The organism is Psychromonas sp. SP041, assembly GCF_000470315.2.
Classification (GTDB): Bacteria; Pseudomonadota; Gammaproteobacteria; order Enterobacterales; family Psychromonadaceae; genus Psychromonas.
Map to the genome: position 1 here is coordinate 1 of NZ_CBRF02000016.1, position 57,671 is coordinate 57,671.

General features: G+C 36.5%; 56 protein-coding genes (1 of these 56 running past the window's edge). 32 read left to right on the plus strand and 24 right to left on the minus strand.

Annotated features, from left to right (window positions below; all coding sequences use genetic code 11):
* Positions 1 to 620: 620 nt before the first annotated feature.
* From mioC to SP041_RS10370, 14 genes are all read left to right on the plus strand, one after another.
* Complete coding sequence (mioC, locus tag SP041_RS10305; RefSeq protein WP_025565318.1) at positions 621 to 1,082, plus strand: FMN-binding protein MioC; 462 nt, start codon at positions 621 to 623, stop codon at positions 1,080 to 1,082.
* A 370-nt stretch (positions 1,083 to 1,452) separates the two neighbouring features.
* On the plus strand, positions 1,453 to 3,342 hold the full coding sequence (mnmG, locus tag SP041_RS10310; RefSeq protein ID WP_025565317.1) for a tRNA uridine-5-carboxymethylaminomethyl(34) synthesis enzyme MnmG: 1,890 nt from the start codon (positions 1,453 to 1,455) through the stop codon (positions 3,340 to 3,342).
* Positions 3,342 to 3,968, plus strand: a complete 627-nt coding sequence (rsmG, locus tag SP041_RS10315) for a 16S rRNA (guanine(527)-N(7))-methyltransferase RsmG (protein WP_025565316.1) — start codon at positions 3,342 to 3,344, stop codon at positions 3,966 to 3,968. The genes mnmG and rsmG overlap by 1 nt, the downstream gene beginning before the upstream one ends.
* 30 nt (positions 3,969 to 3,998) lie before the next feature.
* Entirely contained in the window at positions 3,999 to 4,793 is a 795-nt protein-coding gene (locus tag SP041_RS10320) for a ParA family protein (RefSeq protein WP_025565315.1), read from the plus strand.
* Between the two features lies 1 nt (position 4,794).
* Positions 4,795 to 5,703, plus strand: a complete 909-nt coding sequence (locus SP041_RS10325) for a ParB/RepB/Spo0J family partition protein (RefSeq protein WP_025565313.1) — start codon at positions 4,795 to 4,797, stop codon at positions 5,701 to 5,703.
* A 227-nt stretch (positions 5,704 to 5,930) separates the two neighbouring features.
* A complete protein-coding gene (locus tag SP041_RS10330; protein WP_025565312.1) occupies positions 5,931 to 6,341 on the plus strand; it encodes an ATP synthase subunit I in 411 nt (136 codons plus the stop codon).
* The gene (gene atpB, locus SP041_RS10335) at positions 6,325 to 7,125 is read left to right on the plus strand and encodes a F0F1 ATP synthase subunit A (protein WP_025565311.1); all 801 of its coding nucleotides are present in this window, start codon (positions 6,325 to 6,327) and stop codon (positions 7,123 to 7,125) included. Before SP041_RS10330 ends, atpB begins: the two co-directional genes overlap by 17 nt.
* A gap of 85 nt (positions 7,126 to 7,210) precedes the next feature.
* Positions 7,211 to 7,468, plus strand: a complete 258-nt coding sequence (gene atpE, locus SP041_RS10340) for a F0F1 ATP synthase subunit C (protein ID WP_025565310.1) — start codon at positions 7,211 to 7,213, stop codon at positions 7,466 to 7,468.
* A gap of 38 nt (positions 7,469 to 7,506) precedes the next feature.
* Entirely contained in the window at positions 7,507 to 7,977 is a 471-nt protein-coding gene (gene atpF / locus SP041_RS10345) for a F0F1 ATP synthase subunit B (RefSeq protein ID WP_025565309.1), read from the plus strand.
* An 11-nt stretch (positions 7,978 to 7,988) separates the two neighbouring features.
* The gene (gene atpH, locus SP041_RS10350; protein WP_025565308.1) at positions 7,989 to 8,522 is read left to right on the plus strand and encodes a F0F1 ATP synthase subunit delta; all 534 of its coding nucleotides are present in this window, start codon (positions 7,989 to 7,991) and stop codon (positions 8,520 to 8,522) included.
* A 12-nt stretch (positions 8,523 to 8,534) separates the two neighbouring features.
* Positions 8,535 to 10,076: a F0F1 ATP synthase subunit alpha gene (gene atpA / locus SP041_RS10355; RefSeq protein WP_025565307.1), complete on the plus strand. Its 1,542-nt coding sequence runs from the start codon at positions 8,535 to 8,537 to the stop codon at positions 10,074 to 10,076.
* 47 nt (positions 10,077 to 10,123) lie between these two features.
* The gene (gene atpG, locus SP041_RS10360) at positions 10,124 to 10,990 is read left to right on the plus strand and encodes a F0F1 ATP synthase subunit gamma (RefSeq protein WP_025565306.1); all 867 of its coding nucleotides are present in this window, start codon (positions 10,124 to 10,126) and stop codon (positions 10,988 to 10,990) included.
* A 28-nt stretch (positions 10,991 to 11,018) separates the two neighbouring features.
* The gene (atpD, locus tag SP041_RS10365) at positions 11,019 to 12,416 is read left to right on the plus strand and encodes a F0F1 ATP synthase subunit beta (protein WP_025565305.1); all 1,398 of its coding nucleotides are present in this window, start codon (positions 11,019 to 11,021) and stop codon (positions 12,414 to 12,416) included.
* 15 nt (positions 12,417 to 12,431) lie between these two features.
* Positions 12,432 to 12,851 (plus strand): F0F1 ATP synthase subunit epsilon, encoded by a 420-nt coding sequence (locus SP041_RS10370; protein WP_025565304.1) that lies wholly within the window; start codon positions 12,432 to 12,434, stop codon positions 12,849 to 12,851.
* Positions 12,852 to 13,491: 640 nt separating this feature from the next.
* Here SP041_RS10370 and SP041_RS10375 read toward each other — a convergent pair.
* Together SP041_RS10375 and SP041_RS10380 are read right to left on the minus strand one after the other, a co-directional pair.
* Positions 13,492 to 13,647: a DUF4223 family protein gene (locus tag SP041_RS10375; protein WP_025565303.1), complete on the minus strand. Its 156-nt coding sequence runs from the start codon at positions 13,645 to 13,647 to the stop codon at positions 13,492 to 13,494.
* A gap of 370 nt (positions 13,648 to 14,017) precedes the next feature.
* Positions 14,018 to 14,710: a DUF2161 family putative PD-(D/E)XK-type phosphodiesterase gene (locus tag SP041_RS10380; protein WP_025565302.1), complete on the minus strand. Its 693-nt coding sequence runs from the start codon at positions 14,708 to 14,710 to the stop codon at positions 14,018 to 14,020.
* A gap of 287 nt (positions 14,711 to 14,997) precedes the next feature.
* On the opposite strand from SP041_RS10380, the gene glyQ reads away from it, so the two are divergent.
* The 3 genes from glyQ to SP041_RS10395 all read left to right on the plus strand — a co-directional run bounded on the left by glyQ (position 14,998) and on the right by SP041_RS10395 (position 19,496).
* Positions 14,998 to 15,903 (plus strand): glycine--tRNA ligase subunit alpha, encoded by a 906-nt coding sequence (gene glyQ, locus SP041_RS10385; protein ID WP_025565301.1) that lies wholly within the window; start codon positions 14,998 to 15,000, stop codon positions 15,901 to 15,903.
* A gap of 14 nt (positions 15,904 to 15,917) precedes the next feature.
* Positions 15,918 to 17,984, plus strand: a complete 2,067-nt coding sequence (gene glyS, locus SP041_RS10390) for a glycine--tRNA ligase subunit beta (RefSeq protein ID WP_025565299.1) — start codon at positions 15,918 to 15,920, stop codon at positions 17,982 to 17,984.
* Between the two features lie 258 nt (positions 17,985 to 18,242).
* Positions 18,243 to 19,496 carry a valine--pyruvate transaminase gene (locus SP041_RS10395; protein ID WP_025565298.1) on the plus strand — a complete coding sequence of 418 codons (1,254 nt, stop codon included), beginning with the start codon at positions 18,243 to 18,245 and terminating at the stop codon, positions 19,494 to 19,496.
* Between the two features lie 1,699 nt (positions 19,497 to 21,195).
* Here SP041_RS10395 and gyrB read toward each other — a convergent pair.
* The 4 genes from gyrB to dnaA form a co-directional block, all read right to left on the minus strand.
* The gene (gyrB, locus tag SP041_RS10400) at positions 21,196 to 23,625 is read right to left on the minus strand and encodes a DNA topoisomerase (ATP-hydrolyzing) subunit B (protein WP_137297705.1); all 2,430 of its coding nucleotides are present in this window, start codon (positions 23,623 to 23,625) and stop codon (positions 21,196 to 21,198) included.
* 7 nt (positions 23,626 to 23,632) lie between these two features.
* Positions 23,633 to 24,715 carry a DNA replication/repair protein RecF gene (gene recF, locus SP041_RS10405; protein ID WP_137297706.1) on the minus strand — a complete coding sequence of 361 codons (1,083 nt, stop codon included), beginning with the start codon at positions 24,713 to 24,715 and terminating at the stop codon, positions 23,633 to 23,635.
* 100 nt (positions 24,716 to 24,815) lie between these two features.
* The gene (gene dnaN / locus SP041_RS10410; RefSeq protein WP_137297707.1) at positions 24,816 to 25,919 is read right to left on the minus strand and encodes a DNA polymerase III subunit beta; all 1,104 of its coding nucleotides are present in this window, start codon (positions 25,917 to 25,919) and stop codon (positions 24,816 to 24,818) included.
* Between the two features lie 14 nt (positions 25,920 to 25,933).
* Positions 25,934 to 27,310, minus strand: a complete 1,377-nt coding sequence (gene dnaA / locus SP041_RS10415; RefSeq protein WP_137297708.1) for a chromosomal replication initiator protein DnaA — start codon at positions 27,308 to 27,310, stop codon at positions 25,934 to 25,936.
* A gap of 513 nt (positions 27,311 to 27,823) precedes the next feature.
* Between dnaA and rpmH the strand changes: the two genes are divergently transcribed.
* From rpmH to mnmE, 5 genes are all read left to right on the plus strand, one after another.
* Positions 27,824 to 27,958: a 50S ribosomal protein L34 gene (gene rpmH / locus SP041_RS10420; protein ID WP_028869407.1), complete on the plus strand. Its 135-nt coding sequence runs from the start codon at positions 27,824 to 27,826 to the stop codon at positions 27,956 to 27,958.
* A 10-nt stretch (positions 27,959 to 27,968) separates the two neighbouring features.
* On the plus strand, positions 27,969 to 28,325 hold the full coding sequence (gene rnpA / locus SP041_RS10425) for a ribonuclease P protein component (RefSeq protein WP_137297709.1): 357 nt from the start codon (positions 27,969 to 27,971) through the stop codon (positions 28,323 to 28,325).
* On the plus strand, positions 28,292 to 28,555 hold the full coding sequence (gene yidD / locus SP041_RS10430; protein ID WP_137297710.1) for a membrane protein insertion efficiency factor YidD: 264 nt from the start codon (positions 28,292 to 28,294) through the stop codon (positions 28,553 to 28,555). Before rnpA ends, yidD begins: the two co-directional genes overlap by 34 nt.
* 14 nt (positions 28,556 to 28,569) lie before the next feature.
* Positions 28,570 to 30,243 (plus strand): membrane protein insertase YidC, encoded by a 1,674-nt coding sequence (gene yidC / locus SP041_RS10435; RefSeq protein ID WP_137297711.1) that lies wholly within the window; start codon positions 28,570 to 28,572, stop codon positions 30,241 to 30,243.
* A 115-nt stretch (positions 30,244 to 30,358) separates the two neighbouring features.
* Positions 30,359 to 31,726, plus strand: coding sequence for a tRNA uridine-5-carboxymethylaminomethyl(34) synthesis GTPase MnmE (gene mnmE / locus SP041_RS10440; RefSeq protein WP_137297712.1), 1,368 nt, complete (start codon positions 30,359 to 30,361; stop codon positions 31,724 to 31,726).
* A gap of 1,831 nt (positions 31,727 to 33,557) precedes the next feature.
* Here mnmE and SP041_RS10445 read toward each other — a convergent pair.
* Complete coding sequence (locus SP041_RS10445) at positions 33,558 to 34,469, minus strand: TIGR01777 family oxidoreductase (protein WP_137297713.1); 912 nt, start codon at positions 34,467 to 34,469, stop codon at positions 33,558 to 33,560.
* 79 nt (positions 34,470 to 34,548) lie between these two features.
* Here SP041_RS10445 and SP041_RS10450 point away from each other — a divergent pair, with 79 nt between their 5' ends.
* From SP041_RS10450 to glpX, 3 genes are all read left to right on the plus strand, one after another.
* Positions 34,549 to 35,133 carry an aminodeoxychorismate/anthranilate synthase component II gene (locus tag SP041_RS10450; RefSeq protein WP_137297714.1) on the plus strand — a complete coding sequence of 195 codons (585 nt, stop codon included), beginning with the start codon at positions 34,549 to 34,551 and terminating at the stop codon, positions 35,131 to 35,133.
* Between the two features lie 66 nt (positions 35,134 to 35,199).
* On the plus strand, positions 35,200 to 36,420 hold the full coding sequence (locus SP041_RS10455; protein WP_137297715.1) for an aspartate aminotransferase family protein: 1,221 nt from the start codon (positions 35,200 to 35,202) through the stop codon (positions 36,418 to 36,420).
* 80 nt (positions 36,421 to 36,500) lie between these two features.
* Positions 36,501 to 37,511: a class II fructose-bisphosphatase gene (gene glpX, locus SP041_RS10460; RefSeq protein WP_137297716.1), complete on the plus strand. Its 1,011-nt coding sequence runs from the start codon at positions 36,501 to 36,503 to the stop codon at positions 37,509 to 37,511.
* A gap of 80 nt (positions 37,512 to 37,591) precedes the next feature.
* On the opposite strand, the gene coaA is transcribed toward glpX, so the two are convergent.
* The 6 genes from coaA to SP041_RS10490 all read right to left on the minus strand — a co-directional run bounded on the left by coaA (position 37,592) and on the right by SP041_RS10490 (position 43,255).
* Entirely contained in the window at positions 37,592 to 38,557 is a 966-nt protein-coding gene (coaA, locus tag SP041_RS10465; RefSeq protein ID WP_137297717.1) for a type I pantothenate kinase, read from the minus strand.
* Positions 38,550 to 39,191: a uridine kinase gene (locus tag SP041_RS10470; protein ID WP_240791455.1), complete on the minus strand. Its 642-nt coding sequence runs from the start codon at positions 39,189 to 39,191 to the stop codon at positions 38,550 to 38,552. The genes coaA and SP041_RS10470 overlap by 8 nt, the downstream gene beginning before the upstream one ends.
* 107 nt (positions 39,192 to 39,298) lie before the next feature.
* Positions 39,299 to 39,907, minus strand: a complete 609-nt coding sequence (locus tag SP041_RS10475; RefSeq protein WP_137297719.1) for a thiol:disulfide interchange protein DsbA/DsbL — start codon at positions 39,905 to 39,907, stop codon at positions 39,299 to 39,301.
* A gap of 34 nt (positions 39,908 to 39,941) precedes the next feature.
* Positions 39,942 to 40,934, minus strand: a complete 993-nt coding sequence (locus SP041_RS10480) for a serine/threonine protein kinase (RefSeq protein WP_240791452.1) — start codon at positions 40,932 to 40,934, stop codon at positions 39,942 to 39,944.
* Positions 40,935 to 41,030: 96 nt separating this feature from the next.
* Positions 41,031 to 42,431, minus strand: a complete 1,401-nt coding sequence (gene ccoG / locus SP041_RS10485; protein WP_137297720.1) for a cytochrome c oxidase accessory protein CcoG — start codon at positions 42,429 to 42,431, stop codon at positions 41,031 to 41,033.
* Between the two features lie 434 nt (positions 42,432 to 42,865).
* Positions 42,866 to 43,255, minus strand: a complete 390-nt coding sequence (locus tag SP041_RS10490) for a hypothetical protein (protein WP_137297721.1) — start codon at positions 43,253 to 43,255, stop codon at positions 42,866 to 42,868.
* 368 nt (positions 43,256 to 43,623) lie between these two features.
* Between SP041_RS10490 and SP041_RS10495 the strand changes: the two genes are divergently transcribed.
* Genes SP041_RS10495 through SP041_RS10510 form a run of 4 tightly spaced genes read left to right on the plus strand, consistent with a single transcriptional unit; the run spans position 43,624 to position 47,279 of the window.
* Complete coding sequence (locus tag SP041_RS10495; protein ID WP_276607149.1) at positions 43,624 to 44,511, plus strand: metal ABC transporter substrate-binding protein; 888 nt, start codon at positions 43,624 to 43,626, stop codon at positions 44,509 to 44,511.
* Between the two features lie 50 nt (positions 44,512 to 44,561).
* Positions 44,562 to 45,416 carry a manganese/iron ABC transporter ATP-binding protein gene (locus SP041_RS10500; RefSeq protein ID WP_137297754.1) on the plus strand — a complete coding sequence of 285 codons (855 nt, stop codon included), beginning with the start codon at positions 44,562 to 44,564 and terminating at the stop codon, positions 45,414 to 45,416.
* Between the two features lie 8 nt (positions 45,417 to 45,424).
* Positions 45,425 to 46,390 carry a metal ABC transporter permease gene (locus SP041_RS10505; protein WP_137297723.1) on the plus strand — a complete coding sequence of 322 codons (966 nt, stop codon included), beginning with the start codon at positions 45,425 to 45,427 and terminating at the stop codon, positions 46,388 to 46,390.
* On the plus strand, positions 46,374 to 47,279 hold the full coding sequence (locus tag SP041_RS10510) for a metal ABC transporter permease (protein ID WP_137297724.1): 906 nt from the start codon (positions 46,374 to 46,376) through the stop codon (positions 47,277 to 47,279). The genes SP041_RS10505 and SP041_RS10510 overlap by 17 nt, the downstream gene beginning before the upstream one ends.
* A gap of 77 nt (positions 47,280 to 47,356) precedes the next feature.
* Here SP041_RS10510 and SP041_RS10515 read toward each other — a convergent pair whose 3' ends face one another.
* Genes SP041_RS10515 through aroE form a run of 4 tightly spaced genes read right to left on the minus strand, consistent with a single transcriptional unit; the run spans position 47,357 to position 49,015 of the window.
* Entirely contained in the window at positions 47,357 to 47,557 is a 201-nt protein-coding gene (locus tag SP041_RS10515; RefSeq protein ID WP_137297725.1) for a DUF4250 domain-containing protein, read from the minus strand.
* Between the two features lie 38 nt (positions 47,558 to 47,595).
* Entirely contained in the window at positions 47,596 to 47,859 is a 264-nt protein-coding gene (locus tag SP041_RS10520) for a YihD family protein (protein ID WP_137297726.1), read from the minus strand.
* A gap of 27 nt (positions 47,860 to 47,886) precedes the next feature.
* Positions 47,887 to 48,177 carry a DUF1488 domain-containing protein gene (locus SP041_RS10525; protein WP_137297727.1) on the minus strand — a complete coding sequence of 97 codons (291 nt, stop codon included), beginning with the start codon at positions 48,175 to 48,177 and terminating at the stop codon, positions 47,887 to 47,889.
* A 19-nt stretch (positions 48,178 to 48,196) separates the two neighbouring features.
* Positions 48,197 to 49,015 carry a shikimate dehydrogenase gene (aroE, locus tag SP041_RS10530; protein ID WP_137297728.1) on the minus strand — a complete coding sequence of 273 codons (819 nt, stop codon included), beginning with the start codon at positions 49,013 to 49,015 and terminating at the stop codon, positions 48,197 to 48,199.
* A gap of 328 nt (positions 49,016 to 49,343) precedes the next feature.
* Between aroE and SP041_RS10535 the strand changes: the two genes are divergently transcribed.
* Complete coding sequence (locus SP041_RS10535) at positions 49,344 to 50,366, plus strand: class I SAM-dependent methyltransferase (protein ID WP_137297729.1); 1,023 nt, start codon at positions 49,344 to 49,346, stop codon at positions 50,364 to 50,366.
* A gap of 115 nt (positions 50,367 to 50,481) precedes the next feature.
* Here the strand turns inward: SP041_RS10535 and SP041_RS10540 are convergent, their stop codons facing one another.
* The 7 genes from SP041_RS10540 to SP041_RS10570 all read right to left on the minus strand — a co-directional run bounded on the left by SP041_RS10540 (position 50,482) and on the right by SP041_RS10570 (position 56,261).
* Positions 50,482 to 51,630 (minus strand): 5-(carboxyamino)imidazole ribonucleotide synthase, encoded by a 1,149-nt coding sequence (locus SP041_RS10540; RefSeq protein ID WP_137297730.1) that lies wholly within the window; start codon positions 51,628 to 51,630, stop codon positions 50,482 to 50,484.
* Between the two features lies 1 nt (position 51,631).
* Positions 51,632 to 52,114, minus strand: coding sequence for a 5-(carboxyamino)imidazole ribonucleotide mutase (gene purE, locus SP041_RS10545; protein WP_137297731.1), 483 nt, complete (start codon positions 52,112 to 52,114; stop codon positions 51,632 to 51,634).
* A 219-nt stretch (positions 52,115 to 52,333) separates the two neighbouring features.
* A complete protein-coding gene (locus SP041_RS10550) occupies positions 52,334 to 52,903 on the minus strand; it encodes a Sua5/YciO/YrdC/YwlC family protein (RefSeq protein ID WP_137297732.1) in 570 nt (189 codons plus the stop codon).
* A gap of 99 nt (positions 52,904 to 53,002) precedes the next feature.
* Complete coding sequence (locus tag SP041_RS10555) at positions 53,003 to 53,563, minus strand: topoisomerase DNA-binding C4 zinc finger domain-containing protein (RefSeq protein ID WP_137297733.1); 561 nt, start codon at positions 53,561 to 53,563, stop codon at positions 53,003 to 53,005.
* 1 nt (position 53,564) lies between these two features.
* The gene (locus SP041_RS10560) at positions 53,565 to 54,038 is read right to left on the minus strand and encodes a DUF494 domain-containing protein (protein WP_137297734.1); all 474 of its coding nucleotides are present in this window, start codon (positions 54,036 to 54,038) and stop codon (positions 53,565 to 53,567) included.
* Positions 54,039 to 54,040: 2 nt separating this feature from the next.
* Positions 54,041 to 55,150, minus strand: a complete 1,110-nt coding sequence (gene dprA / locus SP041_RS10565; RefSeq protein WP_346763645.1) for a DNA-processing protein DprA — start codon at positions 55,148 to 55,150, stop codon at positions 54,041 to 54,043.
* Positions 55,151 to 55,181: 31 nt separating this feature from the next.
* Positions 55,182 to 56,261: a LysM peptidoglycan-binding domain-containing protein gene (locus SP041_RS10570; protein ID WP_137297736.1), complete on the minus strand. Its 1,080-nt coding sequence runs from the start codon at positions 56,259 to 56,261 to the stop codon at positions 55,182 to 55,184.
* A 94-nt stretch (positions 56,262 to 56,355) separates the two neighbouring features.
* Between SP041_RS10570 and def the strand changes: the two genes are divergently transcribed.
* On the plus strand, positions 56,356 to 56,868 hold the full coding sequence (gene def / locus SP041_RS10575) for a peptide deformylase (RefSeq protein ID WP_137297737.1): 513 nt from the start codon (positions 56,356 to 56,358) through the stop codon (positions 56,866 to 56,868).
* A gap of 30 nt (positions 56,869 to 56,898) precedes the next feature.
* On the plus strand, positions 56,899 to 57,671 hold the 5' portion of the coding sequence (gene fmt / locus SP041_RS10580; RefSeq protein ID WP_137297738.1) for a methionyl-tRNA formyltransferase. Its footprint extends 181 nt past the window's final position; only the first 773 of its 954 coding nucleotides appear in the window; the start codon lies at positions 56,899 to 56,901; its stop codon lies beyond the right edge, outside the window.

Below are 57,671 nucleotides of genomic sequence, written 5' to 3' on the forward strand. Positions count from 1 at the left end.
CCGCCAGCGTTCAATCTGAGCCATGATCAAACTCTTCAATTTAAAGTTTAATTTGCACTTAACTAAAAGTGCGACTCAATACTACTGACTAAAACTTACTGCTAATGACTTATATAAATATAAGCAATTAACAACTTATTATTCTGAAATAATGAATTATTTCGTGTGTCACTATTATTGATGTTGCCTTTACAAGAAAGGACTTTGATTTTTTTGAAATCACATCAACAACAAGTGCTCACACAGATTGTTTGATTAAATTGTTAAAGAGCGTGCCTTTCGGCTAGGCGGCGTATATTACGCGCCTTTCGAACAATGTCAACGTCTTATTTTAACTTAATTTCAAACCGAAGTTCGAATCGTTAACGCGTTTATTTTATTCTCAAACTCGCTAGGTAACTTGCGCTACATCCCGTGTCTGTGGGGTCGCATTATAGGGATTGAGATCACATTGGCAAGTGTTAATTACTGTTTTATTCGATTTTTTGTTTGAATGATTATTTAGCGAACAACCTGCTTTATTTTTATACTAATTCATCTCTATATTTACTATTTATCTCGTTATAATGTATCCCTGTTTTATAAATTCATTATTTCTATATATAGAGAGAGTAAATATTGTGATTAATATAGATATATTAGTTGGTAGTACATTAGGCGGAACGGAATATGTAGCTGAAGCAACACAGCCACTTTTAGAAGCTGCAGGTTTTGCTTCTCAAGTTCACTTTTCTCCAGACCTGACGATGTTAGATATAGAAGGCCAACATATATGGTTAATTTGTTTAGCAACACACGGTGCAGGAGATTATCCAGATAACTTTAAAATGTTTGTTGAACAGATTAATGATCTATCTGATGAATTAACGAATGTGCATTTTGGTTTAATTGGCGTTGGCGATTCAAATTACGATACTTATTGTTATGCAGCAAAATATTTTGATCTTCTGTTAAGAGATAAAGGTGCTAAGCGTTTAGGCAATATTTTCAATATTGATGTAGTGGATTCTCCAATTCCTGAAGATCGTGTTGATGATTGGATCCCATTATGGATAAAAGATCTTAATTTATTAACGAATTAATGATTAAGTTACCCACAAGGTTCTGTGCATAATTCATTTATAACTATTGAATTAGTTTGGCGTAATTACTTTATAAAAATGTGCATAAGAAGCCCTGTTGATAAAGGCTGTTTCTATACGCAGGTTGATCGCATTAAGATCCCTTATTATGCACACGATCGGATCTCTTTTAAGATCCTGATCTTTAATCGATTAAACGTGTTCTACACAGAAATGCGTTTGCTTAATAAGTATAGTAATAAAAGATCTTTAAAGATCTATATATAATACTAATACTATTGTTTTCTTTTAAAACAACCTTGTTGCTTTCCTTTATTTTTTAAAAGAGTAAAATCACGCTTTAATTTTATACTGCTGTATTTGGAATATTATGATTTACCATGAACAATTTGACGTTATCGTTATTGGCGGTGGCCATGCGGGAACAGAAGCTGCTGCTGCGCCAGCTCGAATGGGATTAAAAACCCTGTTATTGACTCACAATATTGAGACTTTGGGTCAGATGTCATGTAACCCTGCTATTGGTGGGATTGGTAAAGGACATCTTGTTAAAGAGATTGATGCTTTAGGTGGCTTAATGGCATCAGCGATTGATAAAGGTGGTATTCAATTTAGAACCCTTAATTCAAGTAAAGGACCAGCTGTTCGTGCTACTCGTGCACAAGCAGATCGTCTTCTGTACAAAGCAGCTATTCGTGAAAAACTAGAAAACCAAGAAAATTTAAAAATATTCCAACAGGAAGTTGAAGATCTTATTATTGAAAACGATCGCGTTGTTGGTGTAATTACTAAAATGGGCGTTCGCTTTTCTGCAAAAACAGTGGTTTTGACAGTAGGTACTTTCTTAAATGGTTTAATTCATATTGGTTTAAAAAATTACAGTGGCGGTAGAGCAGGTGATCCAGCTTCGATTACGTTATCTGATCGATTAAAAGAAATGCCATTACGTATGGGACGTTTAAAGACAGGTACACCAGCACGTATTGATGCGCGTAGTATCGACTTTTCTGGTTTAGAAGTTCAACATGGCGATGATCCAACACCTGTATTTTCATTTTTAGGTAGCCGTAGTGAACACCCTCGTCAAATTCCATGTTATATCACTCATACCAATGAGAAAACACACGATATCATTCGAGCTAATTTAGATAGAAGTCCAATGTATTCTGGTGTGATTGAAGGTGTAGGTCCTCGTTACTGCCCTTCTATTGAAGATAAGATCATGCGTTTTGCTGATAAAAATTCACATCAAATATTTGTTGAACCAGAAGGTTTAACGACCCACGAAGTTTACCCTAATGGTATTTCTACAAGTTTACCTTTTGATGTTCAACTTGAATTTATTCAATCGATGAAAGGATTTGAGAATGCGTTTGTAACTCGACCTGGTTATGCAATTGAATATGATTATTTTGATCCACGTGATCTTAAAGCGACTTTAGAAAGCAAATATATCGATGGTTTATTTTTTGCAGGGCAAATCAATGGTACCACTGGTTATGAAGAAGCGGGAGCACAAGGCTTGTTAGCAGGTATGAATGCTGGTTTACAAGTACAAGATAAAGAAGGTTGGGCTCCTCGCCGTGATCAAGCTTACATGGGGGTTTTAGTTGATGATCTATCAACGTTAGGTACTAAAGAACCTTACCGTATGTTTACTAGTCGTGCTGAATATCGATTACTGTTACGTGAAGACAATGCTGATACACGTTTAACAGAGAAAGGACGTGAACTTGGTTTAGTCGATGATGTTCGTTGGAAAGCCTTTAGCGAAAAACAAGAACTTGTAGAAACTGAATTAAAACGTCTAAAAGTCCAATGGGTTAACCCAAATTCTATTAATGCCGATAAAATTAATGAATTATTGAAAAAACCTATGCAACGTGAAAGCACATTGGAAGCAATGATACGTAGACCTGAAGTGAACTATCAAAGCTTGATGAAAATTGAAGGTTTAGGACCAGCAATTGCCGATCCTATTGCTGCTGAACAAGTTGAAATAAATATAAAATATCAAGGTTATATCGATCGCCAGTTAGATGAAATTGAAAAATTGAAACGTCATGAAGACACTGCGTTACCTGTCGATCTTGATTATTCGGAGATTAAAGGTCTTTCAAATGAAGTGACGGCTAAATTAAACGATATTAAACCACACAGCATTGGACAAGCATCAAGAGTCTCGGGGATCACCCCTGCAGCTATCTCTATTTTATTAATCTATTTAAAGAAAAGCGGCGTTCGTCGTAAGGCTGGATAATGAATTTACGTTCTCAATTAGATAGCCTTTTAGCACAAACTGACTTAATTGTAACTGATCAACAGGCCTCTCAACTAGTAGCGTTAGTAGAGCTATTAGCTAAGTGGAACAAAGCCTATAACCTTACTTCTGTCCGTGATCCATCACAAATGCTTGTCAAACATATTTTGGACAGTATAGTCGTATCTCCTTATTTACAGGGCAATAGCTTTATTGACGTTGGTACTGGACCAGGATTACCTGGCTTACCTTTGGCTATTTTAAATCCTGATAAGCAATTTGTTTTATTAGATAGTTTAGGGAAGCGAATGCGTTTTATTCGTCAAGCTATTCTTAGCTTAGGGCTTAAAAACGTTGAAATAGTACAAAGTCGCGTTGAAGAATATCAACCAGAAGTTGGTTTTGATTGTGTGTTAAGTCGTGCCTTTGCTTCATTGGAAGATATGCTATCTTGGTGCAGTCACTTACCTAATGAAAGTGGACATTTTTTAGCCCTTAAAGGGCAATATCCTGAATCTGAAGTAGTTAATTTAGATTCTAAATTTGAATTTATAGAGTCAGTTACATTACAAGTCCCACAATTAGATGGTGAACGCTGTTTAGTCAAAGTTAAGCGTGTATCGTAATAACTCTCATATATTATTAAGTAGGTTTTTGTGGGTAAAATAATAGCAATTGCAAATCAAAAAGGTGGTGTAGGCAAAACCACTACTTGTGTTAATTTAGCGGCTTCAATGGCTGCAACAAAACGCAAAGTACTTATTATCGATCTCGATCCTCAAGGTAATGCCACCATGGGTAGTGGTATCGATAAATATGAAGTTGCACATACAGCCTATGATCTATTAATCGATGAGTTACCGCTTTCTGACGTTGTTGAAACTGAAACAACAGGTGGTTTTCATTTAGTGGCCGCTAATAGCGATGTTACTGCAGCTGAAGTTAAGTTAATGACCTTTTTCGCACGTGAAACCCGTTTAAGAACGGCTTTAGAAGGTGCTAGAGAGGTTTACGATTATATCTTTATTGATTGTCCTCCTTCATTGAATATGCTGACTGTTAATGCCATGACAGCAGCAGATTCAGTATTAGTACCAATGCAGTGTGAGTATTATGCTTTAGAAGGATTAACAGCCTTAATCGATACCATAAGCAAATTAACTGCTGTTGTTAATGCAGATCTTAAGATCGAGGGTATTTTACGTACGATGTACGATCCTAGAAATAGATTATCTACCGATGTATCAGATCAGCTTAAAAAACATTTTGGCGATAAAGTTTACCGTACGATCATCCCTCGTAACATTCGTTTAGCTGAAGCACCTAGTTTCAGTAAACCGGTGATGTATTATGATAAAAACTCAACGGGTGCAAGAGCTTATTTGTCATTAGCCGGTGAAATATTAAGACGAGAAGAACAATCTATCAGTACTGATCAGGAAGTGATTTAATATGCTAGGTAAAAAAAGAGGGTTAGGGAAAGGATTAGACTCATTGTTAAGTAGCAGTACTGTTACACGCAACAAACAAGTCTCCCATGATATTAATGCTGAAAAGACGCAACAACTTGTTAGTAATGAACAAGGTGCCCTTCAAGACTTAGATATCAACCTGTTGCAGGTTGGTAAGTACCAACCTCGTCGTGATATGTCAGCTGATGCATTACAAGAGTTAGCTAACTCAATTCATGCTCAAGGCATTATTCAACCGATTGTAGTTCGAGAGACCGGTCATCAAAAATATGAGATTATTGCAGGTGAACGTCGTTGGCGTGCAGCTAAAATAGTTGGATTAGCTTCTATTCCGTGTTTGATTAAAAATGTGGAAGATGATGCTGCGATTGCGATTGCTTTAATTGAAAATATTCAGCGTGAAAACCTGAATGCAATGGAAGAAGCGATCGCGTTAAAGCGTATTGTTGATGAATTTGAGTTAACACATCAAGAAGTGGCGACCGCAGTCGGTAAATCGCGTACAGCTGTTAGTAATTTATTACGTTTAAATAACCTCAATGAAGATGTTCAAATATTATTAGAACATGGTGACTTAGAAATGGGTCATGCTAGAGCTTTATTAGTATGCGAAGGGCAATTACAGTCTGACCTTGCAAAGACGGTTGTTAGTAAAGTATTGAGCGTGCGTGAAACTGAAAAATTAGTTAAACAGGCTCAAACCCCAGATAAAGTTAAAAAAACCGCTTTAGTTTGTGACAAAACTGAGTTGTTTGTTACAACTTTAGAAAATAAATTTGGTCTCAAAGTAACAGCTAAAAATAGTAAAAACGGTAATGGAAAACTAGTTATAGATTACACTTCCATCACTGACTTAGATGCATTGATCACATTAATTGAAAATAATTAAAAATAAATACATCTTTTCAGCAATTTATTATTTTAGGTCATTAAATATTTAATTCATTTAATATTAAATATACCTCAATTTTACTCTATTCTTGCATCACAAGAGCTCACTCATATTGCATTGACATTTTTTGTCGGTATAATTTGCGCGGGTTTTAGTTTGTGACAATAAAATGATTAATTTAGTTATTTTTAATGTTTCAAGCTAGCTAGTAAAAGGAAATCGGAGTGGTTGATAAACTAGCAAAAAAAGGTCAGGTTTCAGGGCTGAAATTAGTGACTTTTCAATTATTATTAGTGCTATTTGCTGCATTGATTTCAACAGTGTTTTTTTCGAATAAAGCAGGTTATTCAGCTTTGCTAGGAGGAATCACTTTTTTGCTTCCTAATCTTGTTTTTGTTTTGATGACATTTGCTCACGCAGGTGCTCGGCAATCTCAAAAGGTACTTAGGGGGTTTTACGCAGGAGAGGCTATTAAACTCTTTTTAACTGTGTTGTTATTTGTTGTGTTTTTAAAATATGGAACGTTATCTTTGATCGCTTTTTATATTTCATTCTCATTGCTTGTTGCTTCGCAGTGGTTAGCGCCTTTCTTTTTCTATAACAACGATGGGATAAAACATGTCAGGTCAAGGTGAAGCTCTAACATCATCAAGTTATATTCAACATCATTTAACAAACCTTACATGGAGTGTTGATGGTGGCTGGAATGCGCATGATGCTGGATTTTGGACTTTTCACGTCGATTCTCTACTGGTAGCAGTAGGCCTCGGTGTATTATTTCTTTGGTTGTTTCGTAGTGTTGCAAAACATTCTACTGTTGGTGTACCTGGTAAGTTACAGTGTTTCATCGAAATGGTAATTGATTTTGTAGACGAGAATGTAAAAGATACATTTCATGGCAAAAATGCCTTGATAGCACCTTTAGCATTAACTATTTTCGTTTGGGTATTCTTAATGAACCTAATGGATTTAGTTCCTGTTGATTTGCTACCTCACGCTGCGCAAGCTATCGGAGTACCTTATCTTAAAGTTGTACCTACAACTGATTTAAACGTAACACTTGGTATGTCATTGAGTGTCTTCGCTTTAATCATTTACTACACTGTTAAAGTAAAAGGTTTCGGTGGGTTCGTTAAAGAACTAACTATGCAACCGTTTAACCACTGGGCATTTATCCCTGTAAACTTCCTACTTGAATCTGTAACGCTATTAGCTAAACCAGTTTCATTAGGTCTGCGTTTATTCGGAAATCTATATGCAGGTGAGTTAATCTTTATTTTGATAGCACTACTGGGTTACTGGCAATTACCACTGTATTTTCCGTGGGCAGTATTCCATATTTTAATTATTGTTCTACAAGCTTTCATATTTATGATGTTAACTATCGTATATATGAGTATGGCGCACGAAGATCATTAATTATTTAGGTATGACGTTAACTTTTACTTTTATTAGTAATTACTTTTAAACATTAAAACAACTTATTTTATTTGGAGAATTTTTCATGGAAACAGTATTAGGTTTTACTGCAATCGCTGTAGCACTTCTAATTGGTTTAGGCGCTGCTGGTACAGCTATCGGTTTTGGTATCTTAGGTGGTAAATTCCTAGAAGGTGCTGCTCGTCAACCTGAAATGGCACCTATGTTACAAGTTAAAATGTTCATTGTTGCTGGTCTTATCGATGCAATCGCAATGATCGGTGTTGGTATTGCATTATTCTTCACATTTGCAAACCCATTTGTAGCTCAACTAGCGGGCTAATAACGGATCCTAATTTACTTAATTACTAAGGAGCTGTTATGAATATTAATGCAACCCTAATTGGCCAAGCTATCGCATTTGCGATATTTGTTTGGTTCTGCATGAAGTATGTGTGGCCACCACTTTTAGACGCAATTGAAGCGCGTCAAAAGAAAATTGCTGATGGTTTAACGCAAGCTGAACGTGCAGGAAAAGATCTTGAACTTGCGCAAGCAAAAGCAGCTGAAAAGCTGAAAGAAGCTAAAGCACAAGCTGCAGAAATTATTGATCAAGCTAATAAGCGTCGTACACAAATTGTTGAAGAAGCTAAAAATGAAGCAGAAACAGAGCGCAGTAAAATTGTTGCTCAAGGTGAAGCTGAAGTTGAAGCTGAACGTAACCGTGCTCGTGAAGAGTTACGTCAACAAGTTGCTGTTCTAGCTATTGCGGGTGCTGAGAAAATCATTAAGCGTACTATTGATAAAGAAGCGAATAGCGACATTATTGATAAATTAGTTGCTGAACTATAAGGAGCGAAGTTATGTCTGAATTGACTACTGTAGCTCGTCCTTATGCAAGAGCCGCTTTTGAATTTGCAGTTAGTAATAACAATATCGAAGCTTGGTCTACGATGATGTTTTTTGCCACTGAAGTTGCACAGGATGCAACCATGGCAAAAATACTAACACGCGATAAAGCACCAAAAGAGTTAGCTGATCTATTTATTAATGTTTGTGGCGACCAACTCGATGAGAATGGTCAAAACTTTATTAAAGTATTAGCTGAAAATGGACGTTTGAGTGTTTTGCCTCGCATTACACAACTTTTTTCTGATTTAGAAACTGAGTATAAAAAAGAGATCGACGCTGATGTTGTCTCTGCTTACGCTCTGTCTAAAGTTCAATTGAATGAGTTGAGTATTTCGCTAGAAAAACGTCTCGCACGAAAAGTAAACCTAAATTGTAGTATTGATAAAAGCTTAATTGCCGGGATGGTAATTACTGCTGGAGATTTAGTGATTGATAGCACAGCTAGCGGTCAATTATCTCGTTTATCACATACCTTACAATCATAATGGGAAGTTAGCATGCAACTGAATTCCACTGAAATTAGCGATCTTATCAAGCAACGAATTGGAAAATTTGAAGCGGTAAGCGAAGCGCGAAATGAAGGTACAATCGTTTCTGTAAGCGATGGTATTATTCGTATCAATGGCCTTGCTGAATGTATGCAAGGTGAAATGATCGAACTACCAAATGGTAGCTTTGCTATGGCACTTAACCTTGAGCGTGACTCGGTAGGTGCAGTAGTAATGGGACCTTACCGTAACCTTAAAGAAGGTGAAAAGGTAAAATCAACTGGTCGTATTCTTGAAGTACCAGTAGGTAAAGGTCTTCTAGGTCGTGTTGTAAACACAATGGGTGAGCCGATTGATGGAAAAGGACCTATCGAAAACGATGGTTACTCTCCAATTGAAGTTATTGCACCTGGTGTTATCGATCGTAAATCAGTTGATCAACCAGTACAAACTGGTTGGAAATCAATTGATTCAATGATTCCAATCGGTCGTGGTCAACGTGAACTTATCATCGGTGACCGTCAAGTAGGTAAAACTGCTATTGCAATCGATGCAATCATTAACCAAAAATCAACAGGTTTATACTCAATCTATGTAGCAATTGGCCAAAAAGCGTCAACAATTGCCAACGTAGTACGTAAACTTGAAGAGCATGGCGCATTAGAAAATACTATCGTTGTTGTTGCCTCTGCTTCTGAAGCGGCTGCACTGCAATACCTAGCTCCATATGCTGGTTGTTCAATGGGTGAATACTTCCGTGACCGCGGTGAAGATGCACTGATTGTATATGATGATCTTTCTAAGCAAGCTGTTGCTTACCGTCAAATTTCACTATTGCTTAAACGCCCACCTGGTCGTGAAGCATACCCTGGTGATGTTTTCTACCTTCACTCACGTCTTCTAGAGCGTGCATCTCGTGTAAGCGAGCATTACGTTGAAACCTTTACTAAAGGTGCAGTGAAAGGTAAAACTGGTTCATTAACAGCATTACCAATCATTGAAACACAAGCGGGCGATGTATCTGCATTCGTACCTACTAACGTAATCTCTATTACAGATGGTCAGATATTCTTAACAACTGAGCTATTTAATAGTGGTGTACGTCCAGCCGTTGATCCAGGTATATCTGTATCTCGTGTTGGTGGTGCTGCTCAGTGTAAAGTGATTAAAAAGCTTTCTGGTGGTATTCGTACTGCTTTAGCGCAATACCGTGAATTAGCAGCGTTTGCACAGTTTGCATCTGACTTAGATGAAGCGACTCGTAAACAGCTTGATCATGGTAAAAAAGTAACTGAATTAATGAAGCAGAAACAATATGCTCCAATGTCAGTTGTTGAACAAGCGTTATCACTATTTGCTGCAGAGAAAGGCTTCTTAAATGATGTCGATGTTGAAAAAGTATTAGACTTTGAAGCATCTTTAATCTCTTACGCTAAAAATGAGCATGCTGAGTTCTATGCTCAAATTAATGCATCTGGTGATTACAACAAAGAAATTGAAGGGCAATTTAAAGCACTTTTAGAATCTTTCGTTGCGACGCAAACCTGGTAATTAATTAACGGCGCGAGTCGTTAATTAGCATTAATTAGGAGTTAGAAATGGCCGGCGATAAAGAAATTAGAAATAAGATCGCGAGTGTGAAAAATACTCAAAAGATTACTGGTGCCATGGAAATGGTTGCAGCATCAAAGATGCGTCGTGCGCAACAGCGTATGCAAAGCAGTCTTTCTTATGCAGCGACTATGCGCAAAGTGATCGGTCATATCGCATTAGGTAACTTGGAATACCATCACCCTTATCTTGAAGAAAGAGAAGTGAAACGTGTTGGTTATATTGTCATTTCAAGTGATCGTGGTTTATGTGGTGGTTTAAACATTAATTTGTTTAAACCAGTTATCCAAGAAATGAAAAAACACAGCGAAGCTGGTGTTGAAATTGATTTAGCCGTTATCGGTTCTAAAGCAAAAAGTTTCTTTGGTAATTTAGGCGCTAACATTGTTGCTCAAGCTACGGCTTTGGGTGATGCACCGGCAATTGATGATTTAATCGGTTCGGTAAAAGTAATGTTAGATGCTTACGATGAAGGTAAACTTGATCGTTTATATATAGTGAACAATAAATTCGTTAGTACCATGGTACAAGAACCTACAATCAGTCAATTATTGCCTCTGCCAAAAGCAGAAAGTGATGATGAAGTTGCCGCCCATCACTGGGATTACATCTACGAAGGTGATGCTAAAAATATTTTAGATTCACTACTAGTTCGTTATGTTGAATCTCAAGTGTATCAAGCGGTAGTTGAAAACTTAGCGTGTGAACAAGTTTCACGTATGGTTGCAATGAAAGCTGCAACAGACAACGCAAGTGACTTGATTGAAGATTTACAACTTGTTGCCAACAAAGCACGTCAAGCTGCAATAACTCAGGAACTTTCTGAGATTTGTGGTGGTGCGGCTGCGGTATAATTTTAATATAGATTTTAGAGGATCAGAAATGAGTTCAGGTAAAATCGTACAGATTATCGGTGCTGTTGTGGATGTTGAATTCCCACAAGAAAGCGTTCCGAATATATACAGTGCACTGATCGTGACTGAGAAAAACCTAACAATGGAAGTGCAGCAACAAATTGGTGGCGGCGTTGTACGTTGTATCGCTATGGGTGCTTCTGAGGGTTTAAGTCGTGGTTTAGAAGTTACTGATACTAAACATGCAATCACAGTACCTGTTGGTACGGCTACATTAGGCCGTATTATGAATGTATTGGGTGAGCCGATTGATGAATGTGGTCCTGTTGTTTCTGATGAACAATACGAGATTCACCGTGCAGCTCCTTCTTATGAAGAGCAGTCAGCATCAAATGAAACACTGGAAGTAGGTATCAAAGTTATCGACCTAATCTGCCCATTCGCAAGAGGTGGTAAAATCGGCCTGTTCGGTGGTGCTGGTGTTGGTAAAACAGTTAACATGATGGAACTTATCAATAACATCGCACTTAAACATTCAGGTTTGTCTGTTTTTGCTGGTGTTGGTGAGCGTACTCGTGAAGGTAACGATTTCTACTTTGAAATGCAGGAAGCTGGCGTTGTAAACGTTGAAAAACCTGAATTATCAAAAGTAGCAATGGTTTACGGTCAAATGAATGAGCCACCAGGAAACCGTTTACGTGTTGCCCTAACTGGTCTTACTATGGCTGAACGCTTCCGTGATGAAGGTAAAGATGTACTTCTATTCATTGATAACATCTACCGCTATACACTAGCAGGAACTGAAGTATCAGCTCTACTAGGTCGTATGCCATCAGCCGTTGGTTACCAACCAACACTTGCTGAAGAGATGGGTGTTTTACAAGAGCGTATTACCTCTACTAAAACGGGTTCTATCACTTCTATCCAAGCGGTATACGTACCTGCCGATGATTTAACGGATCCATCTCCTGCAACAACCTTTGCTCACTTAGACGCAACAGTTGTACTTAACCGTAATATCGCATCAATGGGTTTATACCCAGCGATTGACCCGTTAGATTCAACTTCACGTCAACTTGATCCATTAGTTGTTGGCCAAGAGCATTACGATATTGCACGTGGTGTACAAGGTATTTTACAGCGTTATAAAGAGCTGAAAGATATCATTGCTATCCTAGGTATGGATGAGCTTTCTGAAGAAGATAAGCAAATCGTATCTCGTGCACGTAAAGTTGAGAAATTCTTAACTCAGCCTTACCATGTAGCTGAAGTATTTACAGGCGACCCAGGTATTTACGTACCGCTTAAAGACACATTAGCTGGCTTTAAAGGTTTGATTGCTGGTGAATACGACGACATCCCTGAGCAAGCGTTCCTATACGTAGGTGCAATTGAAGAAGCTGTCGAAAACGCTAAAAAAATGTAACAGCTGGAGGTTACTATGGCTAAATCAATGACCACACATTTAGATGTTGTAAGTGCTGAAAAATCTCTGTTCTCAGGGCTTGTTTCGCATTTATCAGTATCTGGTCAAGAAGGTGAACTAGGCATTATGCATGGTCACACGCCATTACTTACACCGATTAAACCAGGAATGGTTCAGTTAGTTAAACAAGATGGTGGCGAAGAAGTCATTTATATCTCAGGCGGTTTTCTTGAAGTGCAGCCTGGTGGTGTTACCGTATTAGCCGATACTGCAATTCGTGGTCAAGATCTTGACCAAGCGAAAGCAGAAGAAGCAAAACGTGCTGCTGAAGCTCAAATGTCAAATCCTTCTAAGGATATTGATTTTGCACTTGTTACTGCACAGCTTGCGCAAGCTGTTGCACAGTTACGCGCGATTAAGTTAATACGTAAGTAGATATTTAAACTCTCGTTAAAAAGGCGACCTTAGGGTCGCCTTTTTTATTATGTTTAATAAATTAAATCTATTTTACTTGTTAAAAAAATCCACTCCCTCGTTGTAAATTTCGTAAAGGGAACAGTCATTCACATCTTTAATTGAACTGTTTTTTCAGGGCAAAATTTAGATTACACATTTAATGTCATCGGTATAAATTATCTTTTACTTAATAACCTGTTTAGCCAATAAAAATAATAGAGAATAGTTTATTTTACTGTTAGATCCAATGTCAGAGACTCTAACACTATGTTTTACATGCTGAATAGCTGATTCACATTTATTATTATTAGATTAAATACCCAGTATAAATATAATATAAACACTAATTCGCTGTAATGCTTACGAGGCTTTTAATCTAAGAAATGAGTTAATATCATAACTTTAGTCCCATCAGCACTCATTCTGTAAACAGTATTTTATTATTAATAACAAGAGATTATGAGTAGAGGCCATTGAAGACTATGTACTGTATAAGCTGTATTTTTTATTAACAGACTTTTTGAGATTTGAGTTTAAAAAAGCAGGTAAAATAGATATAAAAACGCACCCATTAAGAGAGTGCGCTTTAATATTTATTATCAGAGTTTGATATTAAATATTATTCTCCACATGCACCGATAGCAGCAGGGATAGAAAGAGCTGGAACTAGTAAGTAATCCATAGAACAGTCTTTAGCGCTGTTGTAAGTAGTACCAGTACAACCAGCAAGAAGAATTACGGCTACAGCAGCTACTGCTAACTTAATAGATTTCATGTTATATCCTTATTTTATATTTAAATTCAAACAATCAAATTATTGTCAGTGGGAATATAACTTATCATATAGAAATTGGCTATTAAATATTTTATTTAAAAATATAATGTGAATTTTATTTTTTACTTTTTATTTTACATTTAAAGTGTTGATAATAAATATAAATAATTGGTTTGTGATTACTTAGTAAACAAGGTGTGATGTTTTAATTTAATTAAAATCATAAATTAATATATATTTATAATATGATTTTATAAGGAATTTAATTTGTTTTTAAATTAAATTTAATATAATAAAGTTAGTATTAGTTTATATATTTTACCTTCTCTCTAATGTATTTTACAACGTATTAAAAATACCATTTAGGCCTTTAAAATGTTGTTGCCTTTATTTTTAACTGCCATTCTGGCAATTCTGTTTTTCCTTTATCTGATAATTTATAAGTTCCGTGCCCTATTTTATCAAACCATTCATAATAATTACTGTAGAGAAACTGCGTAGCTTGTTGCTCGTCAATTCCCTTTTTGATTTCAGCCCCCGAAGCCGTATCTGTTTTAGATAAGTACTCAGCGACTCGTATACATCGTTGTCGATAAGCCGTTAAACCTGCTTTTTTTGTTGTTGAACCGCCTTTTTGAGTGTCACCTTGGCGTAGGCTAAATTCTTTTAATAATGCTGATTGTTTACGTTTGTTTTTTCTCGGTTGGTATTCTTTAGGGTCACTAATAACTTCAACATATTGTTGTTTTTCTTGTATATCTACAACAATCAAACCTAACCCTAAACGTGCAACTAGTTTTTTGATTTGTTTGCTTTTGGTTTTATACATTGGCGTTTGTTTAGGGATGGCAATGTAGACTATATCCGCTAAAGTAAAACGATCGATAGATTGTAATAATAGGGTAATGTTGAGTGTTAATTTTAATTCGATAATAATAATTTCATCGTCTTTTTTAGCGACAATATCGCATTGCTTTATTTCACCTTTAACTTCGTAACCTTGTTTATTTAAAAAGAGTTTAATAGGTAAATAAAGATCGCTCTCTTTTAATTTTTTAAGCATTTTAATTCACTTTTTTATTTCAATTTAGAGTCTATTTTAAGCTTAAAAGTCTACTCTATTTATTGTCTTTTTGTTTGTTATCTATTGTGCCAGTTAATATATTTACTTATTGAGTTTATGATTTATTAGACACTAACAATTGACGGTATCAAAATTATTCAATTTTGTTTTTCTGCTGATCTAATATTACGCTGTAAAGTTAGCGTATACATCTATTGCCATTGGTATAATTGGCGTCAATAGGTATAATGAATTTCATTTTTTTTAATCAACTCGAAGCCTAAATCATGCAAAAATTTGATACAAAAACATTCCAAGGGCTGATTCTTGCGTTGCAAGACTTCTGGGCTCGCCAAGGTTGTGCCATTGTACAGCCACTTGATATGGAAGTAGGTGCTGGAACATTCCACCCACAAACTTTTTTACGTTCTATTGGTCCTGAGCCAATGAGCAGTGCTTATGTACAACCTTGCCGTCGCCCTACTGATGGTCGCTACGGTGAAAACCCTAATCGTTTACAACACTATTACCAATTCCAAGTTGTATTAAAACCTTCTCCTAAAAATATTCAAGAATTGTACTTACAATCACTTGAAGAGATTGGTATTGATACTTCTATTCATGATATCCGCTTTGTTGAAGATAACTGGGAATCACCTACGTTAGGTGCATGGGGATTAGGCTGGGAAATCTGGCTAAATGGTATGGAAGTGACGCAATTTACCTATTTCCAACAAGTTGGTGGTCTTGAGTGCTCCCCGGTTACTGGTGAAATTACTTATGGTTTAGAACGTCTTGCTATGTACGTTCAAGGTGTGGATAGTATCTACGATCTCGTCTGGACAGATGGCCCAATGGGTAAAGTAACTTACGGTGATATCTTCCATCAAAATGAAGTGGAACAATCTACTTACAACTTTGAATATGCAGATGTTGATGCATTATTTACACAGTTTGATCAATGTGAAAAAGATAGCCAAAAATTAATTGAAGTTAATTTGCCGTTACCTGCTTATGAGCAAGTAATGAAAGCATCACATGTATTTAACCTGTTAGATGCTCGTCATGCTATCTCTGTTACTGAACGTCAGCGTTATATATTACGTGTTCGCTCATTATCAAAAGCGGTTGCAGAAGCTTATTACGCTAAGCGTGAAGCACTTGGTTTTCCACTTTGTAAAAATTTAAATTAATAGAGGCAAGTTTAATGTCACAAGAAAATTTATTGATTGAGTTGGGAACCGAAGAGTTACCACCAAAATCACTTCGTAAACTTGCAGAGTCATTTGCTAGCAATATTGAAGCGGAATTAAATAAAGCTGAATTAACATTTGAAAAAGTTAGTTGGCTAGCATCACCAAGACGTTTGGCAGTAGTAGTTACTAACTTAGTGGCAACTCAAGCAGATAAAGTCGTTGAAAAACGTGGTCCTGCAGTCAACGTTGCATTTGATGATAATGGTGTAGCGACTAAAGCTGCACAAGGTTGGGCTCGTTCTAATGGTATTACCGTTGAAGAAGCTGAACGCTTAGTCACTGATAAAGGTGAGTGGCTATTATTCAAGTCAGAAGTTAAAGGTCAGCATATTAATGGCTTGATCCCTGCTATTGCTGAGTCAGCTCTCGCTAAATTACCTATTGCAAAACCAATGCGTTGGGGAAGTGAAAGCACACAATTTATTCGTCCTGTGCATACTGTTACTATGTTATTTGGTAGTAAGTTAATCCAAGGTGAATTATTAGGTGTTGCTTCGAATCGCGTTATTCGTGGACACCGCTTCATGGGAGAAGCTGAATTAACATTATCACACGCAGATGAATATGAATCGTTATTAGATGATTCTGGTAAAGTGATTGTTGATTATGAACGCCGTAAAGCAATTATTCGTGAGCAAGTAGAGGCACTCGCTGCTCATGAAAATGGTATAGCTGCAATTGATGATGAATTATTAGAGGAAGTAACCTCTTTAGTTGAATGGCCAGTAACATTAGTTGGATCATTTGAAGAAAAATTCTTAGCTGTCCCTTCTGAAGCACTTATTTATACAATGAAAGACAATCAAAAATACTTCCCTGTATTAGATAAAGAAGGCAATTTATTACCACGCTTTATCTTTGTTTCAAACATTGTTAGTCGTGATCCTAAACAAGTTGTTTCAGGTAACGAGAAAGTGGTTCGCCCACGTTTAGCCGATGCTGAGTTCTTCTTTGAAACCGATAAAAAGAAAACATTAGAAAGTCGTTTAGACTCTCTATCAACCGTATTATTTCAAAAACAATTGGGTACGTTAAAAGAGAAATCTGAACGTATTAGTGCTGTTGCTGAAAAAATCGCTGTTAGTATTCAAGCAAACCCTGAACATGCACAACGCGCTGGTTTATTATCAAAAACGGACTTAATGTCTGAAATGGTAATGGAATTTCCAGACGTTCAAGGTGTTATGGGCATGTACTATGCTCGTTTTGATGGTGAGCATGAAGATGTTGCAATTGCATTAAATGAACAATACTTACCTCGTTTTGCAGGGGATAAACTGCCTACTTCATTAGTTGCATGTGCTGTTTCATTAGCAGACAAATTAGATACGTTGGTAGGTATATTTGGTATTGGTCAAGCACCTAAAGGTGATAAAGACCCATTTGCATTACGTCGTGCTGCTATCGGTCTATTACGTATCATTACAGATAAAAACTTAGACTTAGATATTGTCGATTTAGTTGAAATAGCTAAGACACAGTACGCAGATAAATTAACAAATAATAATGTCGTTATTGATGTTGTTGATTTCTTATTTGCTCGTTTCCGTGCAACTTATCAAGCAAACGGATATTCAGTTGAGTTAATTCAATCTGTATTAGAACGTCGTCCAACTAAACCTGTTGATTTTGAAAAGCGTATTAAAGCGGTTGCTAAGTTCCAAACTTTACCTGAAGCAGCTCCGATTGCTGCTGCTAATAAACGTATTAGTAATATTCTTGCTAAGGTAACAGAAGATATTAACGATGAAGTTAGTCAAGATCTGCTACAAGAAGACGCTGAAAAGGCTCTTTCTGAAATATTAGGCTCTCTAGAAAGCAAGCTAAGCCCTTTATTTTCAATCGGAGACTACGAGTCAGCCTTGTTCGAGTTAGCTAGCTTACAGACGCCTGTAGACGCTTTCTTTGATAATGTGATGGTAATGGCGGATGATTTAGCAGTGAAAAATAACCGTTTAGCGTTATTAAACCGTTTACGTAACTTGTTTTTACAAGTGGCCGATGTGTCAGTGTTATAAATAAGTTTGTCGGTTTATCGATAAACCGTTAATCGTTCTTATAAAAAGCTCAGTTTATACTGAGCTTTTTTGTTTCACGTGAAACACTGAAACAAAAATATCTTATTTATGTAATATCAATTTCCAATATTTTATTGCTTGTTTAAAGGTATTAAATTTCATTAGTAGTTGCCAGTCTATTGTTTCACATGAAACAATTACGTTATTAAAAGCCTTACGTTTTAATTTTAATTCTCATTATATATTCAGGATTTTTACATGCCCTATTCAACATTTGGAAATAAGTTTACACAGCACTCAGGTATTACAGAATTAATGGATGATTTAAATGCAGGTGTAAAAGGTGGCGATGACATACTAATGTTAGGGGGAGGTAATCCAGCATCTATACCCGCTATTCAGCAACGATTTACCGATTTAATGCAAACGCTGCTAAATGAAGGAAAGCTAGTTGATACATTAGCAAATTACGATGGGCCTCAAGGAAAAGATTCTTTTATTGTTGCACTCGCAGAGCTGTTTAATGATTTATATGATTGGGATTTATCATCAGAAAATATCATGTTAACCAATGGTAGTCAGAATGCTTTTTTCTATTTGTTTAATTTATTAGCGGGCGATTTTAGTAATGGGAAAAAACGTAAAATACTATTCCCATTAGCACCTGAATATATTGGGTATGCAGATGCAAGTGTTTCAGAAGCGTCTTTTGTTGCTATTCGTCCTAAAATTACTGAGCTAGATAATCAGCAATTTAAATATCATGTTGATTTCGATGCTTTAGAAATAACTGACGATATCGGTGCTATTTGTGTTTCTCGCCCGACTAATCCTACCGGTAATGTTTTAACTGATAGTGAAATAGATAAGCTAGATAAATTAGCGAAGCAACATAATATCCCGTTAATAATTGATAATGCCTATGGCACACCTTTCCCAAATATTATCTTTGAAGATGTTAAAGCACATTTTAATGACAATACTATTTTGTGCATGAGCTTATCTAAATTTGGTTTACCAGGTGCTCGTTGTGGAATTGTCATTGCAAATCCGACAATTATTAAAGCAATGTCTAACTTATCCGGCATTATGGCGTTATCACCTGGTGGAATTGGACCTGAAGTTGTTTTACCTTTAGTGAAGAGCAAAGAAATTATCACCTTAAGTAATGATGTTATTAAGCCTTTTTATCAAGATAAATCGCAAATAGCGATGTCGTTATTATTAAGTAAAATAACCAATAAGAATTTTAGGATTCATAAAGCAGAAGGTGCATTATTTCTTTGGCTTTGGTTTAAAGATTTGCCGATTAGCTCAAATGAGTTATATAAAAAATTAAAAGAAAAAGGACTTATTGTTGTCTCTGGACATTACTTTTTTCCTGGCCTTGATCAAGATTGGCAACATACACATGAATGTATTCGACTTAATTACGCACAAGAAAGTGATGTTGTAGAACGTGGTATTGATATTTTAGCTTCGGTAGTTAATGAACTATATCAAGATAAATAATCAATAAACTCATGCTGTTTTAGTTGTTTCACGTGAAACAACTAAAACATTATTTATATTAAACTGCACACTTCACCTTCTCTATTTTCTAATATTTGAGTCTTTTTTGTATAACCTGGAAATAAAGAAAATAGTTATCTATAGCATCACATTAGTCATAACTACTTTAACTATCTTTTAAATATAATTGAAACTTATTAACTGTATTTAGTTTTATAATCGTTATTCGATTATGAATACTCAATTAACTAAAAATACTGAATAATCTTATACAGACATTACTTAATTAGCTTTAGATGCATTCTCTATTACATGAGCAATGATTTTTTATTTTCTATTAAGTTTGATGCTGAATTGCTAAGGCGTTAACTTCATTTTTATGTTAGTAAATATTCTATATCCTGCTTCATTACTATTATTATCTATTATCAAATTTATTACAGCATTGAAAATAAGTAACTCACCAGTTTTAAAGCATGATTAATAATATTTAATCGAGTTAGTTTCTATTGTTCATATCTATATTTATTCGCATACTATTATTTATACCAATGGAATTAAATAAGTGATAAGAGATTGTGCAGGAAAAATTAACACTAATAAGGCGTGAGTTGTAGGAGATAGTTGTTCTCACTTCAAAACTCACAACGCAGTTAGGGGGGATTTTAACCAGCAAGAATGATCACCTTATTAATTCTTTTGGTATTAGTATCGCGATTATTTTTCTGATGGCCTATTTATCATTAATCTCTATAACTAAACTTCTTTGAAAAATTATTTACTGACTTTAATAATGAAATTAATTAATGATTCTACCTATTCAAATGAATTATTGATTGGCTATATTAGAAAGTGAGTTAGATAGTTATGTTACATAATTAAAGGGTTATCTAATTCAAGGTATCAGTAATTATACTTATTTTTCATGCTGTAGACCCTCTTCAAGGAACATAGAGCACGTTAGCGTAATAAGTAACGAATGTGGTAAGGATTACTAAGATTGAGCTTGTGATGTCTTTGTGAATGCTATAATTAAGAATGTAATTAAGTGCAATAAATAAGGGATTGATATGGATTCTGATAATGGGTTTTTAATAGGGTTTTTTATTTAATTGCTCATTAGTAACGTATCAAGGTAGATAAAAATCGACTTATAAAATATAAGCTTTGAATTTTAGATACTACCCACCACTACTATTATCATTGCCATTCTTAAAATAAAGTCGAATAATAAGAAAGTCTTAATATCGTTTACTTTTTAGATTATTACTTTGTTTTTAATGGAGGGCGATAACGATAAATTATGAGGCAAAACGTTATTATTAATTATCTAATGTTACCTAAGACAATCTGACTATCATTAACTATCATTAACTATCATTAACATTTCTGTTGTAAATAGTTTGTTTCGCTATTTAGTTTTTCTCTTTTCTTTTTTATTAGATCGTATGAAGTACTTGTTGATTCGAAAAATGACACATTAGTTAATGTGGTATTTAAACAATATAGTACTAATAAAAAGGGATAAACAGTCAATACCGGATAAGCTCTAATATCACGATCAAACATTTTATGAGTAGATATCAGTAGGCATAAAAAATCCAGCTAATAAGCTGGATTCTTATATTGTTTAACTTTATGACAACTTATGAATAATAAGTTGTCATAAGCAAACGAAGTTAGATATTAATAAATGAACCTAAATATCGATATTACCAACACGTAATGCATTCTTCTCAATGAAAGCACGACGAGGTTCGACATGGTCACCCATTAAGGTAGTAAACAATTGGTCGGCACCAACTGCATCATCAACGGTTACTTGAAGCATGTGTCGAGTGCTAGGGTCCATTGTTGTTTCCCATAATTGGCTTGGGTTCATCTCACCTAGACCTTTATATCGTTGTATGTACAAGCCACGTTTTGACTCATGCATTAACCAGTTTACTGCTTCGATAAAGTTTTCAACAGGTTTAGTGCGATCACCACGTTGTATATAAGCACCTTCTTCTAATAGGTTTTGGATTTCTATACCTAAAGAAACAAGTGATTTGTATTCAATTGAACCGAAGAATTCTTCGTCAAAAGTATAAATAGTATCTACACCATGCTTACGTACTGTAAATAGTATTTTGTTAGTTAACTCATCTTCCGATTTAACAACGTTTGCTTTATAGATAGTCCCTTCTAAATCTTGGCGGTTTAACACCTCAATAATAGTTTCCATCCATGTTGTTACTTTATCTGCATTAACTAGATCTTCAGCTTTTAATTCAGGCTGATAGATTAATTTATCTAATACAACATTTGGGTAACGACGTGTTAAACGTACGATGGTTTCTTGTGCTGTACGGTAACGTTCAATCATGCCTTGTAAATGTACACCGGTAATCCCAGGAGCATCATTATTAACATGCAGTGAAGCACCTTCCATCGCTAATGCAGTTAAGTAAGCTTGTAATGCTGGATCATCTTTAAGATACTGCTCTTGCTTACCTTTTTTCACTTTATAAAGAGGTGGTTGAGCAATGTAAATATAACCATTTTCGATTAACTCAGGCATTTGACGATAAAAGAAAGTCAATAATAGCGTACGAATGTGAGAACCATCGACGTCGGCATCGGTCATGATTATGATGCGGTGATAACGTGTTTTCTCTGGGTTATATTCATCACGTCCGATACCACAACCTAATGCAGTGATCAGTGTTGCTACTTCTTGTGAAGATAACATTTTATCAAAACGTGCTTTTTCAACGTTTAGGATTTTACCTTTCAACGGTAGAATAGCTTGGTTTTTACGAGATCGGCCTTGTTTCGCACTTCCGCCAGCCGAGTCCCCTTCCACTATGTATAATTCAGAAAGTGCAGGGTCTTTCTCTTGGCAATCGGCTAATTTACCTGGTAAACCAGCTAAATCTAATGCACCTTTACGACGAGTCATATCACGTGCTTTACGAGCTGCTTCACGTGCGCGCGCTGCATCAACAATTTTACCTACGATGATTTTAGCTTCAGCTGGGTTCTCTAATAAGAACTCTTGTAAGCGTTCATTCATAGCGCCTTCAACAATTGGTCGAACTTCAGATGACACTAAACGGTCTTTTGTTTGTGAAGAGAATTTCGGATCAGGTACTTTAACAGAAATAACCGCTGTTAAGCCTTCACGTGAATCACCACCTTCAGTAGAGGTTTTGTTCTTATTGTTTTTAACTTTTGCTAGCTCTTTCTCAATGTATGAGTTTAAGGTACGCGTTAATGCACCGCGGAAACCGGTTAAGTGAGAACCACCATCACGTTGTGGAATGTTATTAGTAAAACAATAGATGTTTTCTTGGAAACCATCATTCCATTGCATTGCAACTTCAACGGCAGTGCCATCTTCATGTTCTGTATTAAAGTGGAATATTTTATTATGTACAGGCGTTTTGTTTTTATTTAAATATTCAACAAAAGCGTGTATTCCACCTTCATAATGGAAATGATCTGCTTTATCTTCTTCACGTTTATCTATTAATTTAATAGATACACCAGAATTCAAAAATGATAATTCACGTAAGCGTTTAGCTAAAATATCATATTGAAATGTCACATTTGAGAAGGTCGATGGGCTAGGCCAAAAACGAATCTCTGTACCGGTTTGATCTGTATCACCGATAACCGCGATTGGCGCTTCAGGCTCACCTTTTGCGTATGTTTGTTGATGAATATGGCCACTACGTTTAACGGTTAAACGTAACTTATCAGATAACGCATTTACTACAGAAACACCTACGCCGTGTAATCCACCTGATACTTTATAAGAGTTATCATCAAATTTACCGCCGGCGTGTAATACTGTCATGATAACTTCTGCTGCTGATACGCCTTCTTCTTCGTGCATATCAACTGGAATACCACGGCCATCATCGCGTACTGAAACACTTCCATCAGTATGGATAGTACAAATAATATCGCTACAGTGGCCTGCTAAAGCTTCATCGATTGAGTTATCTAAAACTTCAAAAACCATGTGGTGTAGACCCGTACCGTCATCGGTATCACCGATATACATGCCAGGGCGTTTGCGAACTGCATCTAACCCTTTTAGTACTTTAATACTTGACGAATCATAACTATTCTCAGCCATAAAACTTTCACCTTTCTACTGTAATTTTACCCTGTTTCACGTGAAACAAAGTGCGTTCTTGTGTGAATAAATCACCAATGCTATTCGCTGAAATCGCGCTAATAAATACCTGAGCATTGGACTCTATAATATGTTTTGCTAATATTTTTTGCTTGCTGCTGTCGAGTTCAGAACTGAAGTCATCAATTAAAAAAACACACTGCTTATGATCTACCGAGTTTAAGAATAAACCTTGTGCTAAACGTAACGCATAAACAAGTAACTTTAGCTGCCCTCTAGACAATACATCATCCACAGGTAAACCATTGATTTTTATTTTTAAATCGGCTTTTTGTGGTCCAACACTTGTATAGCCCAATTGTTTGTCTCGATAGAAATTATCGGATAAATATTGTGCTAACGGTTTGTTGTTTTTGTCCCATCCACAAAAGAATTTGCTATCGATAGTAAACTCAGGCAAAAAATCTGCAATAGTTTGTGCTATCAAAGGCTGCAATTTCGCAAAGTAATCGGCCCTCTGCGCGCTTATTCTCTCACTTAAGACACAAAGTTCATTATCCCATACTTGAAGCTCTTTGTAAGCGTTACATTGCTTTAAAGCTGCATTCCTTTGCTTTAATAGTCGCTTTATGCGAGCCCAGTTACTATAAAACAAAGGATCGTGGTAAAAAACACCCCAATCTAGATAAGCACGGCGATTTTTAGGACTTCCTGATAGTAAAGTATAGCTTTCTGGGGTAATTAATTGCATTGGAATATATTGGGTTAAAGAGGCCAATTTCTTAACTATCTGACCATCAATTTTAAGAGTAGTTTCACCGCCTCTCGTTTTTTGTAAGCCGATAGGAAATACACGGTGTTGATAATTAATTTCACTGTATAGAGTAAAATGGGTTTGTTCGTGTTGAATGACTCTATTGGTTAAATGCGTACGAAAAGAACGGCCTAAACCCAATAAGTAAATCGCTTCTAATAAAGAGGATTTACCACTGCCGTTTTCGCCTACAATTAAATTTACTTTAGGGTCAAAAGTAATAGTGGCGGAGTCGATGTTACGGAATTGATTAATGATTAATTTCTGTAATGACATTAATCAATTCCCTAAATAAGTTGAATGTTTTTTATGGCTAGGTTGTTAATGCCCATTGTTGTTATTGCATCAAACACTTTTATAATAACAATATTTATAACTATAAACGCATTGGCATTAGTACATAAAGTGAGTCATCACTATCAAGAGACTCTATCAATGCACTATGATCTGATGTACTGAACGTGATTTTAACTTGTTCACTTTTTAAGGTGTTTAATACATCTAGAACATAACTTACATTAAAGCCTATTTCTAACTCTGCTGAATGGTAATCAACATCAATGTATTCTTCTGCTTCTTCTCGTTCAGGATTATTAGCCGTTATTTTTAATAAGTTTTCAGATAGCGTTAAACGAACACCACGGAATTTCTCATTGGATAAAATAGCAGCACGACTAAAAGCTTGTTTTAATGTTTCACGGCTAGAGATTAATTCTTTATCGCCATTACGTGGAATAACGCGTCGGTAATCAGGAAAACGTCCATCCACTAATTTGGTCGTAAATACAAAACCGTCAATCACTGCACGTAAATTATTTTTACCTAATTGAATAGTGACATTAGCTTGGTCTTTATCTAGCAACTTAACTAATTCTAATACCCCTTTTCGAGGTACAATCACTGATTGCTCTTCAATCGCTTGGTCGATGTTAATAGAACATGATGCTAGGCGATGTCCATCGGTGGACACACTACGTAGTGTGTTACCAGAAACTTCAAAGAACATGCCATTTAGGTAATAACGAACATCTTGGCTAGCCATTGCAAACTGAGTAAATTCAATGAGTTTTTTAAATTCAGTTTGTGGCACAGTTAGTTCAATCAAACTCTGCCATGACTCTATATTAGGGAAATCGATAGAAGGTAATGTCGATAGTAAATAACGGCTGCGTCCTGATCGTACTGTAACGCGTTCATTCTTCACTTCAAATGTCACTTCACAAGGATCGGCTAAACCACGGCATATATCTAATAACTTACGCGCTGGTACCGTAATAGCACCCTCAATAGAAGCTTGTTCTAATGGGATTTGTGCCATTAATTCAACTTCTAAATCTGTACCAGTTAAGTTTAAAAAATTATCTTTTACCTCAATGAGGATATTACCCATGATAGGCAAAGCTGGACGTCCGCCTGCAACAGAGCCAACAACTAATTGTAATGGGCGTAATAATATTTCACGAGAAATAGTAAATTTCATCAGATAACCTTTTCTTACATTGACAACGTACGGATAAGTATTTTGTAATCTTCTTGAATGTCGTTATTTTCACGACGTAGCTCTTGAACCTTACGACAAGCATGTAGCACTGTAGTATGGTCTCGGCCGCCAAAAGCTTCGCCTATTTCAGGTAAGCTATGTTGAGTTAACTCTTTCGCTAATGCCATGGCTATTTGACGTGGACGAGCCACTGTACGAGTACGGCGTTTTGAAGACATATCAGAAATTTTAATGCGGTAATGTTCTGCCACTACCTTTTGAATATTATCAACTGTCGTTTGTTTTGTGTGAACGGCTAACATATCGCGTAATGCATCTTGTACTAACGAGATAGTGATATCTTGTCCTGTAAACTGTGCTTTTGCTGAAATATTAGCAATTGCGCCTTCTAATACACGAACATCGGTAATTGTTAGACGTTTTGCAATAAAGAAAGCAACATCATCAGGTAAATGCAAACCTCGTTCTTCAGCTTTAGTAATTAAGATAGCAACACGCGTTTCTAGTTCAGGTGGATCAATTGGAATTGATAATCCCCAACCAAAACGTGTACGTAGTCGTTCATCTATACCTTCAATCTCTTTTGGAAAGCGATCACTGGTTAAAATAACTTGTTGGTGAGCATCTAACATTGAATTAAAGGTTTGGAATAACACTTCTTGAGAACGGTCTTTTCCAGCGAAGAAATGAATGTCATCTATTAATAGTGCATCTAACGACGCGTAATATTCTTTAAATTGTTCAATCGTATTGTTACGAATTGAATTGATCATATCTTGAACAAAACGTTCTGAACGAATGTAAACAACTTTACTATCAGGATTTTCAGCAACAATTGCATTACCTACTGCATGTAATAAATGTGTTTTACCTAAGCCGGGATGAGCATATAAAAATAATGGGTTATACACATCACCTGGATTCTCTGCTATTTGTTGTGTTGTCGCGATCGCAAAATTATTTGACTTACCTTCAACAAAGTTATCAAAAGTGTATTTTTTAATTAAATTACTTTTATGTGCAACTGTGGTTGCTTTGGATTCACCTTCCCAAGGTTGTTGGGTATTTAATGCTGGTGCGATTTTGGCTGCTGCTGGTTTATTAGCTGCTGCATTAGCAGTACCGACTAATAAACGAATTTTAATAGTGAGGTTTTCATCTACTTCATGTACTAATGTTTGTAATTTAGTCTCAATGATATCCATGTACTTTTCACGGACCCATTCGCTGGTGTACTTGTTTGGCGAGTATAATGATAACGTTTCATTATCGTATTCTGCCTGTAAAGGACGTAACCAAGTACTAAAGTCTCCTGCTGATAGCTCATCTTTTAATTGTGCTAAACATTCTTGCCAAATAGCGAGGGACATTGTGGAACTCCAGTAAATACATTAGGGCGGATAATTCTACCGATAAGATCGTCTGGACGCCATAAGATCAGTGAACAAAAATAAAAAAAAGATCCTTGTATTTAAACTCATTCAATGGTTAAAGCATCCACAAGCTTGTGAGTAGCTATCATCTACCACTGGGTACTTTATCCACAACGAGATAATTTAGTTATTTACAAATCTAACTTTATAAGATCAAGGAAGATCCTTGCTTATTGGTGTCGCTTATATATAATCGCGCCACCCTGACTTTTGAGTTTGGCTCGTAGTGACAATTTTTTTACTTAGGATTCTTTTCTAAGGAATATTAATTTAATCTACCAGAAAGAAGCATCTCTGATTGACTTTTAGTCGATCAATCAATAGAATTCGCTCTCTTTTTAATCGGCTAATGCTTTTGATTATTATTGTTTGGTTACTTTATAGTAATTAAGCAAAAAAAATTAAAAAATCTAGCTACTGTACAGTACTTAACAATAAGTGGAAAAGAGCATGAAACGTACTTTTCAACCAAGCAACATTAAGCGTAAGCGTTCACACGGTTTTAGAACTCGTATGGCGACTAAGAACGGTCGTGCCGTATTAGCTCGTCGTCGTGCTAAAGGCCGCGCTAGCTTAAGCGCATAATTTACCAGACGTGGTGAATTATTCGTTTTCTCGGGAGTTACGTTTGTTAACTCCCGATGATTTTCAACCTGTATTTAAAAATGCTATTCCAGCAGTATCTCCACACCTAACTCTTCTTGCTAGAAAAAATACTTTTGAACACCCCCGTATTGGTATGGCTATTCCTAAAAAGCACATTAAACATGCTGTAGGACGTAATCGTATTCGTCGCATTGTAAGAGATCATTTCCGCCTTCAACAACATGAGCTTCCAAACATCGATATCGTAGTCGTTGCTAAAGCTGGTATTGCTGATTTATCAAATCAAGAACTTCATAAAGTATTGGATAAGTTATGGCGAAAATTAGTGCAGCGCTGCAATGGGTAGCCATTAAATTCATTCGTGGTTATCAGCTAGTTATTAGTCCCATTCTTGGACCTCGTTGTCGTTTTACGCCAAGTTGTTCACATTATGCGATAGAAGCAATTAAGAGTCATGGTATGATTAAGGGATGTTGGCTAGCGGGCTGTCGTCTTGTAAAGTGCCATCCTTTTAATGAAGGAGGATATGATCCTGTACCTCCTTGTTGCGCAACTAAAAATAAACCTAAACCTTAGAGATAAAATACGTTATGGAATCACAACGCAATTTACTTTTCCTCGCACTTTTGTTTGTTAGCTTCTTGCTATATCAAGCATGGGTTGTTGAGCAAGCACCTCAGCCAGCTGCTACAGCGCAAACGACTGAACAAAGTACGACAAAATCATCAGTTCCATCGACTAGTAATCATAGTGCTGATGTACCAACTTCATCAGAAGATAGTTCTTCATCTTCTGATGTTCAAGTACCAACACAAGCATCTACAAGCGCAATCGCTATATTAGCTAATGATCAATTACGCTTAGAGATTACCTTAGTGGGCGGTGATGTCATTGTTGCTGATTTAATTGAGCATGATGAGCAACTTGATTCTGGTGTTCCATTCCGTTTATTAGAAAATGGCAACGGCTTTACCTATATCGCACAAAGCGGTTTAATTGGTAAACAAGGCCCGGATGCAAATCCAAAAGGCCGCCCTTTCTACAGCGTTGAAAATACTGAAAGTATTATTTCTGAAGGTCAAGAATCTGTTTCTACAGTATTACGTTATGTTGATCAGCAAGGTAATGTCTTTACTAAAACCTTCACACTAAAACGTGGTGATTTTAATGTTAATGTTGATTACACGATTGAAAATAAATCGGATGCTGATATTAACGTACAATTGTATGGTCAGTTAAAAGAGTCATTACAAGATCACTCAACAAATTTAATGATGCCTGTATATCGTGGTGGCGCTTTCTCAACATCTGATACTAAATATAGTAAATACAGTTATGATGATATGCGCGAACGCGGACTAAACAAAACAACTGAAGGCGGTTGGGTTGCAATGTTACAGCATTACTTTGTGTCAGCTTGGATTCCATCATCAACAGATACTAATGTGCTATACAGTAAAATAATTCAAAATACAGATGCAACGATTGGCTTTAAATCGCCGATTAAAACAATTGCACCTAATAGCACTGAAAAGTTTGCTACAAACCTTTGGATTGGTCCTAAATTACAAGAAGAAATGGCACAAGTTGGTGAGAACTTAGACTTAACTGTAGATTACGGTTGGTTATGGTGGCTTGCACAACCATTGTTTAAATTATTGTTATTCTTCCAAGGTATTGTTGGTAACTGGGGTGTTGCAATCATCTTAATTACTTTCACTGTTAAAGGCCTTTTATACCCACTGACAAAAGCACAATATACGTCAATGGCTAAAATGCGTTTATTACAGCCTAAGATTCAAGCTTTACGTGAAAAATATGGCGAAGATCGTCAGAAAGTATCAAAAGCGATGATGGAAATGTACAAAGAAGAGAAAGTTAACCCATTAGGTGGTTGTTTCCCTATCTTATTACAGATGCCAATATTCATTGCTTTATACTGGTCATTAATGGAAGCGGTTGAACTGCGTCACGCACCATTTATGTTCTGGATCCAAGATTTATCAGTACAAGACCCGTTCTACATCTTACCTATCTTGATGGGTGTGAGTATGTTCTTCATTCAAAAAATGTCTCCTGCTACGGTTCAAGACCCAATGCAGCAGAAAATTATGAAGTTTATGCCTGTTGTCTTTACTTTTTTCTTCTTGTGGTTCCCTGCAGGTTTAGTACTTTACTGGTTAATGAGTAATATCGTAACATTAGTTCAGCAAACTATTATTTACCGTCAGTTTGAAAAGCAAGGTTTAGGACATAAAAAATAATTTAACTATTTAGCTTTTACATAAAGCATCATAAATAATTATATTATTTAGTAATTGATAAAAGGCGACTATAATGGTCGCCTTTTTTATTGGCTTCATTTTTTAGGAACAGAACATGATAAAAGCGACTGATACAATTGTTGCACAAGCAACTGCTCCTGGGCGTGGTGGTGTTGGCATTGTGCGTGTTTCTGGACCTGATGCAGAAGCGGTTGCACAAATTGTTTTAGGTAAGTTACCTAAAGTACGTTATGCAGAATACCTCCCTTTTCACGACCAAAATAACGAAGTGTTAGACCAAGGTATTGCGATATTATTTAAAGGGCCTAATTCATTTACAGGTGAAGATGTATTAGAGCTTCAGGGACATGGCGGTCCAGTTGTAATGGATATGCTGATCAAAGCTATCTTAACCATTAAAAACCTTCGTAGTGCCAATCCTGGTGAGTTCTCTGAACGTGCATTTATGAATGATAAGCTAGATTTAGCACAAGCAGAGGCTATTGCTGACTTAATTGAAGCTAGCTCAGAACAAGCAGCAAAAAGCGCTTTAAATTCGTTACAGGGTGAATTTTCGAATAAAGTAAATGATTTAGTTGAAAGCCTTATCTATTTACGTATTTATGTTGAAGCGTCAATTGACTTCCCTGAAGAAGAAGTGGACTTTTTAAGCGATGGAAAAATAGCAAAAGACCTTTACCAGATTATCGATAACCTGAGTGCGGTAAAAGAACAAGCCAAACAAGGTGCGATTTTACGAGATGGTATGAAAGTGGTGATTGCTGGACGCCCTAATGCAGGTAAATCGAGTTTATTAAACACATTAGTGGGTAAAGAAAGTGCGATTGTAACAGATATTGCGGGCACAACCCGAGATGTGATGCGGGAACACATTCACATTGATGGTATGCCATTACATATAATTGATACTGCTGGTTTACGTGAAGGTGTGGATGAAGTTGAACGTATCGGTATTGAGCGAGCTTGGACTGAAATTCAAAATGCAGACCGCATTTTATTTATGCTCGATGCAACAACAACTGATGCTGAAGACCCTCGTGAAATTTGGCCTGACTTTATTGAAAAGTTACCTAAAGGCGTAGGCTTAACCGTTGTACGTAATAAAGCCGATTTAACAGGTGAAGCGTTATCAATGACTGAGCATGAAAATCACCCTGTTTATCGAATTTCTGCGAAAACAGGTTTAGGTGTTGATGATTTAAAACAACACCTTAAAGATATAATGGGCTATCAAGGTAATACTGAAGGCGGCTTTATGGCAAGACGTCGTCATTTAGAAGCGATTGATCAGGCTGAGAAACATTTACTTGAAGGTAAAGTACAACTCGAAGAGTATCAAGCAGGTGAATTACTGGCAGAAGAGTTGCGTTTAACACAGCAACACTTAAGTGAGATAACCGGTGAATTTACATCTGATGACTTATTAGGGCGTATCTTCTCAAGCTTCTGTATTGGTAAATAAGTAGCTTATTAATAAGCGATTATCTCTTTTAATTAAACCACTTTAATGTGGTTTTTTTATGCTCATTTTTACTAAATAAAATTAAAAAATATTTATAATTACTTTACGTATTAGAAGCTCAATACCGCTTTAATAAATCAATTTGTACTTATGTTGCTTTTCTAGGTAGCGTGGTTATTTTTGTTACTTGGGCTGAAATTGTAATGGGATGAATTTATAAAATAGTTAATATAAAAATAGTAGAGGAACTAAGCTCATATTTAGAAATACAATTTATCTTCACTCCTCTTATAGACTTCTTTATAAAAATTTCTATTTACTTACTGCTTTTTAAAATGACAGGTAATAACAGTTTTTAAAGCAGATCAAATTATTTTTTAATCTGTATTTTAACGATAATCAAGTTTTTGAAGTCATTGACCCATTTTCTATAGTTTACTCTTGTGAGACATTGACCATAGCCAATAGAGGTTATTGTACTTTTTATTCGAGGTTATTTAATTTAAAAAAACAATAAAAACACATAAGTCATTGTTTTTAATTTAATTGTTGTTTTTCGTGTGATGAGAGTCAGTCATTAAATATTATCTTTACCCCTTTTATTTTAGAAAGACCGTAATATCTATCTTGCAAACGGGGATTGATTTACAGGATGTAAAATTTGAACCTTTGTATTGCTAGGATGGCAATTTGGACCTCTCAGGATGAGAGCTTATAAAACAGGAAGTTTTATAATTAAGGATGATCAGGACACTCCAGGATGGAGTTTTTAGTACCTACTAGGATTGTAGTTATTTAAGCCAGGATGGCAAAAGAAGGACACCTCCTAAGGACAGGGAGATGACGGATAAACAAGATGTTTATCTAATATGGATATTACAAGGATGAACCCAAAGAATTTGGGAAGTGGACGCCTAGTTTGGCTTAGTCAAAAGGATGTACTGCAGGGAGCATCAACTATCACGGATTCGATAGAAAGACTAAATTAAGGGCAGCTTCGGCTGCCCTTTCCTGTTTCTGGAATACCAGAAATTATTTACCTAGTTTTACCTTTTACCTACCTATAGAATTTCTTTTCGTACAAGTATTTAAAGTGTTACTTCAATTGATGTTTTAAACTATCTTCTAGTAACCTCAATTTTTTGAAAGTGATTTATCGATTTGATCTGGTTTATCCTTGTGAGACATTGGCCATAGCTAATAGAGGTTATTGTACTTTTTATTCGAAGTTATTTAATTAAAAAAATAATTAAAAAATTACAAGTCATTGTTTTTAATTTGTTTGTTGTTTTTGGTGTGATAATAGTTAGTTATTAAATATTATCTTTACCCCTTTTATTTTAGAAAGACCGTAATATCTATCTTGCAAACAGGGATTGATTTACAGGATGTAAAATTTGAACCTTTGTATTGCTAGGATGGCAATTTGGACCTCTCAGGATGAGAGCTTATAAAACAGGATGTTTTATAATTAAGGATGATCAGGACACTCTAGGATGGAGTTTTTAGTATCTACTAGGATTGTAGTTATTAAGCCAGGATGGCAAAAGAAGGACACCTCCTAAGGACAGGGAGATGACGGATAAACAAGATGTTTATCTAATATGGATATTACAAGGATGAACCCAAAGGATTTGGGAAGTGGACGCCTAGTTTGGCTTAGTCAAAAGGATGTACTGCAGGGAGCATCAACTATCACGGATTCGATAGAAAGACTAAATTAAGGGCAGCTTCGGCTGCCCTTTCCTGTTTCTGGAATACCAGAAATTATTTACCTAGTTTTACCTTTTACCTACCTATAGAATTTCTTTTCGTACAACTATTTAAAGTGTTACTTCAATTGATGTTTTAAACTGTCTTCTAATAATTCGTACTCAAACTTAAAGCCCGCTTTTAATAACTTTGTAGGACGTACGTTAGTACTTGAAAGTAATAATTCTTTACCCATTTGTCCAAATAGTAGCGTTATTAAAAATGCTGGTAATGGCAATATGCAAGGACGTTTTAGAATATTAGCCAATATAATGGAAAAGGTTTTATTATTGACTGGATGTGGAGAAACTAAGTTAATAGGACCAACCAACTTTGATTGTTCAATAATAAATAAAATAGCATTTAACTGATCTTTTAAATCTATCCAGCTCATGACTTGTTTGCCAGAACCTATTTTTCCACCAAATCCCATGTTAAAGGCTGGTAACATTTTCGCTAAGGCCCCTTCTTTGTTATTTAAAACAATACCGGTACGTAGATTAACAATACGTGTTTTTGGCGATGTTATCTGCTGGCAAGTCAGTTCCCACCTATCCGCCAATTCACTGACGAAATCTTTGCCCTTTGAGGTTCCTTCATCTACTGGTTGTTGCCCTCTATCGCCATAAAATCCAATAGCTGAAGCACAAATAAGTAAACTAGGTGGTGCTGCACTGTTGTTGATGAAGTCGACTAAAAGTTGTGTTGATTGTATGCGGCTGTTAGTGATTTTTTCTTTTGCTTTTGTTGTCCAGCGAGAATTGGCAATATTTTCACCTGCTAGATGGATAATAATATTAGGAGTTGGGCATCCATTGAGGTGTATTTCTTGTTTTTCTATATTCCAATAAGGTCGGGTTGAGTCAGGAGTACGTTGCAAAGCATGAACAATATAGCCCTGTGCTTCTAAGAATGGCACTAGTGCACTCCCAATTAAACCAGAAGCGCCTGTTATTAAAACGTTGTTATTACTATCCGCTGTTTTACTCATGACCATCCCTTAATGTTATTAGGATTACATACGTTACTAATGTTAAAATGGATCTTTATGTTTGAGATGAAATTGAATTATGCTCCTAATGATCGATAATTATGACTCCTTTACCTATAACTTAGTTCAGTATTTTGGTGAACTAAAACAACAAGTGATCATAAAGCGTAATGACCAAATCAGCTTACAAGAAATTGCAGATTTAAGCCCTGACCATATTGTTATCTCACCTGGCCCTTGCACTCCTAATGAAGCAGGTGTGTCATTGGCAACTATTGAACGTTTTGCTGGAAAAATTCCTATTTTAGGTGTGTGTTTAGGCCATCAAAGTATTGCTCAAGTATTTGGCGCAAATGTCATACGTGCTGATAAAGTAATGCATGGGAAAAACTCATTAATTGAGCATGATAACAAAGGTGTATTTAAAGGATTGAACAATCCATTAGATGTAACGCGTTATCATAGTTTAATTGTACAAGAAGCCAGTTTGCCATCTTGTTTTGATATTTCAGCAAGAGTCATACAAAGTCAGGAAATTATGGCGATTCGTCATAAAGAAATGGTATTAGAGGGTGTACAATTTCATCCTGAAAGCATTCGATCAGAGCAAGGCTTAGTACTGCTCAATAATTTTATTGGACAAGCTATTGGATTGTTAAAATAAGTGCGTATATTAAGGCTTTTACAAACCATCTTTTATAAACGTTGCTAATTATCAGAGGATTTTTTTATGTCAGACACTCATATCACCCGTCCGTTATTTGATCAAGTTATGGTGCCAAACTATGCTCCGTTAGAAATGATCCCTGTACGCGGTGAAGGCTCTCGAGTGTGGGACCAAGAAGATAACGAGTATATTGATTTAACCGGAGGTATTGCGGTTAATGCTTTGGGTCATGCCCATCCTGAACTAATTACGACGCTAACAGAACAAGCACAAAAATTATGGCATGTTAGTAATATTTATACTAATGAACCAGCATTACGCTTGGCACAAAAGCTAGTGGATAATACATTTGCTGAAAAAGTGTTTTTTGCTAACTCTGGTGCAGAAGCTAATGAAGCCGCTTTAAAATTAGCTCGTCGTGTTGCATTCGATAAATTTGGTATTCAGAAAACAGAAATTATTGCTTTTTACCAAGGCTTCCATGGTCGTACTTTTTTCACTGTTACCGCTGGTGGACAATCTACTTATTCAGATGGTTTTGGTCCTAAACCTGCTGATATTACGCACCTTGAATATAACGATTTGAGTGAGCTTGAAAAGGTTATTTCAGATAAAACCTGTGCTGTTATTTTAGAACCTTTACAAGGTGAAGGTGGTGTTTTACCGATCACGCCAGAATTTGCACAAGGTGTCAGAGCGTTGTGTGATAAGCACAATGCTTTAATGATTTTTGATGAAGTACAAACAGGTATGGGAAGAACGGGTGAGTTATTTGCTTACATGGGGTTGAATGTCATTCCTGATATTGTGACTTCTGCTAAAGCACTGGGTGCAGGTTTTCCTATTGCCGCGATGTTAACAAAAACATGTTTTGCAGAACACTTGAAAGTAGGTACACACGGTACGACTTTTGGTGGCAATCCATTAGCCTGTGCTGTTGCTGGGAAGGCTTTTGACCTTATTAATACTCAAGAGATGATGTTAGGCGTTAAACACAAAGAGCAATTAATACGTCAACATCTAGAAGCCATCAACGATGAATTTTCAGTGTTTAAAGAAATTCGTGGTGCAGGTTTATTGTTGGGCGCAGTATTAAACGAACAATATAAAGATCAAGCAAAAACCTTCTTTTTAGAGTCTGCACAACAAGGCTTATTGATTTTAGTTGCTGGTGCAAATGTATTACGTTTCGCACCTGCTTTGAATATTTCAGATGACTTGATTGAACAAGCAATGCTGAAACTGAAACAAGCAGTAAAAAATATCGTTAATAAAGATACTTAAAAGCAAGGTTTGTTAATTGATGCGCTTTATCATTAACAACACTTGTTTCAATTAGATTTAAAAAACTGGGAGCTCATAAAATGAGACGCGAACTAGCAATAGAATTTTCTCGAGTAACAGAAGCAGCTGCATTAGCTGGATATAAATGGTTAGGTCGAGGTGATAAAAATATTGCCGATGGTGCTGCTGTTGAAGCAATGCGCCTTATCTTTAATCAAATTGATATCGATGGTGAAATCGTTATCGGTGAAGGTGAAATAGATGAAGCACCAATGTTATATATTGGTGAACATGTAGGGACTGGATCGGGTGATGCGGTTGATATTGCCGTTGATCCAATCGAAGGTACGCGTATGACGGCAATGGGGCAATCAAATGCGCTTGCAGTATTAGCTGTTGGCGAAAAAGGTAGCTTCTTACGTGCTCCTGATATGTACATGGAAAAACTTATTGTTGGTCCTGGCGCAAAAGATGCTATCGACCTAGAGCTTTCTTTAGAACAGAACTTAAAAGCGATTGCGTTAGCGTTAGGTAAATCTCTTTCTGAATTAACGGTTGCGACACTAGCAAAACCTCGTCACGATCGTATTATTAAAGATATGCAAGGTATCGGAGTTCGTGTCTTTGCTATCCCTGATGGGGATGTTGCTATCTCTGTACTTGCGTGTATGCCAGAAAATCAAGTTGATGTATTGTATTGTATTGGTGGAGCGCCAGAAGGTGTTATATCGGCTGCTGTAGTACGTGCACTAGACGGTAACATGCAAGCTCGTTTAATTCCTCGTCCGATGGTTAAAGGCCCGACAGAAGAGAATATCCGTATTGGTGAAGAAGAAGTTGCACGTTGTGAAGCTGCTGGCATTCAAGTCAACAAAGTATTAAAGCTTGAAGACTTAGTAAAGAACGATAATGTTATCTTCTCGGCAACGGGTATCACTAAAGGTGATTTGGTTGAAGGCGTATCGGTTAATGGGCGTTTAGCGACAACAGAAACATTATTAGTACGTGGTAAGTCACGTACAATACGTCGTATTCATTCTACGCATTACTTGGACCGTAAAGATCCAGATTTAAAAGATATTATCCTTTAAGCTGATTAAGCGAGATCGATAAAACTAAAAAAGGCGCTATTAGCGCCTTTTTTGTTTCTTTTTTATAAAATTAACTACTTTTATTTGCGTAATTTTACTTGGCTGACTTGGTGATTAATCGATTTTTTTAAGATTAAATTAGCACGGTCACGTGTTGGTCTAATATTTTCTTCTAAATTAATCCCATTTATTTCATCCCAAATCTTTGATGCTATAGCAATCGCCTCACGTTTACTCATTTTTGAATAACTATGAAAATAAGCATTTGGATCGGTAAAAGCCCCTTCTCTAAACTTTAAAAAACGTTGGATATACCATGTTTTTAATAAGTCAGTATCGGCATCAACAAAAATAGAAAAGTCTACAAAGTCAGAGACAAAAACACGATGAGATTGCTCAGGATCGTTCAGTCCTGCCGTTTGTAATACATTTAAGCCTTCTAAAATAACGATATCAGGCTTTTCAAATTGCAATGATTTATCAGGGATAATGTCATAGGTTAAGTGAGAATAAATAGGTGCAGTAATCTCTTTTTGGCCTGATTTTATGGCGGAAACAAATTCAATTAATGCTTTGGTATCAAAGCTTTCTGGGAAACCTTTTTTATGCATTAAATTACGTGCAACTAAGTCTTTATTAGGGCGCAAAAAGCCATCTGTGGTGACTAAAGCGACTTTCGGATGCTCAGGCCAACGTGATAACAATGCCTGTAAAATGCGTGCGGAAGTACTTTTACCTACGGCCACACTACCAGCAATACCAATAATATAAGGTACTTTATCATTATGAGAATTAAGAAAGGTATCGCGTACGGTATGGCGGTATTGTCGCGCTTCTACATAAAGGTTTAATAAGCGAGAAAGAGGTAAATAAATATCGACCACTTCCTCCATTGATAATGACTCATTAATACCCTGTAATTGGCTTATATCATCTTCAGATAGCGTTAACTTAACATTGTCCCGTAAATCGGCCCATTGGTTGCGCTCAAAGTGCATATAAGCGCTATGAATACTTTGTTGGGTAAACGCTTCATGATTACTCATTCGGTACGCTGGCTTGTTCAAGATAGATTGATCTGCTGTTACCGATTGGGTCATCGGCATAAAGGTGATATTGCCCTGCCGGTTTAATGAGTAATTCAAATAAATTGACTAAGGCTTCTTGCGACTCTTCAATATTAACTTGTTCATGTAAGCGTTTTAATGCGGTATCAAAATTACTTTTTACCCAACAGCTATAGTCATATAGATCTAAATAAGCTTCTTGTAAAAGGTATACGCCCTCAATAAGAATAATATCTATATTTTCGAAGTTATAATCTACTTGTCGAGGGCATTCGGCATCATCTAAATTAACAGATGTTTTAATGCTGCCAAACAGCTTTAAAGGCAATACTAATTCTTCGAACATTTCATCGAAACGGTAAGCGTTAAGATAATATTCTTCGGGACTGTTCATTACATTGAAGCGAACGTTCTTATTTGCTTCCCAGTCATCGGTATGAATAACAGCAACATTCAAACCATCTAGGGTTAATGCCGCGGCAATTTTTTCGGTTAGTTCGCGTTTACCACTGCCTTCAATCCCACTAATAGCAACGACTTGTGCCTTTGTAGATTCTTTGTGGTTATGCAGTTCTTTAATAGCACTTTTCATTTGTGCTGCATTATTAAACATCGTTTTCAACGGTCATCTCCCCTTCTTGACGGCGCTATTATGCCATAAAAATAAAAAAAGCCACTAAAGTGGCTTTTTATTTTAGAGTGAGGTGTTTAAAAAACGTATTAGTCCGTTTTTTTAGTCAAGAAAGTCACTAATTCAGTGAACTCTTCAACGCTTTTTACTGATCCAGTATTTACTTTGTACTTACCGTTAACAATCAGTGTTGGAACACCACGTACTTTAAAGTTTTCTGTGTTACGTTTCATTTGTGAAGCCATACCATTTACAGGGAAACTTGCTAATGCAGCTGTTGCATCTTTCTCTGAAACGCCTGCTTTAGCGAAGATATCGATAATATCTTTTTGACTGCTAATCGCTTTACGTTGCGTATGAATGCGGTCAAATATAATACTTGTTACTTCTTCTTTAACATCTAATAGATCTGCAGCTGCGTAAGCTTTTGTGACTTCATCAGCCATTGCACCACCTAAAAAGTTAACGTGGCTCTTTTTAATTGTCACATCTGAAGGTAGATCTTGTGCTAGTTTTTCCATTAGTGGTTCAAACTTGAAGCAATGCGGGCAGTAAAACGAGAAAAACTCTAATACTTCTGGTTTTTCAGTGGCTGTTTGTTTAATAACTTCATAGTTAGTGCCTTCTTTAAAATCTGCAGCATTAACACTTAATGGCAGCAGTACTAGGCCAATTAATAGAGCAAAAACCTTTTTCATTATATGTTCCTTTATTGTCATTTTAGGGTGTTAATTAATATTGTGGTTGAAGTGTAAGGGGAACTTCATCTAATAATACTAACTGATGTTGCAGAGATTGTAACAACTCTTTCCAATATTGGTCAGTTATAAACCATGGAAAGTTTCGAGAAAATGCAGGATCGCTCCATCTTTTGTTGATCCAGCTCACATAATCAATGATCCGCATCGTTCTAAGACTCTCTATATGAGCGAGTTGATCGGTATTAAAGTCATTTTCTTCTTGGTAACCCTCTAAAATCATTGATAATTGTAATAGCTGTTCCTGTCTATCTCCATTCAATAACATCCAGACATCTTGTACTGCTGGTCCCATTTTACAATCATCAAAATCGACCCAGTAAGGTTGACCATCTTTTAAAAGTATATTGCTTGCATGAGCATCCCCATGTATTGCAATCATTGGTAATACACTTAATTTAGCATTACTAATTTTATATTTAATCTTCTCAATGGTTTCAAATAAAGGAGCTTTGATCGCGTTAGGAATATGCTGACAACTCATTAGGTCGCTGGCAGCTAAATTAATTTTTTCGATGACATTTAAAGTGGGACGTTCAATAAATTGATGCTTTGCACCTATCTTATGAAGCTTTCCTAGTGCAATGCCTACATCATATAGGCTATCGATATCATCTACGGCTAAAGAGCGTGCTGATAGGTTATTAAAGAGTGCAAAATAATATCCTGCAAAAGAATGCAGCGTTTTATCTTCAAAAACTAAGGGGGTTGAAAGATTTAAACCAGCATTTAGCAAACGTTCACAAAAGGCATGATCTTCCAACAATTGTTGTTCGTTCCAGCGTTCTGGCCGATAAAATTTAACCACATAACGATGTTGGTTTTCATCAGTAAATGAATACACGCGATTTTCATAAGAATTTAAAGCTAATAAACCTGTTTCAGGATAAATACCAATACTTGCTAAAGCATCTAATTGGCACTCAGGAGTGAGCTTTTGATAGGTTAAACTGGCGCTAGACATCATATTTCTCCAATAAAAAAGGCGCTGCTAAAGTGTTAGCGCGCCTTTATAAAGCTAAGATAGCAAATCTAGTATTTATTAATACAGCTTAGCTAATAATTAAAGTCCAAGAAAGAACGAAGCATCTTGTTCAATCACTTCATTATTATCTACATTAGTTAGCTTGATAGTCACAGTTATTTTTTTCGCTTTAATATCATACGGGTCAACAGCAATTGAAATTGGTTGTGTAAATACTTCTCCAGATTGGATGGTTATTTGTTTTGGTCCAATTAATGTTGCGTCTTTTAACCCTGTAAAAGTAATGCGATAAGCTTGTGCATCAGTACTTTTATTGATGACTTTTAATGTATATGTATTTTCTATTAAGCCGTCTACATTTTCACGGTAAAGCGAATTTCTATCGCGTAAAATTTCCATCTCAGCGTTGGTTAATGTACTGAGGTTGACAATAAATAACCCTACCATGAGCAATAAAACCAACCCATAACCAATGATTTTAGGTCTCAATAGTTTGGTTTCTTTGCCCTCTAATACTTGCTCTGATGTATAAGAAATTAATCCTCTAGGGTATCCCATTTTATCCATGGTTTGATCACAAGCGTCAATACAAGCACCACAGTTAATACATTCGTATTGCAAGCCATCTCGAATATCGATACCTGTAGGACAAACTTGTACACATAAGTCACAATCTACACAATCACCTAACCCTGTCTCACTACGGTCAACCTTGCGTGAACGAGGGCCTCGTTTTTCTCCACGTGTTGCATCGTAGCCAACGCTGTAGGTGTTTTTATCGAACATAGCAGATTGGAAGCGAGAATAAGGACACATGTGAACACAGAAAATAGAACGCATCCATCCTGCATTTGCATAGGTTGAAAATGTGAAGATAAAAATCATGATTAAAACGAGCATGCTACTTTGACCAGTGAAAAAATCGGTATAGAGTTTTTCAACGGGTACAAAATAAGAGCAAAATGCCAAGCCTGTTAATAATGAGACAGCCAACCAACCTGTGTGCTTAGCTGTTTTTCGCCATACTTTATTAAAGTCCCAAGGCATTTCATCAAGTCGTTTGCGTTTATTCGCTGTTCCTTCAAAACGCTCTTCAAACCAGATAAAAATAAAGGTCCAGACTGTTTGTGGACAAGTATAACCACACCAGACTCGCCCTAAATAGGTGGTAAAAAAGAATAAAGCAAAGGCGGCTATGATAAAGACCCAGGCGACTAAGGTTAAATCTTGTGGAAAAAATAACATGTCGAATAATTGGAATTGTTGTTTATCGACATCAAATAATACGGCTTGATGTCCATCCCAGCGAATCATTGGCATTGCAATAAAGAATGAAATTAATCCCCATCCAGTAAATTTACGTAATTTTTGAAAAAAACCATAAACAGCACGTACATAAATTCGATTACTTGGGTTAAAGCGATCAGCGCTATTTTTATGAGTACTCTTGATTTCTTTTATTTTAATTCTCTGGGTCATTGTCTAACACCTGCTATTAATAATATGGCGATTATAAAGTAATTATGGGCTAATAAATGCTACAGAGAAAACAAAAAATGAGCTGAAATTAGTGCTTTATAATAAATACTTTTCCGTTAATAGTAATGATTATTATTCCAGGTGTTTTTAACCAATAAATGAATCCAAATAGTTAATTTTGTTACAGATATGTAACGCTAAAAAACAGATGTTTAATGATTACAAATGGGTTTGAATTTAGAGATTGTGACAGAGGTAGTTGTTATCTCTGTATTATAACTGCAGTTATATTGGGTCTGATGTTTAGTGTAATGTTAGGGGCGATGATATGCGTAATGTTTGTATAAGCATTAAGTGTCATCTCGAGAGAGCGAGTGATTACTGTTAATAAAAAAGCTTCGCTGTATAGCGAAGCTAGATTTGATGCTTGTAGCTTATAGTGTTTCGCTACAGCCTTTAGCACTCATAACAGGTGTTGCTGTTTCTTTTGCTGTGTCGTAAGCACTATCTAGTTGAGCTTTTGCACTTGCAGTACTTACACCAGCAGCTGCTAGTAAGCCAGAACCACTTTCAAGGCTTGCTACTTGTGCTTCATAATCAACAAATTTTTGTTTGATACCTGAACAGCTTAAGCTTGGGAAGTTTGTATCTAAAAGACCACTTGTTAAGCTTGTAACTGAGTTAGTTGCTGAAGTCGTTGCGCTAGTCGCACTTTCAGTTGCAGTTGTTGCTGCAGAATTAACTGTCGAAGTAAGGTCAGAACTAGTAGTCTGACAACCGGCTAATAGTGCGCCACCTAATAGAATTAAAGCAATTTTTTTCATTTTTTAGTTCACTTATTGTTTAAAGAAATAAGAGTGTATTTTTTTAGATTAAAACAATCAATGAGTAATAAAGGAATAAATCATAATAATTAGCAGAGCTTACTATTTGAATCCTAGCTAAATCCCAGTTGAATAAACCAGTCTAGAGAAAATGATGGTCAATATTAAATATAGTAATTAGATATCTTTGCACTACACCTCTGAACTAAATATTTGAATTATACCTTTGGCCGATACCTTTGAATCGTACCTTTAAATTATGCCTTTAAATTCACAATAAACACTAACGATAATGAATATCATTTGCGATTGTGTTTAAGCACTGCTATTGTTAATTTCACCTTAGTTTCATGTGGAATCAGAGCAGAATGCTTAGACCTTTATTATTTATTTTTATACTGACACTTCAATCACAGAGTAGCTTTGCAGCGAATGATGAAAAATTTAAAGTAATTACTACTTTTACAGTTATTGCAGATATGGTTAAAAACGTAGCTGGTGATGCGGCTATTGTTGAATCAATTACCAAAGCAAATGCTGAAATTCATAATTATCAAGCAACACCTGGTGATTTACGTCGCGCTCAAGGTGCAGACTTGATTATTTATAATGGACTTAATTTAGAGCTTTGGTTTGATAAGTTTTTTAATAACTTAAAAGACGTGCCTAAAGTCGTTGTGACTAACAATATTCAGCCAATGGGAATAACACAAGGGACTTATGCTGGAAAGCCTAATCCACATGCTTGGATGTCTGCGCCTAATGCATTGATCTACGTTGAAAATATTCGAGCAGCCTTAGTTAAATACGACCCTCAGCATAGTGAAACGTATAACAAAAATGCGAAACAATACAGCCAAGAAATAATAGATGCTGTGGCTCCTTTTAAAGCTGCCATTGCAGCTGTTCCTGAAAATAAACGCTGGTTAGTCACGAGTGAAGGGGCCTTTAGTTACCTAACACGGGATTATGATTTAAAAGAGTTATACCTTTGGCCAATGAATTCTGACTCGCAAGGTACACCTCAACAAGTTAAAAAAGTAATAGACCTCGTTCGATCGCATCATATAACGGCAGTCTTTAGTGAAAGCACCGTTTCAGCTAAACCTGCCTTACAAGTCGCCAGAGAAACGGGTGCTAATTATGCAGGTGTCCTTTATGTTGATTCATTAAGCAAAGCGGATGGTCCGGTACCGACTTATATTGACTTACTTACAACAACTTTGAGTCATATTGCAAAGGGGATTAGTCAGTAATGATAACAAGTAAAGTTGACGGGAAGAATACGAATACCAGCTATACCGAAATAGACTATATTAAAGTCGATAATATCAGTGTGACTTATCGTAATGGCTTCACTGCCATCCATGATACGACCTTTAGTTTACCGGAAGGCTCAATTACGGCGTTAGTTGGTGTTAACGGCAGCGGTAAATCAACCGTCTTTAAATCAATCATGGGGTTAGTGAGCTTGAAAACAGGCTCGGTTAATATATTAGGGCTAACGGTTAAACAAGCGTTGAAAAAAAATGTCGTCGCTTACGTGCCACAAACTGAAGAGATTGATTGGGATTTTCCTATCTTGGTTGAAGATGTTGTGATGATGGGACGTTATGGGCACATGAACATGTTGCGTATGAGCACCAAAAAAGATCAGGAATTGGTTGAGCAAGCTTTGTTACGTGTTGATATGCAGGGCTATCGTAAACGTCAAATTGGTGAATTATCAGGTGGTCAAAAGAAACGTATTTTTTTAGCCCGAGCATTAGCCCAACAAAGTAAGGTTATTTTGTTAGATGAACCATTTACAGGGGTTGATGTAAAAACAGAAGAACAAATTATGGTGCTATTAAAAGCACTTAGAGAAGAAGGGAAGATCATTTTAGTCTCGACACATAATTTAGGCAGCATTCCTGAGTTTTGTGATCGTACTGTTTTCATTAATCGAACTATTTTAGATGAAGGCCAAACAGCCAAAGTGTTTACCCCACAAAATATAGAAAAAGCCTTTGGTGGGGCACTACGTCATTTCGTTCTCGCAGGCGATCTCTTACATAATGATGATGATAAACGTCAAGTGACAGTGATCAGTGATGATGAACGGCCCGTTGTTTTATATGGTGAGCAACATACGAATACTGTTATTAACCAATCAAAGTAGGGGGTGTTATGTTTGATTATTTATTAGAACCTTTTAGTTATCAATATATGGTTAATGCAATATTTGTAAGTGCTTTGGTAGGCGGCGTTTGTGCTTTTCTGTCCGTTTACTTAATGTTGAAAGGTTGGTCATTAATTGGCGATGCACTCTCTCATTCGATAGTACCAGGGGTTGCAGGTGCCTATATGTTGGGATTACCTTTTGCTGTTGGCGCTTTTTTTTCCGGAGGTTTAGCGGCAACGGTTATGTTATTTCTAAATCAACGCTCAAAACTTAAAGAAGATGCGATTATTGGTATCATTTTCACTTCTTTTTTTGGACTTGGTTTGTTCATGGTCTCATTGAGTCCGACATCGGTCAATATTCAAACTATAGTGCTAGGTAATATTCTCGCAATCTCTCCTTACGATACGTTACAGCTCTTATTAATTAGCTTTATTACGCTGATTGTATTAACCCTAAAATGGCGTGATTTTATGGTGTTATTTTTTGATGAGCAACATGCTAGAAGTATTGGTTTGAATGCTACGGGTTTAAAAATTATTTTTTTTACTTTATTGAGTGCATCTACCGTGGCCGCATTACAAACAGTAGGGGCATTTTTAGTGATAGCGATGGTGGTTATCCCAGGCGCAACCGCTTATTTATTAAGTGATAAGTTTAGTAATGTTATTTTTATTAGTATTGCTATCGGTACATTGACGTCTTTGATTGGCGCTTATTTAAGTTATTTTATTGATGGTGCGACAGGCGGTATTATCGTTTTATTTCAAACGCTTATTTTTGTGATCAGTTTCTTTTTTGCACCTAAATACGGCTTAATAAGTAACAGAAAGAAGCTAAAGCCAGTGACTAAGGGCGCCTCGCAATCAACCAATAAATCAACAGCTCAGTCAATTGTGAAGCCTTCGAGCCATTCAACCGATTCAACCCCAAAAAATAAAAGGGAGGTTGCTCATGCAAGCTCTATTTGAATCTCTTGTGTCGCCTTTTGCATTTGAGTTTATGCAACAAGCATTTGTGATGGTGTTGTTATTAGCTGTTCCTACGGCTCTACTCTCTTGTTTTTTAGTCTTAAAAGGGTGGTCATTAATGGGAGATGCTATTTCTCATTCTGTATTGCCGGGTATCGTAATCGCTTATGTTTTAGCGATTCCTTTTGCTGTTGGTGCTTTCGTCGCAGGCATTAGTTGCGCTGTATGCACTGGTTATATTAAAGAGCATAGTCGTCTCAAAGAGGATACGGTCATGGGGATCGTATTTTCATCGATGTTTGCATTAGGTTTGTTATTAATGACCAAAATAGAAACTGACGTACACCTCGATCAAATTCTTTTTGGGGATTTATTAGGGAGCCGCTGGCAAGGGATAGGAGAAGTTGCTCTTGTTAGTTTAGTTGTCTGTTCTTTTTTATTTATAAAGGGTAAAGACCTCTTACTTTTTGTTTTTGATAAGCAACATGCACAAGTTATGGGGTTATCTGTGCGTTTTTTACATTATGCTTTATTGTCTATTTTATCGATTACTATCGTATTTGCGTTAAAAGCGGTAGGTATGATTTTAGTGATCACGATGTTAATTACGCCAGGTGCTATTGCATTTTTAGTCACTAGAAATTTCTATAAAATGTTAGTTATTAGCGTATTAATTGCCAGTAGTTGCTCTTTCTTAGGTATTTATATTAGTTTCTTTATTGATAGCGCACCCGCACCGACCATTATTATGTTGTTTAGTGGATTATTTATTGTGGTGTTTTGTTATAGCAGTTTAAAGATAAAGCGCCTGAGTGAGGCCAAACATAAGCGGCATAAAAAGCATTTAGCTAAAGGAGCTTGGTTAGGTTATCCGTGTCGTTATAGATAAGGTAAATGCGTAATATGATGTTATATCGTTATAACATCATATTTTAATTATTGTGGGCTAAGCGTTATAGGTGATATTTATTGTGTAGAGCGCTGTTTAAACTGATGATGATCACCATCATAAACAAAATCATGCTTTTCAAGTCTCTCTAATAGTAATGGCTTTTCAATTTGATAGGTGACACATAGATCTTCAAGTGTTTGACTTTCGTTTCTTAATTTCATATTAACAATGCTCAACAGCATATTAACATCCATTTTTTTATAATTTTCTAACATAGTCTCTCTCCTCTCGATTGATTAAGCTTGTTGTTTTTTTACAATAAACCACGTGCTTTTAATAATGCGGTTTGAAAGTCATCTTCGCAATCTTTGGCAATGCCAGGAATCATCTCTCCTTTGGCAGTTTGATCCATTTTTAACTGATAAATTATCACTTCGTCGGTCAACTCTGCAATCGGTTTATCAAATCCAGACTCTGTTGAAATTAGTTGTAATAGATCTAATAAACTCAATTCTTGGTTTTTTAACCAGTAAGGCTTAATTAGTTCTAATATTTCATTAATTCGATGGCTTTGCATGACGTTTACTCCTTACTGTTATAAATATTAAGCCTTATGTAGATAGACTTTACCGTCTTCACTGAATGCTTGTTGATTAATCATCTCTTCTGCAAGATCTTCAATATCAAAACGCACGTTATCAAATAAAGTCAGTGCTGTTTTTTCCACGTTAATGCACTGTTCAGAAGTTAACTCTGTTATCTTGTTAAGTTTTTGTAAGTAACTTAATGAGATAACACAACTCATTAATGCTCCTTGGCTTTGTGCCTGAAACTCTACTTGTTGTGAGTGTATGTTGTATTGTTCATTATCTGAAAAGATGATGGCTTGATTCATATTAAGTTCTCTATAAAAACTAACCGGCTAGGTTATGGCGTAACTCAGTTAACACTTGTTTAGCACCAGGCTTTACACCACGCCAAATCGCAAAGCTTTCAGCTGCTTGACCGACTAACATGCCTAAACCATCGATTGTTAATCTTGCCCCATTTTCTTTTGCCCAAGCATTGAACGCAGTGACTTCTGCATTATAAGTCATGTCATATATGGCTGTTTCTGGTGTAATGAGTGATGTTGATATGTTTGGAAGGCTGCCATGTAAACCCGCAGAGGTTGAGTTAATGATAAGGTCAAAGGGGCCTGATAAGTCGTTAAACTCGCTTGCATTAATATTGCCTAGTTCCTTGAAGATGGAGACTAATGTCTCAGCCTTTTCAAAGGTACGGTTCGCAATGGTTAATTGTGTAGGGTTTTCTGCGAGTAGGGAGCTACATACACCACGTGCAGCACCACCAGCGCCTAATAACAAAATACGGGCATCGGTTAGGTTTACATGGTTATTTTTTAAGTCTAAAACTAATCCTGCACCATCGGTATTATCACCAATAATTAAACCATCATCAGTTTTCTTTAAGGTATTAACTGCGCCCGCTAAACGTGCACGGTCTGTTAAAGATTGCGCAAACTGAAAAGCTTCTTCTTTAAAGGGCGCGGTAATATTACACCCTTTTGCGTTGCTATTAAAAAAGGCTTGGACTGCTTCTGTAAAACCATCAACTGGTGCTTCAACAATACCGTAAGACATCTGTTGCTGTGTTTGATTGGCAAATAAAGTGTGAATAAAAGGCGATTTACTATGTTTGATAGGATTGCCAAAAACAGCGTACTGATCCATGTGAGCTCCAATTTCAATAAGTTTAGTAAGGTTAATTTATCATGTCTGCTGACCTCAGGGTATCCATAGAGGTCTTTTTTATAGCAATTTATGAGCGTTGAATTGACTGGTATCAAGGTAGAGAAAGGTCGTGATTGAGTTGTGGTGATCTAACGTAAGGCATAAATAGACTTTATTTATCACGGTCAGTCCCGGTTATTCTGTTGAGATTATTAATAGCAATCTTGGTTTTTGTTTTGTTAAAGCATCGGGTTTGATATTATAACTTTTCATTATCTGGCATTAATTTTTGCTGAATAGCTATTTCTCTTTCATGAGTCTCTCGATTATGCCAATAACTTCTCTGTTAACGACTGCGTTAGCCAAACGTGCCGATCTTATTAATAACCTTAATGCTGTTGCATCTGATATTCCACTGACTAATTGTTTTCGTGTGTTTCATGGCACGGTGGAAGGTGTGAATGGTCTTAATATTGATCGTTATGGTGATGCTTGGTTAATTCAAACCTTTCATGAGCCGCTATCAGCGGAAGAATTTGAGCTGATTAAGAAAGTGTTAATTAATGTAGCCGATTTACCCGTTGTTTATAACGATAGATCAAACAAAAATTCACGTATTATTAATGAATTAAATGAAAGCACAGAAGCTTTTACGCAAAGTGAACAAATGATATCGGAAAATGGGGTGTTATTTACCAGTAAATTACGCCATGAAGGGCAAGACCCTCTGTTGTTTTTAGATATGCGTGTTGGTCGTGAGTTTATGAAAGCGAATAGTTATAAAAAAACAGTGTTAAATCTGTTTTCATATACTTGTGGTATTGGTATCGCAGCTGCTGTGGGCGGTGCTAAACGCGTGATTAATGTTGATTTCTCATCTTTTGCATTAGCTGCAGGACAAAAGAATGCAGAATTAAATGGTGTTGAGTCGGTCTGTCAGTTTATTCAAAGTGATGCTTTTCCAGCTTTACGTCAGTTAGCAGGACTGAAAGTGGCGAGTCGTAATAATAAAAAGCTACCTAGTTATCCAAAAATGTCAGCGTCACAGTTTGATTTAGTATTTCTAGATCCTCCCCGTTTTGCTAAAAGTGCATTTGGTACTGTTGATTTGGTGAATGACTACCAAAGCTTATTCAAACCTGCGGTGCTAACAACCAAAACGGGTGGTACGATTGTTTGTTGTAACAATGTGGCAAAGGTTGATAAAGAAGCTTGGTTTACTAGTTTAGTGCGTTGTGTTGAAAAACAAGGACGTACAGTGAGTGATGTACAGTGGTTAGACTGCCATCAAGATTTCCCTTCATTTGATGATAACCACCCATTAAAAATCGTTGCTTTGACGATTATTTAATACGTTATATAGTTAATGTAAATTAAAGCATCAATAGCTAGATAAACAAAAGCCGAGCAATTTGACGCTCGGCTTTTTTATTAGAGGGTAAAGCTAACTAGAACATAAGCTAATGTTAACTTTCCAATAATCGCTGTGCAGTGCTTTTTATACCTGGGTAATTTTGTTCAGGTAAAATTTCAGCCAGTTGTAATAACTTATTAGCTAATGCTGCATTGGTTTCTGCTGAAACATTAATATGTCCCATCTTACGGCCAGCTCGTTGTTCTTTACCGTACCAATGGCTTTTGACATCGCTAATACTAAGTACTTTTTCGCTAATGGATGCTTGACCTAATACATTGATCATCGCACTCACTTTTTGTAACTTAGTATCACCTAATGGTAAACCCGCAACAGCACGCATATGGTTTTCAAACTGACTACAAGCGGTGCCTTGCTGTGTCCAGTGGCCTGAGTTATGCACTCGTGGTGCAATCTCATTGACCATTAATTTGCCATCTACATCAAAGAACTCAATGGCTAATACCCCAATGTAATCCATCGTTGTCGATAGTTTATTAAAGGCATCAATCGCTTGTTGTTGAATATTAAGGTCAATCTCAGCGGCTAACGATAAAGTTAAAACACCATCGGTATGCTGATTCTCTGTGACGGGATATATCGCAATATTACCTGCTTTATCACGTGCGCCAATCACCGAAACTTCACGGTTAAAGGGGATCATTTTCTCTGCAATAATAGTATGCGGAAAAGCTTCTGTGCCAGCTGCAATAAATTCTGCCATTTCTGACCAAATTTCATCAAGTTGATCTAATGATTTTAAGCGCCATTGTCCTTTTCCATCATAGCCCGCTTGGCAGGTCTTAATGACTAAAGGTAAGCCTAGCAATGAAACCGAATCAATAAGTTGCTGTTTTTCGGTGATCAGTTTGTAAGGAGCTGAAGGCACACCTGTTTTATCAAGCAATGCTTTTTCAATACTGCGGTCACCACCCGCTTTAATCGCTGCTTTACCTGGGAAAAACTTACCGCTAGCACAGCAAAGTGCGAGTACGTCATCAGGGATATGCTCAAATTCACAAGTGATCACATCCACTAATGCGATAGCTTCTTCAAGCGTTTGCTCAAACGAATGCAATGTCAGTGGGTGAACAACTTTTTTTGAGCCTACATCATAAGCGCGTACATTTAAATTTAATGGCGCAGCTTCTAAGCTCATCATACGTGCAAGTTGCCCTGCACCTAATACTAGAATATTCATATTAAATCGCAGGATCTGGGTTAGCTAAAACGGTTTCTGTTTGTTTCTGACGGAATGCGTCAACTTTTGCGAGTAGCTCTGGTTGCTGACAAGCTAGAATTTGTGTCGCTAATAAACCTGCATTTGCAGCACCCGCTTCACCGATAGCAAGCGTACCTACGGCAACACCTTTAGGCATTTGGCAAATTGATAATAAAGAGTCGATGCCTTTTAGTGCTTTAGATTGAACCGGTACACCTAATACAGGCAAACTAGTAAAAGCAGCCGCCATACCTGGTAAATGCGCAGCACCGCCTGCACCAGCAATAATGACTTTAATGCCTCGTGCAGCAGCGCTAGAAGCGTAATCTGCTAATAGTTGTGGAGTACGGTGTGCAGAAACAACGCGAGTTTCATATTCAATACCAAAAGAATCTAGCATATTTGCTGCGTGTTCCATGGTCGGCCAGTCAGACTTTGAGCCCATAATAATACCAACTTTCATGCATACTCCTGTTATAGGGGGATTGTTAAAACTCGTTCAAAAGATGCGCGCGATTATATACCTGTTACCCTATAAGATGCAAAGTTCAGTCCATGGATCGGCTAATGGATTCTGCACTGAAAATAGAAGGGAAAAGAGGTTAAAGAGATACTTGCTCGAATCTAAGGTGTTTATTTAACCCCTTAGATTCGACTTAATGATTGCTATCGTTACAGCGAATTAACGTAATCGCTTACCGGTTAACGCATCATGGATTTGTGAAGGGTTTTCTAAACCAGTCACAGGTTGAACAATAACATGATCTAGCAATGGGTTATTCATAAACATTTGTTCGACTTGTGTTGCAGTAATACATGCGTCTCTACCAGATAAGTTTGCGCTGGTGGAAATAATGGGTTTACCAAACGTTTCGCATAATGCTTGTACTACAGGATGTTGAGTAACTCGTACCGCAATGCTATCAAAGTCTCCGCTGACTAATTTTGATAATGAAGTGTGTACAGGAACAACCCAAGTAAAAGGGCCAGGCCATGTTGCTTTTATCTTGTCGAGTTGTTCACTGCTTAATGATGAAAAGTCAGCATAGTTTTCTAATTGCTCGATATTAGCGGCGATTAAAATCAAGCCTTTATGTGCAGGGCGTTGTTTTAAATCGAGGATTTTTTGAATTGCTATTTCGCTGTCAGGGTCACAACCTAAGCCAAAAACAGATTCAGTAGGGTAAGCAATCACGCCCTGTGTTGTTAACGCTAAAAGTGCTTGAGAAAGCTCATGTTTATTGATGATCATTCAGAGTTTTCCTAGTAATAAACGAGTTGATCGTAGGTTATTCAGTCGCCCCGTAAAAAGGCAAGAATATAGAGTGTATGGATACAAAAGAGCCCATAATTATAGTGGCTTACTTCTATAATTACATCCTTTTTTAGGACAGATTATACGCTTAGCCGTCGCTGTTTTTCGTTCGACTAATATTGGCCATTTACACTCAGGACAGAACTCATTGACGGGTTTGTCATTCACTGCATATTTGCAATCAGGATAATTGTCACAGGCATAAAATGTTTTGCCAAAACGAGATTGGCGGGCAATTAAATGACCACTTTTACAGCTTGGACAAGGAACAGAATCTTCTTTAGGAGCTTCTGCTATTGGCTTTTTTTGTTCTGAAAGTTGAGCGGTATGTTCGCAGGTTGGATAGTCAGTACAGCCAATAAATAACCCAAAGCGTCCTTGTTTTAATACCAGTTCATGTTGGCATAAAGGACAGCTGCTTCCTGTTAATACTTTTTTTACTTCACTCTTTTCATGTAATGGACGTAAATAATCACATTCAGGGTAAGCACTGCATCCTAAAAAAGGACCTTGTTTACCATTTCTGATATGCAATGGAGAAGCACACTTTGGGCAGGCTTCAGATGTTTTTTCATGGTGAGTGCTTAACGTGCTCATACTAATGGATTAATCCATCTTCAAAATCCATCAGCATGGATTCTAATTGTAAAAATGCATCATCACTAACAGGGTCGTTAAATAAGACCATGAGAATCAGCCATTTCACATCTTCTAATATTAATTCACCGCTGTCTAAAGACATGATGCAATCAATGACCATTTCACGTGTGTGTGTGGTTAATATCTTTGCTTCTTCTAAATAGTGAATATAATTACGGCACTCTAGACATATTTGACGTTGTTCTTGTTTGTTGTAAATACGATGCGATGTCTTTTTTTCTGCTGTTGCTCTCGTTTGAGGCTCTTGGTTATGCATGTTTGCAAGGTTGTCTAACCAAGCCAACGCTTTGGTTATTTCTGACTTTTGAAAACCTTCTTGCATTAATTCATCGGTCACCTCTTGAGTATCAAGTTCCATCGTTTGATCAACTTGTATATAACTTTCAAAGAGATACATGATAATTTCGAACATAACTAACCTTTTAACTTGGTGTAACCTTGCGGTTGGACGTTAATTATACCATTTATCTCTAATTCTATTAACTCATTTTGTAAGCTCACCACATCCATTCCGCTACGGGCTAAAATTGTTTCAAAACTGGTTAGGTTATAATCAATTAGTGCCAGTAAAGGCGACTGATTTTTAGCAGAGGTCGGTTGTTCTATCGTGGTTGATGGTAATAAATTTAATGTGGGAAATTCATTAATAATATCATCGCTATTTAATATTAGTTTTGCTCCTTGTTGAATCAATTTCAAACAACCACACGCTTGAGGGTTATCAACTGATCCAGGTAACGCAAACACTTCTCTATTTTGTTCTGTGGCATAACGAGCAGTAATTAATGAGCCACTTTTTAATGATGCTTCAATCACCAAAGTACCTAAGCTTAAACCAGATATGATGCGATTACGTCTTGGAAAGTTACTGGGGTAGGCTGGTGTATCTGGCCAAAATTCTGATATTAATAATCCTTTCTCGCGAATAGTGGTTGCTAGTGAAGCGTGGCGTTTAGGGTAAATATTATTTAAACCAGTTCCTAACACTGCAATCGTAGATCCTATTTCTTTTAACGCTCCTTGATGTGCCATCCCATCAACGCCTATCGCTAAACCACTGGTAATGGTTAAACCTACCTTAGAGAGTTGTTGTGCTAAGTCATGGGCTTTTTCTTTACCATAGGGAGTACAACTACGACTGCCGATAATGGCTATTTGCGGAGAGTTTAAGAGGTTTAAATTACCTTGAGTAAATAATAGTAACGGAGGGCTGCTTATTTGTTTCAATAATAAAGGGTAACGTGAATCGCCATAACTGATGATATTACGATCATCTGCATTTTGTTGCCAATCTAGACAAGATTGAATATGTACTTTATTAGGATGTAAGAAAGCATCTATTTGTTCGGGTTTTAAATGAAGGGCTGCTAATTGTTGCTGATTAAGTTGAAATAGTTGTTCAATTGAATAGTGAGATAAAAGCGTAAAAACTTTACGCTTTTGAAGTGCTGGAATAGCATCAAGTGCTATCCAGCAATAAAGGGAGTCTACAATGGCATCATGTTCAAACAGATTTTTTTGAATAACAACCTCTCTTAATTAAAGAGGTTGCCGTCTAGAACGTTAACCCTTCAATTTTGTATGTAGAACCAATAACGTCATTACCACGCATAAGTATTGCAATACTTAAGTGTTCATAAGCTTTAAATACCATCAACTCACCAACACGTTCAGGTGGAAGTTGTAAATCAGCTTCGCCAATCTTATCGAATACATTACTGTCTTCTTGATAAATAATTTCTTTATTATCGACTAATAGAGCCTGCCCTGAACGTAAAATAGAAAACATTGAACCGATTTGAATATCGTCTCGTTTGCCTTTATCAATTACCACAATATCCCATTTACCGATCGCGGCAGAACCATTGACAGCAGCTAAGATGCGACCTTTAGTGCTTTTTGGCACTGGTTTAGGAATAAAATAAGCAGGAATCGTTTCATATTCAGGAATCGCTAAAATTAAGTCACCTTGACGAGCTTCACGAGAACTTCTTATTAAATCATGCGGTGTTACTTTATATGTCGTATCTACATTTGGACTTTGTGATACTTGCGATTGCCCGATAAAGATTAATTCAGATCCTAATTTTTTGCCAGTGGCGCTTTTATAATTTTTACCTAAACGATATATACCATACAGTTTATTTTTATCGTATTGGCCTTCAGCATAAAAAATATCGCCTTCAAAGAAACGAGGAGAACCCACTGAGTCACCCAATAAACGAGGGCTTCCTTCTAATAAAGCAGGGTCAATAATATGATCTCTTGATAGGAAGGCAGAAAGCATCTCTAATGGAATAATAGGAATAGCTTGTCTTTTTTCTTCTAAACGGGGGATTGGCGACAATTTTTTTAATCTTTTACGAGTGAGTCTTGGCTGACCATCTACCCATATAAGATTTAAAATGTCACCGGGGTAAATTAAGTCTGGGTTGTCTATTTGACTATTATTTTCCCAAAGGTGTGGCCATAACCAAGGACTATTTAAGAATACAGAAGAGATTTCCCAAAGAGTATCTCCTTTTTTAACGATATAAGTATCTGGGTGGTCTGCTTTCAGTTTAATTGTGTCTGCAATCGCCGCCATTGAAAGAGCTACCCCAATAATAAGCGATACAATAAGTTTTAATTTCATAACAATCCTTGCTCTGTGATTAATAAAACTGTTTTTTATAAAAGGAAATGACTAGAATTAACTTTTTACCATTAATTATGAGCACAATAATACCATGCCTTTACTTGAAGTATTACATTTTCCAGACGAACGTCTAAGAACTATTGCAAAACCCGTTGAGGAAATCACACCAGAAATTAAACAATTCGCGTCAGATATGATCGAAACCATGTATGACGAAGATGGTGTAGGACTGGCTGCAACGCAAGTTAACTTCCATCAACGCCTTGTTGTGATCGATGTTTCTGCTGAGCGTGATCAACCTCTTGTATTAATTAATCCAACTATTTTAGAGAGTGATGGTGTAGAAATCTCTGAAGAAGGTTGTTTATCTGTTCCTGAAACTAATGCTGAAGTTGAGCGTGCTGAGTTTGTTACTTTACAGTATCAAGATTTAGACGGTGAAACACACGTTGTTAAAGCAGATGGTTTATTTGCTGTGTGTATTCAGCATGAGTTGGATCATTTAAAAGGCAAGTTATTCATTGATTACTTATCGCCATTTAAGCAAAAACGCATTAAAGCGAAGCTTGAAAAACTTCAGCGTCAAAAAGAAAAATTCTCATAATTTATAATCACATTAGTTTAAGGTTGTTTCGTGGAAAAACTAAAAATAATTTTTGCAGGTACGCCTGATTTTGCTGCTAATCACTTGCAAGCATTAATTGCCGCAGAATTTGATGTCGTGGCCGTTTATAGTCAGCCAGATCGTCCCGCAGGGCGAGGTAAAAAGCTGACAGCAAGTGCAGTAAAAGAAGTCGCATTAGCAAATGATATTGCAGTTTATCAACCAGAAAACTTTAAACAAAGTGACAGTGTTGAGCAACTTGCATCATTAAATGCTGATTTAATGATCGTGGTGGCTTATGGGTTAATTTTACCTACTAGCGTATTAACCACTCCTCGTTTAGGTTGTTTAAACGTGCATGGTTCATTATTACCAAGATGGCGAGGTGCTGCACCTTTTCAACGTGCTATCTGGGCGGGTGATAAAGAGACTGGCGTGACCATCATGCAAATGGATGAAGGGCTGGATACGGGGGATATGCTTAAAAAAGTGAGCTGTCCGATTGATACAGATGAAACCAGTGCGTCACTTTATGCAAAAGTAGCGAAGCAAGCTCCTGCTGTTTTAATTGAAACCATTAATCAATTACAAGCAGGTGAGTTGATTGCTGAGCAGCAAGATGAAAACGAAGCAACTTATGCTAAAAAGTTGAGCAAAGCTGAAGCGTTAATTAATTGGCAAGATGATGCTGAGTTTATTGACCGTTGTGTTCGTGCATTTAATCCATGGCCAATCAGCTATTTTGAATGGGCAGGACAAGTCATCAAAGTTCACCAAGCTAAAATAGTAGCATCAACAACCAC

Excerpts from the sequence above, each read along its gene's own strand:
- mnmG (WP_025565317.1), top strand. The coding sequence starts at position 1,453 with ATGATTTACCATGAACAATTTGACGTTATCGTTATTGGCGGTGGCCAT.
- rsmG (WP_025565316.1), top strand. The coding sequence starts at position 3,342 with ATGAATTTACGTTCTCAATTAGATAGCCTTTTAGCACAAACTGACTTA.
- SP041_RS10325 (WP_025565313.1), top strand. The coding sequence starts at position 4,795 with ATGCTAGGTAAAAAAAGAGGGTTAGGGAAAGGATTAGACTCATTGTTA.
- atpB (WP_025565311.1), top strand. The coding sequence starts at position 6,325 with ATGTCAGGTCAAGGTGAAGCTCTAACATCATCAAGTTATATTCAACAT.
- atpE (WP_025565310.1), top strand. The coding sequence starts at position 7,211 with ATGGAAACAGTATTAGGTTTTACTGCAATCGCTGTAGCACTTCTAATT.
- atpF (WP_025565309.1), top strand. The coding sequence starts at position 7,507 with ATGAATATTAATGCAACCCTAATTGGCCAAGCTATCGCATTTGCGATA.
- atpH (WP_025565308.1), top strand. The coding sequence starts at position 7,989 with ATGTCTGAATTGACTACTGTAGCTCGTCCTTATGCAAGAGCCGCTTTT.
- atpA (WP_025565307.1), top strand. The coding sequence starts at position 8,535 with ATGCAACTGAATTCCACTGAAATTAGCGATCTTATCAAGCAACGAATT.
- atpG (WP_025565306.1), top strand. The coding sequence starts at position 10,124 with ATGGCCGGCGATAAAGAAATTAGAAATAAGATCGCGAGTGTGAAAAAT.
- atpD (WP_025565305.1), top strand. The coding sequence starts at position 11,019 with ATGAGTTCAGGTAAAATCGTACAGATTATCGGTGCTGTTGTGGATGTT.
- SP041_RS10370 (WP_025565304.1), top strand. The coding sequence starts at position 12,432 with ATGGCTAAATCAATGACCACACATTTAGATGTTGTAAGTGCTGAAAAA.
- SP041_RS10375 (WP_025565303.1), bottom strand. The coding sequence starts at position 13,647 with ATGAAATCTATTAAGTTAGCAGTAGCTGCTGTAGCCGTAATTCTTCTT.
- SP041_RS10380 (WP_025565302.1), bottom strand. The coding sequence starts at position 14,710 with ATGCTTAAAAAATTAAAAGAGAGCGATCTTTATTTACCTATTAAACTC.
- glyQ (WP_025565301.1), top strand. The coding sequence starts at position 14,998 with ATGCAAAAATTTGATACAAAAACATTCCAAGGGCTGATTCTTGCGTTG.
- glyS (WP_025565299.1), top strand. The coding sequence starts at position 15,918 with ATGTCACAAGAAAATTTATTGATTGAGTTGGGAACCGAAGAGTTACCA.
- SP041_RS10395 (WP_025565298.1), top strand. The coding sequence starts at position 18,243 with ATGCCCTATTCAACATTTGGAAATAAGTTTACACAGCACTCAGGTATT.
- gyrB (WP_137297705.1), bottom strand. The coding sequence starts at position 23,625 with ATGGCTGAGAATAGTTATGATTCGTCAAGTATTAAAGTACTAAAAGGG.
- recF (WP_137297706.1), bottom strand. The coding sequence starts at position 24,715 with ATGTCATTACAGAAATTAATCATTAATCAATTCCGTAACATCGACTCC.
- dnaN (WP_137297707.1), bottom strand. The coding sequence starts at position 25,919 with ATGAAATTTACTATTTCTCGTGAAATATTATTACGCCCATTACAATTA.
- dnaA (WP_137297708.1), bottom strand. The coding sequence starts at position 27,310 with ATGTCCCTCGCTATTTGGCAAGAATGTTTAGCACAATTAAAAGATGAG.
- rpmH (WP_028869407.1), top strand. The coding sequence starts at position 27,824 with ATGAAACGTACTTTTCAACCAAGCAACATTAAGCGTAAGCGTTCACAC.
- yidD (WP_137297710.1), top strand. The coding sequence starts at position 28,292 with ATGGCGAAAATTAGTGCAGCGCTGCAATGGGTAGCCATTAAATTCATT.
- yidC (WP_137297711.1), top strand. The coding sequence starts at position 28,570 with ATGGAATCACAACGCAATTTACTTTTCCTCGCACTTTTGTTTGTTAGC.
- mnmE (WP_137297712.1), top strand. The coding sequence starts at position 30,359 with ATGATAAAAGCGACTGATACAATTGTTGCACAAGCAACTGCTCCTGGG.
- SP041_RS10445 (WP_137297713.1), bottom strand. The coding sequence starts at position 34,469 with ATGAGTAAAACAGCGGATAGTAATAACAACGTTTTAATAACAGGCGCT.
- SP041_RS10450 (WP_137297714.1), top strand. The coding sequence starts at position 34,549 with ATGCTCCTAATGATCGATAATTATGACTCCTTTACCTATAACTTAGTT.
- SP041_RS10455 (WP_137297715.1), top strand. The coding sequence starts at position 35,200 with ATGTCAGACACTCATATCACCCGTCCGTTATTTGATCAAGTTATGGTG.
- glpX (WP_137297716.1), top strand. The coding sequence starts at position 36,501 with ATGAGACGCGAACTAGCAATAGAATTTTCTCGAGTAACAGAAGCAGCT.
- coaA (WP_137297717.1), bottom strand. The coding sequence starts at position 38,557 with ATGAGTAATCATGAAGCGTTTACCCAACAAAGTATTCATAGCGCTTAT.
- SP041_RS10470 (WP_240791455.1), bottom strand. The coding sequence starts at position 39,191 with ATGTTTAATAATGCAGCACAAATGAAAAGTGCTATTAAAGAACTGCAT.
- SP041_RS10475 (WP_137297719.1), bottom strand. The coding sequence starts at position 39,907 with ATGAAAAAGGTTTTTGCTCTATTAATTGGCCTAGTACTGCTGCCATTA.
- SP041_RS10480 (WP_240791452.1), bottom strand. The coding sequence starts at position 40,934 with ATGATGTCTAGCGCCAGTTTAACCTATCAAAAGCTCACTCCTGAGTGC.
- ccoG (WP_137297720.1), bottom strand. The coding sequence starts at position 42,431 with ATGACCCAGAGAATTAAAATAAAAGAAATCAAGAGTACTCATAAAAAT.
- SP041_RS10490 (WP_137297721.1), bottom strand. The coding sequence starts at position 43,255 with ATGAAAAAAATTGCTTTAATTCTATTAGGTGGCGCACTATTAGCCGGT.
- SP041_RS10495 (WP_276607149.1), top strand. The coding sequence starts at position 43,624 with ATGCTTAGACCTTTATTATTTATTTTTATACTGACACTTCAATCACAG.
- SP041_RS10505 (WP_137297723.1), top strand. The coding sequence starts at position 45,425 with ATGTTTGATTATTTATTAGAACCTTTTAGTTATCAATATATGGTTAAT.
- SP041_RS10510 (WP_137297724.1), top strand. The coding sequence starts at position 46,374 with ATGCAAGCTCTATTTGAATCTCTTGTGTCGCCTTTTGCATTTGAGTTT.
- SP041_RS10515 (WP_137297725.1), bottom strand. The coding sequence starts at position 47,557 with ATGTTAGAAAATTATAAAAAAATGGATGTTAATATGCTGTTGAGCATT.
- SP041_RS10520 (WP_137297726.1), bottom strand. The coding sequence starts at position 47,859 with ATGCAAAGCCATCGAATTAATGAAATATTAGAACTAATTAAGCCTTAC.
- SP041_RS10525 (WP_137297727.1), bottom strand. The coding sequence starts at position 48,177 with ATGAATCAAGCCATCATCTTTTCAGATAATGAACAATACAACATACAC.
- aroE (WP_137297728.1), bottom strand. The coding sequence starts at position 49,015 with ATGGATCAGTACGCTGTTTTTGGCAATCCTATCAAACATAGTAAATCG.
- SP041_RS10535 (WP_137297729.1), top strand. The coding sequence starts at position 49,344 with ATGCCAATAACTTCTCTGTTAACGACTGCGTTAGCCAAACGTGCCGAT.
- SP041_RS10540 (WP_137297730.1), bottom strand. The coding sequence starts at position 51,630 with ATGAATATTCTAGTATTAGGTGCAGGGCAACTTGCACGTATGATGAGC.
- purE (WP_137297731.1), bottom strand. The coding sequence starts at position 52,114 with ATGAAAGTTGGTATTATTATGGGCTCAAAGTCTGACTGGCCGACCATG.
- SP041_RS10550 (WP_137297732.1), bottom strand. The coding sequence starts at position 52,903 with ATGATCATCAATAAACATGAGCTTTCTCAAGCACTTTTAGCGTTAACA.
- SP041_RS10555 (WP_137297733.1), bottom strand. The coding sequence starts at position 53,563 with ATGAGCACGTTAAGCACTCACCATGAAAAAACATCTGAAGCCTGCCCA.
- SP041_RS10560 (WP_137297734.1), bottom strand. The coding sequence starts at position 54,038 with ATGTTCGAAATTATCATGTATCTCTTTGAAAGTTATATACAAGTTGAT.
- SP041_RS10570 (WP_137297736.1), bottom strand. The coding sequence starts at position 56,261 with ATGAAATTAAAACTTATTGTATCGCTTATTATTGGGGTAGCTCTTTCA.
- def (WP_137297737.1), top strand. The coding sequence starts at position 56,356 with ATGCCTTTACTTGAAGTATTACATTTTCCAGACGAACGTCTAAGAACT.